Raw genomic sequence first — 57,671 nt, 5'->3', positions numbered from 1 at the left:
ACTATTTTCATCGGTGTTACCTTCAAACTGTGGATTGATTTCTTTGGGATCTTGTAATTGCTGTCCGTTGGCTTGATGTCGTGCTTCAGCACTTGCCGCATACACTACTTTTCTTGCTTGTGCAATAGAACCTAAGGGCTCATGTTGAGGTAAGGTTCTCCAAATATTGAAAGCTAAGTTGCTTCCAAACTCTGCTTGCCCAATACTAGCCACATCTTGTTGAGGTAAATGTAATTTTGCAATACATATATACGGACTTTCTTCTGTGCTCCAAACTACCTGTGCATCATCTAAAGGCATAGTAGCATCGTTGGTACGCAATTGTATTTCGAAACGGAAGGTAGCTTCTTTGGTTAACAACCGTTGTTGTAAATCGATACCTAAATAATTATTATCGTTAAAAGGAGTTCCTTTATAAGTGTCTTCAGGAACTAAACGATATTTTACAGTTTGAGAATCGCCTAACTTAAAAGGAAGAATAGCCCAATAACTAGCGCTTAATACACTAGCTTCTTCTTTGGTCATTGCTTTTAAAATACTAGCTAATTCAGGGTGTTTTGCTATGTATGAGTCGTAATCACGGTCAATAACACCAGCTGTGGTAAAGCTACACATTTGTTGTGCATCACGTGCAAAAAAACGGTCGATGTTTTGAAATATAAAATCAGCATTCGTTCCATCTCCCAATAGTTTAGGGCCTTCTACACCAAAGAGTTTTAAGCCGACCCCTAAGGTTGAATGTAAATCGGGAGAAGTTGGTCCTGTATCGCTTGAAAAGCGAACGGCACACTCGTAAGCATCACCAGTAAAAATTCCGATTTTGAATTTTTCTTCAATATCTTTGTTTACAACAAAACGACCGTAGGCAATACCGTGTTGTTTTCTAAATACTGCCCTTTCTGCAGGTTGTTGTCCGTTTTCAATACGAGTTTTTTGTCCCATTTCAACAAACATTTCTTTTAAACGTTGTGTAACTTGGGTAATATCTCCATCGCAGTTCCAACATGATGAAGATTTTTTTTGTGAGGGGTTTGTCATTTTTGGTTAGTTTAAGTTTGATATTATATCCTTAAAAATAAGGAATATAAGTTAGAGTTGACTTTAAGAAATTCTTAAGCGTTTAGTTTTTGGGTATTAATTGGAGGTATTTTGATTTGAGAGGATCCTTATAAAGATTCACTATTATTAGAAACAATAGTAGTTGATAGCTTAATACAACGATGAAGGATAGAAATCTTTTTTATATTATAAGGATATTTTTTTGTAGTGCTATTAGTTATCCGTACCTTCAAACTTTGAAAAAGCAAAAGTAATCCTTACTATATTTCTTTTAATTTTTTGATTGAACTAAGAATACACTACGTGTAAGCGTAATGGTGTGTTATCGTGATGTATGTGTTTTTAAAACACAAATAATAATTGTAAAAAAAACTATTAAAAATTTAAATAAATTAGTATGATAAAGACAGAAAATAATAAAAAAGGAGTAATCGGTATTACTAAACAAGCAAGTTTAATAGATAAGAATATCGGTTCGTATAAAGAGCATTTTATAAATGAATATTTTGGATACACTGTAAAGTTATCTAACGGGGCAATTCATATACCAAGAAAAACCGCTGAAGATTATGAAGTTCAAAAAGGAATTGTTACTTCTGAAAGAATAAAAAAAATAGCTAAAACATATACATATCAAGAGATATAATTTTTTAAAAAGTTCGTTACATAAAAAACCACAACATTTTGTTGTGGTTTTCTATTTTTTAAGCTTATTTTAATAATTTTTTTGTTCGCTAATACTTAGTTAATCATCGACCAACATTAAAAAATAAAGCATCATTTAAAAACTAAAGTATTATATGTATGCTTATACTTTATAATGTAGAAAATTGTTAGTTTATAAATAAAACTTATAGAGTAATGGTTTGAGGTATATAGAATTACGGTTTAAAATAATAGCCGAAGTTGTTAAATTTATTTGCCTTAAGTTTGTTTTTTGAAAAATAATTAATGGTTTTTGCTATAGCAGGGTTTTGTAAACTGTGCCTAGAGTAAGCTAAACCCACTTCTCTATAATAACGAGGTCCTTTATACGGTCTAGTTTCAAAACCATACCAACCATCAATAAAATATTCAGGTAAAAAAGTTAAACCTAAGCCCGCCATTAATAAAGTTAAAGTTTCAGTTTTTGTACTACAATTGCCTACAGTATTAATAGTTTTATTAGCAAAATTTAAGATAGAAATACATTGCTTATGAGCTTCACAAGGTGGACAATGAATAAAGTTTTCATCTTTTAAATCTACTACCAAATCAATTTCGTTTTTGGCTAATAATTTATGTCCATTAGGAATACATAATAAATAATCTTCTTGCCATAGAGGTAAAAACAAATCTTCTTCTTTCTTCCATTCTTTAACTAATAAATTAATCTCATTATTTTCATTACAATGATTTACTGTCCAAAATACATTACTATTTAATTCATTAACCTTTTTTATAAATTGTAGTTTGTATTCTTGTGGTAAACTATCTGCAATACCAATTTTAACCTCATTTTTAAATGCACTTTTTGTAAATATGTTAGGTAAATCATTTAATTCATTTAAAATTCTTTTAGCTATGGGGTATAGGTAGTGTGCTTCGTTTGTAGGCTCAACACCTCGTTGATGTCTTTTAAATAAAGTACAATTCATTTTACTCTCAAATAATTTTATTCCATTAGAAATATTAGGTTGAGAAACAAAACATTTATCGGCCGCACGTGTAAGGTTTTTTTCTTCATATACAGCAATAAAAAACTTTAATAAACGCTCTTCCATTATAATTATAAATTATGATTAAGATACAAAAATAGTATTTTGAGTAGTTTTTTTTGAAATGTACCTTTGTAAAAGCTAATAAAATAGTTAGCTAGTAGTAAAGTTGAATTAAAATTAGTATAAAAAATAATTATAACAAAGTAATGATTTATGGAAGATAAAAAATTAGTAGTTATTACTGGAGCTAGTTCTGGTTTTGGATTAGAAATGGCTAAAATGTTTGCAGAAGACGGATACCCTCTTTTATTATTAGCAAGAAGGGTAGAAAAGATGGAGGCTTTAAACTTACCTAATACCTTGTGTAAAAAAGTTGATGTAACTGATAAAACAGGATTAGAAAAAGCAATAAGATCGGCTGAAGCTGTTTATGGAGAAACTGATTTATTGATAAATAATGCAGGGGTTATGTTATTAGGAACCATTGAAACACAAAATGCCAATGAATGGCAAAAAATGTTAGATGTTAATGTAATGGGAGTGATGCATGGTATGCAAACGGTAATACCAAGTATGAAGGCTCGTAAAGGTGGAACTATAATAAATTTGTCATCTATGGCAGGTTATCAAGCTTTTGAAAATCATGCAGCATATTGTGCTAGTAAGTTTGGTGTTCGTGGGTTAACACAAACAGCGAGATTAGAGTTATCTCCCTTTAACGTTCGAGTGATAACAATTGAACCTGGTGCGGTTAAAACAGAATTGCTCGAGCATACTACGGATGATACAATAATTAAAGGATATAACGAGTGGAAAGAGAGTGTAGGAGCTGTTAATATTACTGCTAAAGATGTTGCTAAGACTATAAAGTTTGCATATGAGTTACCACAATCTGTGTTGTTAAGAGAAATTGTTATTTGCGATACTATGCAAGATGCTTAGTCTTTTCTTTTAGGGTAGCATTATTTTAGAATAAGACAATACAATATGTAATAAAAAAACCACAACATTTTGTTGTGGTTTTTTATGTTTATGTGAAAGAAGTAATTACTTTAAACTTCCTGTCATATCTTCTGGTTTTACCCATTCGTCGTATTGTTCAGGAGTTACATACCCTAAACGTACTGCTTCTTCTTTTAAAGTAGTTCCGTTAGCGTGTGCTGTATTAGCAATTTCAGCAGCTTTGTAATATCCAATCTTAGTATTTAAGGCAGTAACTAACATTAATGAGTTGTTTAATAACTCAGTGATTCTTGTTTGATTTGGTTCAATACCAGCAGCGCAGTTTACATCAAACGATACACAAGCATCCCCAATTAATTGAGCCGATTGTAATACGTTAGCTGCCATCATAGGTTTAAAAACGTTTAATTCGTAGTGACCTTGAGTACCACCAACAGTTACCGCAACATCGTTACCCATTACCTGTGCACATACCATGGTAATCGCTTCTGCTTGTGTTGGGTTTACTTTTCCTGGCATAATAGATGACCCTGGTTCATTTGCAGGAATGATGATTTCTCCAATTCCTGAACGTGGCCCTGATGCCATTAAACGAATATCGTTGGCGATTTTATTTAACGAAACAGCTAATTGCTTTAAGGCTCCGTGTGTTTCAACTAAGGCATCGTGTGAAGCCAAAGCTTCAAATTTATTTTCAGCAGTTACAAATGGTAATCCTGTAAACTCAGCGATATATTTAGCAACTAATATATCGTAACCAGCTGGAGTGTTTAATCCAGTACCTACGGCAGTTCCTCCTAAAGCTAATTGTGCTAAATGTGCTAAGGTATTTTTTAAGGCTTTTAATCCGAAGTTTAATTGTGCTACATACCCAGAAAATTCTTGTCCTAAGGTTAGGGGAGTAGCATCCATTAAGTGTGTACGACCGATTTTAACTACATCCTTAAATGCTTCTGATTTAGCTTGTAACGTATCGCGTAATTGTTCAACTCCAGGAATGGTTACTTCTACAATCTTTTTGTACGCAGCAATATGCATTCCTGTAGGAAAAGTATCGTTAGACGATTGCGATTTATTTACATCGTCATTTGGTTGAATGGTTTTATCTCCTTCACCAATTACATTTCCTGCAATTTCGTGTGCACGGTTCGCAATTACCTCATTTACATTCATGTTTGACTGTGTACCAGAACCTGTTTGCCAGATTACTAAGGGGAATTGGTTGTCGTGCTTTCCTGCTAAAATTTCATCACATACTTGTGCGATTAAATCACGTTTTTTAGTAGCTAAAACACCTAACTCTGCGTTAGTATAAGCAGCAGCTTTTTTTAAGTATGCAAATCCGTGTACTACTTCTAAAGGCATAGAGGCAGCAGGACCAATTTTAAAGTTGTTACGAGAACGCTCGGTTTGTGCTCCCCAATATTTATCAGCAGGAACTTCTACTTGTCCCATCGTATCTTTTTCGATTCTGTATTTTGTCATTATAAATGATTTAAAAGGCTAAAAATTATTGATGTTCAAAATTACAAATTCTAATAGTTTTTAATAGTGATTTTTATCAGATTTTATTGGAGGAAAAGAAAAATAGTTATAATTTTGTCGCATAACAATTATTAATAAGAAACAAATGTTAGATTTTTCAGAATTTTCAGGATTGGTATTATTCATGTTTATTTTTACAGCTGGATTTTGGTTGTTAATTTTCTTATTAACATTTGTAGTTCCTTACTGGATTGGTGGAACTATTTGGGAAAATATGAAATTAAAGAGAGAAGCTAAAAAAGCTGCTGAGGAAGGTAAGTAGTTTTTTATATAAGATATATTTTAAAAACCACGCATTTGCGTGGTTTTTTTATGTGTAAAACTTAAACAACTTTTATTTCTTTAATAAATGTTTATTAAAACTTTTTCCGTTTATTTTGGTGTATTTTGAATCAATATCAAAGACTACTTCCATACCAGTAATATCAAATTCACCTGATACTTTGGTGTATTTAATATTTAAATCTTCTTCAAATCTCACATTTCTAAATGACACACCATCTTTAAATTCTGTATATTTGAAAATAGCACTTTCATTAAAAACAGCGTTTTTAAAACTAACAAAACGGTTAAAGTCTGCATATTTAAAGGTAGCAGGTTCTACAAAAGAAGTATTTTCAAAAGTAATATCTCTATTAAACTTCGCATATTTGAAGGTAGAATCTCCTTTGAATTTAGTGTTAGAAAAATTAGAATCTTTTTCAAAATCAGAATACTTGAACATGGCTTTTTGTTCAAAAGTACAGTCTTTAAATACAACTACATCTTCAAAGTTAGCAACAAAAGTATATCCACTTTTTTCATGAGGAATGTAGGCAAGTACATCATCATCAAAAACACAGTTTACAAAAGAAACTTTATTGGTAATTTGTTTTTCAATAGTATTAGACCCTCCATTATTCCACCAACGTTTTCTTTTAGGTAATTTAGGTAAGGCTTCGTTCATAAAAGTAAAGTCTAATACACCTTTAATAGTTGCGTTTGAAATCTCTATTGCTTTTCCGTTTTTAAGATCTTTCATAATATCTGATGCACTTATAGTTTTTTGCGAAAAAGCAGTTGAAAAGCAAAACAAAAGTCCAATAATAGTAACTATATTTTTCATTTTAAATGGTTTTAAGTTCTATATAATAGACAACCTATATTTGTTTTTTGTGACACTTATATAAAAAAAGGTAGCATTTAATTACCTAAATGCTACCTTTAATATGTTTCGTGGAAAATATTAGTTTACTGAATCGCTTAAACCAGCACCAGCTTTAAACTTAACTACATTTTTAGCAGCAATTTGAATTTCTTTTCCTGTTTGAGGGTTTCTACCAGTTCTAGCAGCTCTCTTAGAAACAGACCAAGTTCCCCATCCAACTAAAGCAACTTTATCACCTTTTTTTAAAGTGTTAGTTACGTTAGCAGTTAAAGAGTCTAATGCAGCTTTTGCAGCAGCTTTTGAAATTCCTGCATCAGCAGCCATCGCATCGATTAAATCTGATTTGTTCATAATTTAAATAGATTTTAAAATTAATTAATGTTTTTTTTGCTTCAATAGCTCAACAAATATAGACGGAATGCGGGATTGTGCAAGATTTGACTCAAAAAAAATACTCTTTTGTTAATAAGTTGCTATGAATTGTTAATAACCACTATCTGGTTTTTGTTAAAAAGGTTAAAACCTTGTAAACAAAGGGCTACAGCACTTTTGCTTCTTTTTTAAACTGATAACCATTCAATAAACTTTGAGTATCCATTAATTTTTTGCCAGAAATTTTAATTTGATGGATATTTAAGTAACCATTTGTAACAGCAATTTTTAACTCTTTTTTAGAGGTAATAACAGTACCAATATCAAAGCTATGTGAAGAAAACTCTTTACTAACTCCATATATTTTGGCTGATATTTCTTCATCTCCATTTAAAATGGTTGTCCAAGCCGCAGGATATGGGTTTAACCCGCGAATATGATTATAAATATCACCTAAAGGTTTAGACCAATCTATTTTACAGTTATGCGGAAATAATTTTGGAGCAGATTTTTCTTCTAGTTCAGGTTGTTTAGTAGTTGTAACATCACCCTTTGTTATTAAGTCTAAGGTTTTAGCAACTAATTTAGCTCCTAAGTACATTAATCTATCGTGTAACTCGCCAACAACTTCATCTTCTTTAATTATTACCTCACTTTGAAGTATAATTTCACCAGTATCAATTTTATCATCAATAAAGAAAGTAGTAACACCTGTTTTGGCTTCGCCATTTATAATTGCCCAGTTAATAGGTGCAGCACCACGATATTCTGGTAATAATGAAGCATGTAAATTAAATGTACCATATTTTGGCATTGCCCAAACTGATTTTGGTAACATTCTAAAAGCTACCACAACCTGTAAGTTGGCATTCCATTTTTTTAAGTCTTCTTGAAACCCCTCGCTTTTTAAATTTTTAGGTTGAAGGATAGGCAAGTTTTGAGATAAAGCATATTTCTTTACTGCAGATTGATTAAGCTTACGACCTCTACCAGCAGGTTTGTCTGCAGCGGTGATAACTCCTACTACATTATAATCATTCTCCACTAAGTGCTGTAAAATAGTAGCAGCAAAATCAGGAGTTCCCATAAAAACGATGCGTAAATCTCTCATTTATTTTAAAAAGTATTTATTGTTTTTTGTGTGTATTTTCTCTTCAGCAAGAAGTTCTCGCAAAAGTATTAAAATGTTCGCTTCTTTTTCATTTAATAGTGAGCAGATTTCAGTAACTGTAAAGCTTTTTTCGTTTCTGAATAATGAAAAAACTTCTTTTAGAGTTACAGTAGGTACTTTCTTTTTATGTAAACATACATCACAAATATCACAATTATTAGTGTGATGCTCACCAAAATAGGAGAGAAGCTGTACACTTCTACAAACTGAATTGTTTTCTATAAACCTAAGTAAATCTCTATTCTTTTGTTTTTTCTGTTTGATATATTGTTGAATGTTTACAGCAATTCGGTTGATAGTTTTATTATCTTCTCTGGGATGTAAAAAGAAAAGCTCTGCATTGTTTGTTGCTTTGGAATAAGTAATCAATTCTTTTTGAGCTAATTTTTCCAAAGTGTCAATTACAAACCAAGAAGTCGTTCCTAGTTTTTTAGCAATATAGAACTCATCAATTTTCACAGGATTTTCAAATACCCCACCATACATACGCAAAACTTGCTGAATAAAGTTTTTTACTTGAGAGTTTTGATTAGCATGTAATATGACTTGTTTACTTGAAACTAAAAATTGAATAGTAGAGTTTTGTTGAAAATTATGATTTAGCTCTATTATTCCATTATTGTTAAGTATTTGAAGTGTATTAAATGTTTTGTTAGGAATAAAATTGTACTTACTACAAAAGTCTAAAAAATTAAAATCGAAAGCAGTTTCTATGAACTCTCCTTTAACGATTTGAAAGTGCTGATATAGTTTTTGATGAACAATTTTTATTTCTTCAATGGTTGGTAATGATTTTTCGAGTAATTCACTGCTTAAAGAAATATCACTACTATTTGTTAATACTACAGAAAAAGACTTTATTCCGTCACGTCCGCCACGACCCGCTTCTTGGATATAATTCTCTATAGAAGATGGTAAGTTAAGATGAACAACTACCCGAACATTGGGTTTATCAATTCCCATACCAAAAGCGTTGGTAGCAACAATAATTGGAGTTTTCTCTGACATCCAACTTTCAAAAGCAAGTTTTTTATCTATAGAAGAAAGACCACCATGATACAAAGAACTTTTAAAACCTTGTGCATTTAAGTAGCTACTAATTTCCTTTGTTTTACTACGAGTATTTACATATACAATAGCAGGAGCTTTTGTTTTGGTGAAAATCTGATTGAGTTTACCAAGTTTATCTTCAGTTTTAAAAATTTGGTAGGCTAAATTCGTTCTAAAAAAAGATTTTTTGAAAACGGAAGGTTCTTCTAATTCAAGAGAAGAAATAATATCTGAAATTACTTTTTGAGTTGCCGTAGCTGTTAAAGCAATTATTGGAACAGTTGGTTGTAACTCTTTTAAAATGGTAATTTTTTGGTAAGATGGACGGAAATCATGTCCCCATTCAGAAATACAGTGTGCTTCATCAATGGCAATTAAGTTTACATTTAATTGCTTTATTTTTTTTTGAATAAAACGAGATTGTAATCGTTCAGGAGAAATATATAAAAACTTAGTGTTTCCAAATCGGATATTATCAAATAATGTAATTATCTCATCTTGTGTACTTCCTGAGGGTATTAAAGTAGCTTTTATACCTTTATTAGTAAGATTAGAAACTTGGTCTTGCATCAAAGCAATTAATGGAGAAACTACAATGCAAACACCTTCTTTAACTAATGCAGGAATTTGAAAGCAGATAGATTTTCCACCGCCTGTAGGAAGTAAAGCAACAATATTATTTCCTGCTAAAACTTTAGTAATTATTTCTTGTTGAGGCTTTCTAAATGAATTATAGCCCCAATAATGTTTTAATATTTCTAACGATTTATCATACATCGTATTTTAACGAATGTAAAATAAAATCACAGCGCTCTTGTACTGAACCAAAAGGAACGTTAATAATATTATAGCCTACTTCTTCATAAGCTTCCTTTAAAAAGGTATCTATTTTTACTGATTGTTCGAAAGTTTCATAACGCTCGTTATCAGATTTATAAATGGCTTCCCAAGGTGAACACATAAATACTTTACTGTATAAATATTTATTACTTTTTTCAATAAAAACCTCTGGGTAGTCAGATCCTAAATAATTCATATACGCATGTACATCAGGAATTCCTCTATCAAAAAAGATGACTTCTGCATCGCTTTGATGAGCTTCTAAGTACTGTTGTTCTCTCCCTTCTAATAATAGTTGGCTAAATAATAAAGGTTGCTTTAAGAAAAGTTGGTCAATCCCATCTTTTTGAGCTTTTACTGTAACCTCTCTTGAAATCTCTGGCATACATTGATATCCTCGTTTAATAAATTCTCTTAAAATAGAGGATTTACCCGTACCTGGACCACCTATTAAAACTATTTTTTGTTGCATGGGGCAAAAATAAAAGTTTCAAGTTATAAATATAATAAATAGTGTAATTTTGTGCTTCATCATTATATATTCTATATTTTTTGATGAATTTTAATAAAAACAGTAATTTTTGAGTTATGCAAGATAGAGAAGCTTTTTACGCAAAATTAAAATCACAGTTGGAAGATACTACAACATTTCCAGCTAAGTATTTATATAAATTTATTGTTCCCACTGATGGTAACCAGGTGAAAGAAGTCCAAGATTTATTTAATAATGGAGGAGCAGTTATTAATACAAAAAAATCTAAAACAGGAAAGTATGTAAGTGTATCAATACATATTACCGTAAAAAGTTCAGACGAAGTTATTTCGTACTATAAAAAAGCAGAGGCAATAAAAGGAATTATTTCTTTGTAAATTTATAGTGTAAAAAAAGTACTCTTATACTTTCCATTTTTTACGTTGTAACATTTTTGTGTTAAAAAAGAATCAGAATTATTTTGTATAAATAATTCTTAGAAAGTTTACTCAAAAAGACTTTGTATAACTTGTTGAAAAAATATACAGAAATCAAAGACTATGGTTACAACTTTTTTTTAAAACTAAAAATGTGGCAAAGAACTTGATGAAATAAGAGAATAAGTAATTATCAAGACTAACTAGAAAAAAAAATAGGTTAAAAAGCTATGAAATAACAGTGTGGTTAGAGTAAGAAAAGGGGCATTAAGAAAATTTAAGAATACGTATAACCAATAGTATAAAGTGAGAAAAAATATTTTTTTAATAACATCATTATTAGTAATAGTTTCATGCGATTTTGTAAGCCTAAAAACAAAAAAGGTTACAAATGAAAGACCAATAGCTACAGTATACAATAAACACTTGTATAAAAAAGATATTGCAGGGTTGTTGCCTAAAAACCTTTCACCTAAAGATAGTTTAGTTGTAGTAAAAGGGCTAATTAACTCGTGGGCAAAACAAGAATTATTGTATGTAAAGGCTGAAGAGAATATATCAGAAGTAAATAGTGAAGAGATACAAAGCCTAGTTAATGATTATAAAAAAAGTTTATATATTAACGGCTATAAAGAGCGTTTGATTAAACAACAACTAGATACTGTTGTTACTGAGGAAGAGATAGCCATGTATTATAACGAAAACAAAGATAACTTTAAGGTAAGTGAAGAACTTGTACAGTTTGAGTATGTACATTTTGGTAAAAATTATTTGGATAAAAAAGAGACAATAAAGCAGTTTAAATCAGAAAAAGAAGAAGACAAAGAAGATTTAGAAAGGCACTTGTTAAACTTTAAATCATATCGATTACAAGATTCAACTTGGGTAACTTTTGATTATTTAAAGAAAAAAATTCCGCCTTTTCGTAATGAAACAAAAGAAAACTTGTTAAAAATATCAAAATTCATACAAAAAGAAGATAGTTTAGGAGTATATTTGGTCGCTGTAAAAAATATGTTACCACAAAATGCTACGGCTCCATTAAGCTATGTAAGTCCTAGAATAAAACAAATTATTTTACATAAAAGAAAATTAGAATTAATACGAGATATTGAAAAAACGCTGATAAATGATGCAATTGAAAACAAGAACTTTAAAGAATATTAGTATAGTATTTACGTTGTTTTTAGTAAGCTTAACAACAATTTATGCACAAGGTACAAAAGTAGATGGTGTTGCTGTTGTGGTAGGTAAAAATATTGTTTTAGATTCTGATATAGATAAGTTTAAGCAAGAGGTAGAATTAAGAAGTGAGGGTAAGGTAAAGATTTCTGACTGTGAAATGTTAGAAGAATTAATGCAGCAAAAATTATTAGCTCATCATGCAGTGATTGATAGTGCAACAGTATCACAATCAGAAATAGATAGTAGGGTAGATAGGAGTATTGCTTTCTTTTCACAAGAATATGGAAGTGAGGAAAAAGTAGTTGAAGCTTACGGTTTTAATGATATTGAAGATTTAAAGAAGGAGCTAGGAAGGGTTCAAAAAGAAAATCTATTAATAGAAAAAGAGCAACAAAAAATCACAGAAAATATAGATGTTACTCCAGAAGAGATTCGTATCTATTTTAAAGGTTTAGAAGATAAAAAAGAATTACCTGAAATACCTGCTGAAGTTCAATTACAACAACTAGTAATTAAAGCAGAACCAACTAAAGAAGAGGAAGAGCGCGTTATTAACAAATTAAAAGAAATTAAAAAAGAGGTTGAAAACGGTGCTAGTTTTAAGTTAAAAGCAATCATAAACTCAGAAGATCCAGGAGTAGCTCAGAATGAAGGGAAATATGTGATAACAAAAGATAGCCCATTTATTAAAGAGTTTAAAGAAACGGCATTTTCATTAGATGTTGATCAAATTTCAGAGCCAATTAAATCTGCTTTTGGTTATCATATACTTCAATTACATAAAATAAAAGGGAATCAACGTGAAGTATCTCATATTTTAATGCAACCTGAGGTTTCTGATAAAAAATTAAATGAAACTAAAGAGCAAATAGAAAAAATAGTAGCTGATATAAAAGAAGGAAAGATAACTTTTGAAGAAGCTGTAAAAAAGTATTCTGAAGATGAAGAAACAAAAAATAGTGCAGGTATAATTATGAATCCTTATACCCAAGAGCCTACTTTTGAGTTAACAAGAATGCCACCAGATTTATTCGCAAGAATTAGCGAATTAAAAAAAGGTGATTTATCTGATATCTACTATGATGAAACTCGTGAAGGCGAAAAGATGTACAAAGTAATCTTATTAAAAGAGAAAACAGATACACACAAAGCAGATTTAGTTCAAGACTATGTAAGAATGCAACAATTTGCTTTAGCTAAGAAAAAAGAAGAAGAAATTACAAAATGGACGAAAGAAAAAATCCAAGAAACTTACTTAAAATTAAGCAACGATTATAAGAAGTGTACTTTTAAGAAAGATTGGAAAAAAGAAAACAAATAAGAAATAATAAATTTAGTATATTGTCATTCCCGCGAGAGCGGGAATTTCATTTTATAAAAGTTTGTAATTAAATTTATTGAACAAAGAAAAACTTTAATTTATGTCTGACGTAACAGCAGTAAACACATTGGTAGAAAAGTACAGCCAACTACAACAAGAAATAGGAAAAGTAATTATAGGACAACAAGAAGCTGTAAACTATACACTACTTTCAGTTTTTTGTGGAGGACATTCGTTGTTAATTGGAGTGCCTGGGTTGGCAAAGACCTTATTAGTAAACACAATTTCTAGTGCATTAGGACTTAACTTTAATAGAATTCAGTTTACTCCAGATTTAATGCCTTCCGATATTTTAGGTAGTGAAATATTAGATGAAACACGTCATTTTAAATTTATAAAAGGGCCTATTTTTTCGAATATTATTTTAGCGGATGAAATTAACCGTACACCACCTAAAACACAAGCAGCGTTGTTAGAAGCAATGCAAGAAAAGTCAGTAACTATTGCTGGACATCACTATAAGTTAGAATTGCCTTTTTTTGTACTAGCTACGCAAAATCCTATTGAACAAGAAGGAACGTATCCGTTACCAGAAGCTCAGTTAGACCGTTTTATGTTTTCAATAAACTTAGAGTATCCAAGTTTTGAAGAAGAAGTGCAAGTAGTAAAAAATACTACTTCAATAATTAATCAAAAAGTAAATGCTATTTTTTCCTCAGACGAAATTATAGCTATTCAAAAGCTAATTCGTAAAATTCCTGTAGCAGATAACGTAGTTGAATATGCAGTTAAATTGGTAGGTAAAACACGTCCTAATTCAGATAAAGCAACCGAGTTAATCAAAAAATATATCGATTGGGGAGCAGGTCCTAGAGCTTCACAAAACTTAATCTTAGCAGCTAAAGCACATGCAGCTGTACACGGAAAATACTCACCAGATATTGAAGATGTACAAGCAGTAGCTATTCCTATTTTATCACATAGAATTGTAAAGAATTATAAAGCAGAAGCTGAAGGGGTTACTGTAAAAGAAATTATAAACTCATTATTTTAAGATGAAGAAGTTATTAACTGTCATTTTTTTACTGATACTATTTGTTTCGTGTAAACAAGAAGCAACTCAAACTGTTTCAGAAGAAACAGAAAAGCAAGAGATTTTATCCGTAATGAAAGCACAAGAAGAAGCTTGGTCTAATCACGATTTAGAAGGTTTTATGCAAGGGTATTGGAAGAGTGATTCATTAAAGTTTTTCGGACGTAACGGAATAACTTTTGGTTGGCAAAAAACCTTAGATAACTATAAAAAAGGGTATCCAACAAAAGGACACTCAGGAACGTTAACTTTTAAGATTAATGATATTTCTAAAATTACAGATGGAGCTTATTCGGTTATGGGGGAATATCACTTAAAAAGAAACGTAGGAGACGCTAACGGTGTTTTTATGATTGTCTTCAAGAAGATACAAGGCGAATGGAAAATCATCGCTGATACTTCGTGTTAGATTAAGAAAGATGAAAGAAAAAGTAATTATAGTAATACTGCTTTTAATAATCATAGTGTTTTCATGTAAAAATACAGAGAACCAAAAAGAAGTAGTCTTTTTTAATAAGTCAAAAGAAGTTGTAGAGAGTAAGTTTCCTTTTCCGATAGGTTATGTGAATGATTATGAAGATATGTTTACAAATGATGAAGAGCAAAAATTGGAAAAACTAATTGATGATTATGAAAAAGAATCAATAAATGTTATAGCAGTCGTTACTATCAGCAGTTATAAACCGTATGATAATATAGAAGATTATTCTTTAGCATTGGCTAATGATTGGGGAGTAGGAAGAAAAGATAAAAATAATGGTTTAACAATTGTTATTAATAAATTAGAAAGACAAATACGAATATCTACGGGGTTAGGAACAGAAAAAACGCTTACCGATGAAATTTGCAAAAAGGTAATAGATAGTGTAATTGTTCCTGAGTTTAAAAACGAAAACTACTATAGAGGAATTGAAAAAGGAATTGATTGTTTAATGAAACAATGGTAAAGTATTAATTATAAAAAAAGAGAAGTTTTTCTAATGAAAACCCCTCTTTTTTATAGTTATAATCTATAAAGTTTAAGAAAACATCTTCGCAACTTTCTCTGCTTTTCTACTTTCAGAATAATCATAAAAACCTTCACCAGATTTTACTCCTAATTTTCCTGCTGCAACCATGTTTACTAATAACGGACATGGAGCATACTTAGGGTTTTTAAATCCGTCATACATTACGTTTAAAATAGATAAACAAACATCTAATCCAATAAAATCAGCTAATTGTAATGGTCCCATTGGGTGTGCCATTCCTAATTTCATTACAGTATCAATTTCAGCAACACCAGCAACACCATTGTATAACGTTTCAATACTTTCGTTAATCATTGGCATTAAAATACGATTGGCAACAAAACCAGGGTAATCATTTACTTCAACAGGAACTTTGTTAATTTTCTTAGTTAAATCAACTGTAAAGTCCATTACTTCATCAGAAGTGTTGTATCCTCTAATAATTTCAACCAACTTCATAATTGGCACAGGATTCATAAAGTGCATTCCAATTACTTTTTCAGGTCTATTGGTAGCTGCTGCAATTTGAGTAATTGAGATTGATGAAGTGTTGGTAGCTAAAATAGTATCTTCAGCACAAGCTTCATCTAAATCTTTAAAAATCTTAAGTTTTAAATCTACATTTTCAGTAGCTGCCTCAACAACTAAACTAGTGTTTTGAACACCTTCTTTAATAGAAGTATGTGTAGTAATGTTATTTAAAGTATTATTTTTATCGTCTTCAGTAATTTTTTCTTTCGCTACCATTCTATCTAAGTTTTTAGTAATGGTTGCTAGCCCTCTATCTAAGGCAGCTTGCGAAATGTCGATAAGTTGAACATTGTATCCAAATTGAGCAAACGTATGCGCAATTCCATTTCCCATTGTTCCAGCTCCAATTACGGCGATATTTTTCATGTTGTTATGTTTTGATATTTATATGGGCGTTCCCCTCTGGGGCGGGCTTTCCGTTACAATCTTTTTTGTTGTATTCTTCGATTCATTCAGAATAACAAAAAAGGATTTTCACTGCAATCCCTAACGCGGTTATTACTTATTTACTTTATACGTTAAAAACAGTCTATAATTTGATGCGCTACACGTAAAGCTTCAGTACCCTGACGTAACGAAACAATAGGAGTAGTGTTATTCTTAATAGCATCAGCAAACGAATCTAATTCATCTAAAATAGCATTGTTGGCAACTACTTCAGGGTTGTCATAATAAATTTGCTTTTTAACTCCCTCAGCATTTTGTAAAATCATAGCAAATTCATCAGGTTTTTCTGGTACATCTTTCATTCTAACAATTTCCGATTGTTTTTCTAAAAAGTTTACTGAGATATACGCATCTTTTTGAAAAAAACGACTTTTACGCATGTTTTTCATCGAAATTCTACTAGCTGTTAGGTTGGCAACACATCCGTTTTCAAATTCAATACGAGCATTGGCAATATCAGGAGTTTCTGAAATTACGGATACTCCACTTGCATGAACACTCTTTACTTTTGAATCTACTACCGATAAAATAATATCAATATCATGAATCATTAAATCTAAAACAACAGGAACATCTGTTCCTCTAGGGTTAAACTCAGCTAAACGGTGTGTTTCAATAAACATAGGAGTGTCAATCAAGTCTTTTACAGCCATAAAAGCAGGATTAAAACGCTCTACATGCCCAACTTGACCACGAACATGGTATTGACTAGCTAAGGTTCTTATAGCTTCAGCCTCTAGCACTGTATTAGTAATAGGCTTTTCAATAAAAATATGCTTCCCTTTTTCAATGGCTTGCTTAGCACAATCAAAGTGAGAAAGAGTAGGAGTAACAATATCAACTACTTCAACAGCATCAATTAATGCTTCTACTGAATCGAATAGTTTATAACCAAGCTCATCAGCTATTTTTTGTGCATTTTCTGTAAAAGGATCGTAAAACCCTACTAATTCGTATTTTTCTGATTGTTGTAACAAACGCAAATGGATTTTTCCTAAGTGACCTGCGCCTAAAACTCCAGCTTTTAACATAAGTGAAAGATTATTAGTTATTTGATTGGTTTGTTGAAAAAGAATTCATTTCTACAAAAAATCAACGCAAACAAAGATACACTTTTATACAGATTTATTACTACTTTTATCCTGCCGAAATTTTATAATTAGTGAGCCCCATAATGGGTATTTTAGATAAGAAATTATAGGTTTTATAGTAATTTAGCTAGTAATACCTATTGGTAGAGTAATGTAAGAATGAAGGACACAACCAAACATCAAGGACTTAGAAATCAATTAGCAAACGTTTTAGAAGCAAAAGGAATTAATGACGAAAAAGTATTAGAGGCTGTTAGAAAAATTCCAAGACATTTGTTTATGGATAGTAGTTTTGAAGCGCATGCGTATCAAGACAAAGCATTTCCTATTGCTGCTGAACAAACAATTTCTCAGCCATATACAGTGGCTTTTCAATCACAAGTATTAGAAATAAAACCAGGCGAAAAAGTATTAGAGATTGGAACAGGATCTGGTTATCAAACAGCAGTATTGTTAGAATTGGATGCAGAGGTGTATTCAATAGAAAGACAACATGAGTTATTTAAAAAAACTTCAATGTTTTTACCAAGGCTAGGATATAAGCCAAAAAGATTTATTTTTGGAGATGGCTATAAAGGATTACCAGAAGAAGCTCCTTTTGATAAAATTATTGTTACAGCTGGAGCACCGTATGTACCTAAAGCATTGTTAGCACAAATTAAAGTAGGAGGTAGGTTGTTAATTCCTGTGGGAGATCAAGAACAAGTGATGACACTTTTTATTAGAAAGTCTCCTAAAGAATTTGAAAAACACGAATTGGGAGATTTTAGGTTTGTGCCAATGTTAAAAAAGAAAAATTAATCATTAAAACTAAATTATATTATGAAAAAAGAGAATAAAACAAAATATTACGTTATTACATGTGTAGGAATCATGTTATTATTAGTAATGGTGTTTGCCTTTGAAAAAGGTGCTCTGTTAGGAGAAATTATAGCAAAGTAAAGAATTAACACGTATAAGATAAGCTCAAATCCTTTTCTATTTTAGAAAAGGATTTTTTGTTATAAGAAAAGTCAAAATAAAAAAATCCGCCTAAAAAAGCGGATTTATTGAATTTGAATAAAGAAACATCAACTTATTCAGCGATTGCTATTTCAGTCGCATCTGCAACTACTACCTCTTGTTGTTGATGTTGTTTTTGTTTGTTTTGATTAGTTTTTGCTAAACCGCATGGACTAGTACTTCCGCAAGAAGAAAAACCTAATAAACTAACAGTACAAATTGCAATAAATACTACTTTTTTCATTATTTTCTGTTTTATAAAAATCAAATATACATATTTCTGATTAAGTCACCAGAATTTTCCTTCTTTTCAATAACGTTGAACTCTATCATTTTATTTTGTATGTTCGTAATTAAATTCTCAGAAATAGGTTCTCCATCATTCCATTGGGTAATAGATAGCCATTCTTGAATATCCTCTATTTGTTGTTCATATCTGTTGGCAAGAATTTCATCAATATTATCAAAGTCTTTAAAACCTTGTGTACAATTATTAATAATGTTGTGCACTTTTTTTACTTCTTCAAAATGATTTTCTAATATTTCATCACGAACAGCAATAACAAAACAAGGCCATGGAGTAGGACAGTTACCAACTCTTCTAAAAGTACCGTTATCAACCAATGGTTTAGTGGTAAAGTGTTCCCACATAAAATAATCAGCTTCTCCGTTAGTTAAAGCATCAATTCCTCCTTGTAAGTCGTCAACCACTTTAAACTGTAATTTGTTAATGTCCCAACCATTGTTATGAGCATTTACAATTGCCATAAGTTGAGAGCCAGAACCAAAACGACTAATGGCTACTGTAGCGTTCTCTAAATCATCAATTGTTTTAAATTTAGAATTGGCAGCTACATGGATTCCCCAAACAAGAGGGCTTTTTACAAAGGTTTGTGTAATTTTTGACGGATTTCCGTTAATAATATCCTTTATAATTCCTTCAGTAAGTACTAAGGCAATATCAACTTCACCAGAGCGTAAAGCTTTTGTCATAGCTCCAGTACCTCCAGGATAATCTTTCCAGCGTAAGTTGATTCCTTCTTTGGTATATTCTTTATTTTTTAAAGTGATATACCATGGATAATTAAAGTGTTCTGGAACACCACCTATTTTTAATTTCAGCATTTATTCAACTAATTTGTCAAGAGTATATTCAATCAAATCATTTACTACTTTGTATGGATCTTCACTAAATGTTCCGTTGGCTCTATTAGCAATAATAGCATTCATTGAAGCAGCATTGTGACCTAGTAGTTTAGCTAACCCATAAATGGCAGATGTTTCCATTTCTAGGTTGGTAATTCGATTGTTGTTATAGTTAAAACTATCTATTTTTTTATTTAAATCGGGGTCTTGTAAAGGCAAGCGCAAAACACGTCCTTGAGGTCCGTAAAATCCACCAGCAGTAGCAGTAATTCCTTTGTATAACTTATCAGATAATAATTTGTCTTCTAAATATTTTCCGTTAGCTATAATTAATGGATATGATTTTTTTGTACTCCAATTAGTGTGTTTTATAAAAGCTTCTTCAATATCAGGATGTGAAATTTCATCTACTTGATAAGATTGTAACATACCATTTAAATCCAATGCGTGAGAACTTAATAAAAAGCTATCAACAGGAATGTCTGCATGCAAAGAACCTGAAGTTCCAATTCTGGTAATATTTAACGATGTATGTTTTTCTTTAGCTTGACGTGTGTTTAAGTCGATATTAACTAATGCGTCTAACTCGTTTAAAACAATATCAATATTATCAGGACCTATTCCCGTAGAAATTACAGAAATCCTTTTTCCTTTATAGGTACCAGTAGTGGTTTTAAACTCTCTTTTTTGGGTACTAAACTCTATAGTATCAAAGTATTTGGTAACTTTATCAACACGATATTGGTCTCCAACAAAAATGATATTGGTAGCAATGTGTTCAGGTCTTAAGTTCAAGTGGTATATACTACCATCTGGATTTAAGATGAGTTCAGAATGTTGTATACTCATTTACGATGTAATTTTTAACAGCTTATCAGTAGAGTTTACATAGAGATAGCTGTATTTTTTTGCGCCACCAAGATACGAAAAATCTGAACGAATTTTTGCATAATAGTTAGTTTGGTTTTGCAACACTTTTTTACCTGTTTTACTAAGTTTTACAGGATCAAATGAGGTGAATAATTTTTTAAGACTTTCAAGTTTGTTAATGTATTGAATATCACCAAATCCGTAGTTTTCTTGATAAGTTAAAAGGTTAGTTAAAAGTTCATCTTGGTTAGCAAATGTATGTTCGTTAGCTACTTTTAAAATATTATTTTCAATATGATTTAATCCATTTTCAATTGAAGGAAAACGAAGTAAATGTGCTTTTATAGCACTTTCGAGATATACAAATGGTGATTCTGGATTAAATTTATGTGCATTTTCAAGAGGTAACGGGCTGTCTGAGCAATATAGTTGCCATATATAGTCAGCATACTCTATGTCATCTTGAGAAAGCTCTATTTTTTTATTAAAATGTTCTATTAATTGGGTGTCAGATAATTCACCTAAACCATATAGTTTTTTAGGGTTATCTATTTTACCACTTGTAACTAAAGATATTTTGTGGTTTTTACGGTATCTTTTTAGCCAGCTTATTACTGCTAACATATTTACTTGACAAAATAAATCGTATTCAAACCATAAAACAATTTCGTCTTGTTGTTTTTGGTTACAAAGGTTGCGGTATTCTTTAAGGGTATAATCTATAAACTTCTTCTTGGTAACTTTATAGGTAGTTTTTAAAAAGTCAAAGCGGGTTTTCCAAAAGTCTTCACTACCTACGTCTACTGATGTTTTTCCTTCACATAACATTTCGCGCCACGTAATAATATCACCTTCAATGTTTAATTTTTGAAGTCTTTGAGTTGTGACGTCTCCATTAGTTATGTGTAATAAAGAATGTTTCATGATTTTAGGGAATTGGTTGATTTCTTTATTTATATAAAATAAACGGTTTATTTTATACGTTATTATTTATTGGTTGATATTTAGTGCTTTACAAAAGATGTAAATATAAAAAAAATGTCGAAGAATAAAATTCTCGACATTTTTACTTATCCACCAACGCGTTTTACGTTGAATCCTTTATCTTTTAAAAGTTGCATTATAGTATCTCTATAATCCCCTTGAATTATGATTTTATCGTCTTTAAAACTACCGCCAACACTCAGTTTAGTTTTAATTTCTTTAGCAAGCTTTTTAAAATCTTGAGTAGCTCCATTATACCCATCTATAATGGTAACTGGCTTCCCTTTTCGTTTTTCATACTTACAAAGAATTGGTTCTTCTTGTAGCCAGACATCAGGTTTTTTCTCTTCAGGTTTTTCTTCAAACTGATGCTCTGGGAATAGGTTTTTTAATTGATCTTGTAAATCCATTAGATTTATTTTTTCAATCCTAATTCGCGTAAACGCTCATCTAAAAACTCACCAGCAGTAATATCTTCAAACTGTTTTGGGTTGTTTTCATCAATACAGTTTTCTAAAACATCTAATTTCATATCAGAAACAGGATGCATGAAAAATGGAATTGAATAACGAGATGTTCCCCATAATTCTTTAGGAGGGTTGGTTACACGGTGAATTGTTGATTTCAACTTGTTGTTACTATGACGCGATAGCATATCACCTACATTAATCATTAATTCATCATCTTCAGCTATAGCATCAATCCATTCACCTTTATGGTTTTGAACTTGTAGCCCTTTTCCTTGAGCTCCCATTAACAAAGTAATTAAATTAATGTCACCATGTGCGGCAGCTCTTACGGCTCCTTTAGGTTCGGTAGTGATAGGAGGGTAGTGAATTGGACGTAAAATACTATTTCCGTTTTTAATGTAATTATCAAAATAAGTTTCTTCTAACCCTAAGTGTAATGCTAACGGGCGTAAAACGTATTTTGCAGTTTTTTCTAACATTTGGTAAGCTTCTTTACCAACTTCGTTAAAGCTAGGAAGTTCTTCAACTTCTACATTTTCAGGATATTCTTTTGCGTATTTTGAGTCAGCATCAACATACTGACCAAAATGCCAAAATTCTTTTAAATCTCCTTCTTTTTTTCCTTTTGCACTTTCTTTACCAAATGAAACATATCCTCTTTGACCACCAATACCTGGAATTTCATACTTCTCTTTTACATCTGTAGGTAAATCAAAAAACTTCTTGATTTCAGCATATAAGTTCTCTACTAATTCATCGTCTAAAAAGTGTCCTTTTAATGCTACAAATCCTATATTCTCGTAAGCGTCACCAATTTCATTGATGAATTTTTGTTTTCTTTCAGCATCGTCCGATAAAAAATCTGCTAAGTTTACGCTTGGAATTTTATTCATTGTTAATAAGTTTTATTATTCAGGCAGTAAAGTTAGTGAAATCAAGCGTATGCTGATAATTTATTTATTAACAAAAGGGATTAGGTACGATATTGTATAATTGAATCCGAAGCCTGTACTGCTTTCAAAAACACGATTAAAACCTGGAGTATATAGCGTTTTAAAGCCTTCTTGGTCGTCAACACTTAACATAATTTTATATGAAAAACTAAAACCTATAAACAAATTTTTAAAGGTTTCTGCTTTTATACCTAATTGTAATTCAGTCCAGTGAGCGGTAAGTCCGTCGTCAGACATAGGTGTTGTTACAGGGGTTGAAGGAAAGTAGGGAGGTAAGTTTTCAGTACCTGAAGAAACATTAGGTTGGTAGCTATTTAGGGTATGATCAAATATGGCAAAACCATAACGTATACCAACATAAATTTCGTTATTCATGTCTAACCAATTCTCGTAGGCGTTGTAATTTGCTCCAAGTCTAATATAACTTCCTTTTGAACTAGAAGAAGAAAAATCTTCATAGGTGGTTTCATCTTCAAAACCTAATTCAGTAGCGATGTACCATTTTTTTGATACTCTATAATCACCTACTAATTCAAGTCCGCTATAACTTTTGTCAATAATAGCAAGACCAGGTTTACTAATGTCTAATCCAATACGTAAGCCATATCCTGTTTTATATGTAACGGTATCTTTTTTTTCTTTGGTTTCTTCTTTAGATGTATTTATTTGTGAATATCCGTTCACAAATACAAAAACGAAACATAAACTAATGAAATACTTGTACATGGGCGCTAGCTTGATTGTCAATTAAAGGAACTTCTGTAGTTGATAAACTGTTTATCCAACCTGTATTACTTAAAGTTACATTTTCATAAATAATTCTGAAACCACATGAGCGAGAAACAAAATCTTCTTCAGGGTTATACTCAATAGTAAGCGTAGCGGTTTGATTGTTAGCTATATTACCATCTATATCATTCATTTTTAATGTGTAGACTGTTTTCTGAGATAAACTGTTTAAAGGAATAGCAATACTATCTGTTGTTCTATTGGTAAAGAGACTATCAGTTTTACCCTCTGCAATTACAGATAAGCGTTCTACACTTTTTAAATCATTCGTATTATCCATATCGTAAAAACGAAGCACTAAATTGGGTGTTACTGGGTTTTGTGTACAGAAATCATCTTTTTCACAGGCTGTTAAACCTACTAGAAGTATGAATAGAGCAATGTATTTTTTCATATAACTGTTTATCTGTTTAGTTGTTTATGCGTTAAGTTGATATTTTCTTAGTGCGTTTAACATATTGGTTATCTTTTCTAGCTTTTTTCTGACTAAAATATAATCTTTTTCAGAAACATAGTTTAGTTCTCTTGAGATTATGAGTTGATTTAACACTTCCATTGCTGAACTATAAGAAATAGTAATAAAACGTGCTTTATCTTTATTACTTATTCTTGATGTTCCTTCTGCTAAATTGGAAGCAATAGAAACTGTAGCTCTTCTTAGTTGAGAAATTAATCCAAATTGTTCATTCGAAGGAAAGTCATTAGTTAAATTATAAATATCTTTGGTTAAAGAAACACTTTCTCTCCAAACTTCTAATTTTTCAAAAGAATAAATTTTCATAGTAAATAAACCTTTAAACAATTAAACGAATCAACTCAATCATATTACTTCTCAAACAAAACCACCGTTTCTATATGTGATGTATGTGGAAATTGATCAACTAAACTAATCTTTTTTAATTGATATCCGTTTTTCATCAACTCTTCAGTGTCACGAGCTTGTGTAGCTGGGTTACAAGATACATAAACCATTCTATCTGCATTTAAGTTTATGATTTTCTTAAGCGTTTTTGGTGCAATACCCGCACGAGCTGGATCCAAAATAATGGTTCTTATCTTATTTTTATACTGCGGGTGTTCGTTTAAGAACTTTCCTACATCAGCAGCATAAAATTGTAAACCTTCAATATTGTTACGTTCTGCATTTTTCTTAGCATCTTCAACAGCAGAAACTACAATATCTACACCAACAATTTTAGTGTTATTCGATTTTGAAGCGATAATTTGACCAATAGTTCCCGTTCCACAGAATAAATCCATTACCACAGTATTATCTATAGCTTCTTTGTTTTCTAACGCATAATCAACTACTTTGGTATATAGTTTTTCGGCAGATTTAGGATTGGTTTGAAAAAAGCTTTTCATGCTAATTTCAAAATTTAAGCCTAATAACTTTTCAACAATTTTATCTTTTCCATATACTAATTTAATGCTTCCTGAGGTAGCTATGGTTCTATCACCAGTTTCATCGTTAATAGTATGTAATAAACCAGCCACTCTATCACCAAATAACTCTACTAAATAGTTAGCAAACTCTTTTAAATCAAATTTAGGTAAATCGTGAGAAGTGGTTACTAAGTTGAATAACAATTCGTTGGTTTTGTATGATTTTCTTACCACAAAATACCTAAAGAAACCTTCTTTTTTAGGTCCGTGCCAAGGTGCTAAACCAGTTTTTTTACAATACTCTCTAATGTTTTTGATGTTGTCTTCAACTTGTTTGTCAAATAAACCAGAATCTTTTTCAAGGTTATCACCCATCCACCAAACACCGCGACGTTTAAAACCTAAGGTAAATTCATCTACATCGGTTTTGTTTTCACGGTCGTAACCAATGGCAGAAAAACCATATTCCATTTTATTTCTATAGTGAAATACATTAGGAGAAGCGATAAACTCATCAAATAAATCTTCAATGTTTTCAACTTTACCAATACGCTTAAATAAAGATAACGTGCTTTCTTGTTTGTATTTGTGTTGTAAATCTATAGGTAATTGAATGTAAGGTGCTCCAGGAATATCTTGATAAGGAATAGTTACTTCATCATCAGAATGTTTTAAAACATCAATCAATTTACACTCTGCATACTTCTTTTTAGATTTATCTACACGTGCTTTTACTAATTGTCCTGGTAAGGTGTTAGGAACAAAAATTACAAAAACACCTTCTTCTGAACGTATTCTTCCTATTCCTTTTCCGCCGAAGGCATAATCTTCAATTAAAATTTCAATGATTTGTCCTCTTTTTACAAACTTATTTCGTTCTCTTCTTGGCATTCTATACTATGATTTATGGTGTGCAAAATTAGGAAAAGATATGGTTTGAAGATAAAAAAAAGACCACTCATTGTAGAGTAGTCTTTTTAGGTGTAGTTTGTAAAAGTTATTTTTTATTGACGCGCTTCTTGTTTAGCTTCTTTTATCATTTGCTCGTTTGCAACAATCGCAAACTCTACACGTCTATTTTTACTTCTTCCTTCAGCAGTATCGTTTGTAGCTATAGGGTCTTTAACACCAAGTCCTTTAGTTTCAAAACGACTATTGTTTACTCCTTTACTAGCTAAGTAGCTTCTTACAGAGTTAGCTCTTTTTTCTGAAAGCGTTTGGTTGTATTCAACTCTACCAGTACTATCTGTATAACCATAAATTACAATATTGGTATCTCCATAATCTTTAAAAACAGGTACTAATTTATCTAAGTTAGCTTTAGCAGTAGTTGTTAAAGTAGCTTTGTTAGTAGCAAAACGAACGGCGTTTTCACCTAAAGTAAGTTTAATACCTTCTCCAACTCTTTCAACTTCAGCACCCGGTAAAGCTTCTTCAATCTCACGAGCTTGTTTATCCATTTGATTACCAATTACACCACCGGCAACACCACCTACAACACCACCTAAAATAGCTCCAAGTTCTGAGTTGTTTTTACTTCCTACATTGTTACCAATAACGGCTCCAATAACAGCTCCAGCAGCAGTACCAATAGCAGCACCTTTTTGAGTGTTGTTAGCATTTTGTATAGATTTACATGAAGTAAAAATTGTACCAGCTAAAAATAAAATTGATAAACTATAAATTATTGATTTTTTCATAATGTTTTATTAATTATTGTCTTTGAAATGAATAGGTAATGTTTTTTACTTGGCCAGCAACGTTTACTTTGTCTATTAAATCGAAGCTAGTTTCAGTAACATTTTTTATATTTAATATATATCCTTGGTTTACTTCTTTAGCTTTGTGGTTATTAATAATTTTTAAAACAAAATTACCATCTTTATTAACATACCAAGTAATTAGAGAACTAAAGTTTTTACAGTCTGTATTTGGATTGTTTAAACTCATTTCTCCTTTATTGTTGTTAGAAACAAAACTCCAGTTACTACCAATAAAGCAGTTAGAGTCTTCTAAATTAAATGAGTTTACTTTTAAGTAGTTAGAACCTGGGAAATTTACAGCAGTAATGGTCCAATTACCTTTAAGCATTCGTTCAGTTTTGTTGTCAAGTTTAGTGTTAGTTACAGATGTAGATTTACATCCGATTACAACTATTGAAAGCAGTAATAAAAATAAGATTTTTTTCATAAAATGATATTTAGTTAATTTCTTTAAAGATAAAAAAAACTGATTAACTATGGTTTTATTGCAAACCATAAAAAAAGTTATGTTGTTTGTGTTTTTAGACACTTCAAAATCTAAGAAAGTCACTTAAATTTAATAATTTTGTACTTAGGGATGATTTCTTTCCCACGCTGAATTTTCGAAACTTCTTTTTCGAAAGGATAAAGGTAGATAAGGAATGGTTATTTTATAAATTTTAAAAAATTAAGAAAAATGGCTGTTTTAGACCAATTAACTTCGCAACAAGCGATTGACTTAGAAAACAAATACGGAGCACATAACTACCATCCATTACCAGTAGTATTGAGTAAAGGAGAAGGAGTATATGTATGGGATGTTGAAGGGAAAAAATATTATGATTTTTTATCGGCTTATTCTGCAGTAAATCAAGGGCATTGTCACCCAAAAATTGTTGGTGCAATGGTAAATCAAGCGCAAATATTAACATTAACATCACGTGCTTTTTATAACGATATGTTAGGGAAGTACGAAAAATTTGCTACTGAATACTTTGGTTTTGATAAATTATTACCAATGAATACGGGTGCTGAAGCTGTAGAAACTGCTTTAAAAATTTGTAGAAAATGGGCGTATGAAGTAAAAGGAATTGATGAAAACGAAGCACAAATTATTGTTTGTAAGAATAATTTCCACGGAAGAACAACTACAATTATTTCTTTTTCAAACGATCCTGTAGCTCGTAAGAATTTTGGACCGTTTACTGATGGTTTTATCAAAATTGAGTATGATAATTTACAGGCTTTAGAAGAGGCGTTAGAAAACAACGATAATATTGCTGGCTTCATGGCTGAACCTATTCAAGGAGAAGCCGGAGTATATGTGCCTTCTGAAGGATATTTAGCCGCAGCTAAAGCGTTATGTAAAAAGCATAATGTATTATTTATAGCTGATGAAGTACAAACAGGGATTGCACGTACAGGTAAGTTATTAGCGGTAAACCATGAAGATGTTCAACCAGATATTTTAATTTTAGGTAAGGCTTTAAGTGGAGGAGCATATCCGGTATCTGCAGTATTAGCAAACGATGATATTATGAATGTTATTAAACCTGGTAACCACGGTTCTACTTTTGGAGGAAACCCTGTTGCGGCAGCGGTAGCTATGGCAGCTTTAGAGGTAGTTAGAGATGAAAAGTTAGCTGAAAATGCTGAGCGTTTAGGTAAAATTTTTAGAGAAGAGTTGGCTGAGTTTGCTAAAGAAAATGAGTTAGTAAGATTAGTACGTGGTAAGGGGTTATTAAACGCTGTTGTAATTAATGATACTGAAGATAGTTCAACCGCTTGGGATATTTGTATGAAATTACGTGACAACGGATTGTTAGCAAAACCAACTCATGGAAACATTATCCGATTTGCACCACCGTTAGTAATGAACGAAGAGCAATTAAAAGACTGTATTACTATTATTAAGAAAACAATTACTGAGTTTAAAAAATAAGTTTACAGCTTTATATATTAAAAAAAGGAACGATTTAATCGTTCCTTTTTTGTTGCTACTTATTGGTTTTTAATTGCTAAAATATAAAACTAACATTTATAAAAATGTTATTAAAAATGTTTAATAGCAAGTTAAGTGCTTTTTGTACACTTTTTTAATTGCTAACTTTTTTGGTGTACAAGTACTGTACACTTTTTATTTTATCAAATTTTTTAGTGTACAACAGTTGTACACTTTTTTAGTTGTAATTTTTTTTGGTGTACAAGAGCGTAATTAGTTTGCCATTTCATAAATATTCAGGTGTCTTTTTAAAATTCCTGAAGGTGTGTTTTTGGTCTCATCAAATATTCGGGTATCACCAAAAAGAATAAAACTTTCTTTAGCTCTGGATACTGCTACATTAAGCATGTTAGGTTTGTTGTCTCTTTCAAAGAAAAGAGTTCCTTCATCGTCATTAGAATATACAGAACTAAACAAGATAATGTTTCGTTCTGCACCTTGTAATGCGTGTACAGTACCTAGTTTAATGTTACTAACTTTATAACCAGCATCGGTTAAGGCTTTTGATAATTCTCCTTTCTGACTTGCAAAAGGCGTAATAATTCCTAAAACAGGTTCAATAGCGTCTACATTGTAGGCTTCTTGGATAGTTTCTTTATTTTGCTGTAACCAAGAAATAATAGCTTTTACTTCGCTAATGTTTTGACGGCTGTTGTATTTACGCTCACTAACTCCTTCTATATGATATGCCATCATTGATGGAAATGCTTGGTTTTCTTTAGCTTTTCCTTTCATAGGTTTTAAAATACCATCGTACGCTAATTCGTTACAAAAACTAATAATTTCATCATTACATCGTCTGTGCTCTAATAAAACCAACCCTTGTTCTTTTTTGGCAGGTAGGGGAGTTTCAAATTCGCAGGCATTTTGAGCCATTTTCATAATACTTCCGCTAGAAGCTAAAAAACCTAATTCGTCTAAATGTGCATCATTTTGATTTTCAATAATATCAAGGCTTGTTAAGTTTCCTTGATCAATTTTTTTAGGAATAGACCAAATAGGTTCAATTTGTTGTAAATCACCTACTACAAAGGCTTTTTGGGTTAATGAAAATATAGGAATACTTACCTCTGGCGTAACTTGACCTGCTTCATCAATAATTAACAAATCTAAAAAGTTGAATAAAGGTAAATATTCAAAAATAGGTTTTCCGTTTTCGTTTTCTCCTTGAAATTGACTGTATAAAAAGTGACTTGGTGCTGTATAAAAAGTAGCTACGAAGCAAGGAGTAAGCATAGCTCTTCGTTTCCATCTTGCTTTTATAGCATATTCACCTGTCCCTTTTTCAGTGTTACCTTCTAACATTTCTCTGGTTTCTAGTAACCAGCGAGCTTCCCAATAATGGGTTGCTAATAAGAATGCTTTATGACGTAAATCAATATCTAACTCATCATAAAAGAAACGCTGAGTTACATCGTTAGATTTGATTTTTTCATATTCATACGCCCACATTTGTTCTTCTGAAACAAAAGGAAACCCTTTGATGTTATTTTCGTACTTCCAATTTTTTAGGCTTAAATGTGATTGCAATAGCAGATTTACATTGTTTGTACATTCTTTTATATATGCTGCTGCTTTTTTAGCATCCAATAGTGTTTCAGCGTTAGCCTTAAAAATGTGTTCAGCATTTCTTGATTCAAACTGAGCTTCATCAATAAAATAGTGTTTTACTTTATCAATAAAATCAGTGTCTTTTGTAGCTGTTTTTAAATCGTTTAAAACAGTTCTCCATTCTTGTAGTTTGGAGATTTTAAATGTACTTTTTTCGATAAAATCTTCTTCGTGTACGAGTATGCTGTTGATGTAGTTTACAGCATTAATATAGTTTCTAGAGTAATCAACACCATCCGCCAAAATATTTTGAATACCAATAATTTCTTCTTGTAGATAGTTACACACATCGTCAAGTGAATTTGTTTGGGTATTGAAATACTGACAATAGTTTGTTAAAAAATAATATTCTGCTTCAGAGATATATTTTTCATTCTCCAGATTACAAAGTGTTCCTTCATGACCAAATAAATTTCCTTTTAAGTAATTAATGTTAGCCAGTTTTTTATCACTTTTTGAACTGGATGGGAGGTAGGTTGCATATCCGTTAAAATCAGGAATCCAACGATTGGCTAATTCTCCCATAGTACTTTCAGAATTGATAAAACTATCAATGATATTCGTTACTGCTTGGTTGTTGTTTGAGCAGGCTAAAATTATAGGAGCTTCTTCCCCGTTAATAGCAGCTTTTACAAATTCGGTAGCAACCAGGCTTTGCAATAGCGTAGTTTTTCCAGTTCCTGGAGGTCCGTTTACAGCGGTAACTGCATTTTCTTCGGCTACCAAATACGATAACAATGTTTTTCGCTGACTAACCGAAAGTGGGAACTTATTTGACATTTGCCCTAAATGCAAATGATTGTAGACTAAGAATCCGTTATCGGTAATGGCTTCTTGTCGTTTTCTAGTATATGGGTTTATAATTTTAGAGAGTACAGGCAATTCATCCGTATTTTTAAGTAGGTTTTCGTACAGGAATAAAATACTTTTTGCTGTAGAAATTTTAGAACTTAAAGCAAAATAAGTAAGCTCATATTGTGTGGTATAGCGTTCTATTTGATAACGATATAGGTTGCTAAAAGTTATGGCAGAAAATACTTCGTTAATATAGTTCCAGTATTCATCCCAAGGCACGGGGTCTTCGCTATTTTCAAAATCGGGAGCGTCTAGGTCTTTGGCGTCTAAAACAGTGTCGATAGAAGAGAAGATAAAATCATTCTTAACATCTGCCATAGGTGTTAGATAGTTACGAACAATTAAAGGAAATCCATCTTTTGGAGCTGATAATTGTCCTGAACGATTTACAATAGCACTAATCCAAAAAGGGTGTATGGGACGTTGTTTAAATTTTATATTGTCGGTTTGATATACTAAATGAAAAGGAGCAATTAATATTTTAGTTTCTTCTACTTTATACCACTTAGGGTTGTCTTTTTTAGTAATTCCTTTTAGTCGATTAATTCTTCGTTCTTCAACATCTAACAATTGATTAGCTTGTTTAGAGCTAATAAGTGCATTGCTTAAATCGGATGATTTTTGATGAAAAAGGTTTTTTATTTTACTAATGTCAATAGCTAAGTTTTCACTGTCAGATAAGCTATTTTTATAATATTGTAACCAGTTTTTTTCGTCGTTCATAGTTATTCTCGTACCCTTGAAATATGATTTTTTTCTGTAAGAAAGGGTGCGAAAATACTATATTCAACGTATGAAAAAACAGTTTTTATATCCTTTTTATTAACGAAAAAATAAGAGGGAGGGTAGTGGGTTTGTTTTCAGTAAATTAAATTGTTATAGCTACGATGTTGCTTTTATACTAAAAAAAAATTCTATAAATATAGTTCGCTTAACGACAAGAGTTTGTAATAAAATTTTAAGTAGTAAGTAATATTTATGTGTTTTTATAATTTAATTTATTATATTCGTTGCCAAATGGAAAGTAATCGTTTAAAAAATAGCATTGCATATTTATTTCTTGTCCTGTTTCTATCAATGAAAGTAGGCGGGTTGCACGTGCTATCTCATACAGACGATAAAGACCATACATCACATTGTACGATATGTGATCATGCAGTTGCAAGTGATTTAACTCCGTTAGTTACTCCTGATACTTTAGATTTTTCAGTAGAAAACAATGAATATGTTGTTTTAAGAGAAGTAATTAAAGATTATAATTTTATTATTTCAGGAACTATTACTACGGGGCAACTTTTTTCTAGACCACCACCTTCTTTAGTGTAAGAGTTTTATTTACACATTTAATCTTTTTATTAATGTTTTTTATTCAAGTATTTAAGCAATTATAGAATATTGGCTTACATAATTCTTGTGATGAAGAAGATAAACGGAATGTAACTTCTCAGTTTTTTTAAGAGGAAAAATACAAGTTTAAAAACTCTTACCACTACTTTGTTTTTATTTTAATAACCTATTTTCTTTATTGTTTTAAAGGATTGGCTCGTAGTATATTTAGATGCAGGATTATCTTATCTGGAATATATTACAGCAACTTAAATGTCTTTACATGTTTTAAGGGTTTTACAACAGTTATAGACATTAGATAATATAAGAAGTGAGAAAAGTGCCTAAATATACTAGAGCATAGGTTATTACTAAAATTTAAATTTCAAAAGAATCTTTACAGAAATCTTTTAGTTTTTCAAAAGACTAAGTCTCATTTTGAAAAGCCTAGGAATTCTATTGGATTTATGTACCATAATATTAAAGAAGTTGCAACAAAGGGGATGCTGAAAACCTTATAAAAATAGAGTAGGCAAAACTTTAAAATTTTTAATTATGAAAACCAAAGAATCAATGATCTCAGAAATTTTAGCTGATAAGTCTAAACAAGCAGCTGGAACTACACATTGTAGTAATTGTGGACACTGTGTTAACACTTTATAGTCCCAAATTTTTGGCGGTAGGAATTTATCCTACCGCTTTTTTTAAAAGTAAGAATAGTTAAGTATATGGAAAAAAGAGTTACAGAAGAGCAATTAGATAGGCTTCTAACTTTTAGTGACGAAAATGTAATATCTAGATTTTTAGATATGTATGATGTTACAGAAACTGAAGCTGAAGACATTTTGTTGGAAACTTTAAAGTTTTTGTATATCAGTCAAATTCCGGGAGTTTTCATTCCAGATGATTTATTAATTATAGATGAAATGTGGCATAACCTTATATTGTTTACACCTCTTTATCATAAGTTTAGCAAAGAATATTTGAACACTCCTTATTTTCATCATCTTCCTGCAACGAAAAAAGAAAAAGATGAAAGAAGAGAGGCTATGAGAATAGCACCAGATGAAGCAAAAAAAGAGTATCTCAAGAAATTGGAATTTTTGTTGTCTACAACCTACGATTATTTTGGAGAAGAAACCATTGTAAAATGGTTTAAAGTATATCCTCAAAAATACAGCAAAGAAAATATTAAAAAACTGAAAAAATAAGAATGAGCATTTTTCCCAAAAGAACCATTCAAGGTACCACTGTTACTATACATTGGAATTTTAATACAGCACACTTAAAAGATAAACATTTATGCCCATTGGTAAAAATAGGAGTAAAAGACCCTAATGGTAATGTAACAATGCTTTTTGAAAATCATGTTGTTGCTTTTCCAGAAGAAAATGAAAACAAGGAAGTAGTACCACAAAAATTAAAATATTTAAACAAAAACACCCCGCTTTTAGTGTTGGCTGCGTATTTAGAAGGAGCTTGTAAACGTGAAAAACTTGTAGAAATTCTTACCAACATACAAGCTGGTCGTCATTATTATTTTACATATAACGTTCCTGATAATGCCCCTTTAGGGAAATATACTCTCGTGTCTGAGGTGCATAATAATGGAAATATAAAGTACTCGAAAACTCACTTAGATGATCATTTTTGGGTAGAAAAAGTTTCGCTAATCAATGTAATAAGAGAAGAAAAAAGAGCAATGGTTTACAATCATTCAGAAGAGAAAACTCCAGTAAAAATTGTAAGGTGCTTTATCAACTCTGAAGGTTCCATGAAAACAGAAATGGAAGCTTTTGAAATGAATCCAAATGAAACAAAATCACTTTCAATTTCAACAGGTAATACTTTTTTACTCTACAATGAAGAACGAGAAATAGTGCCATTATTAGAAGAGAAACCTATACACTTAATAAAAAATCACGAAATACTATTAGTTAGTAAATCACCAGAATTTAATTATCTCATGAAAAAGGATACTGATGAAGCTTTTTCTCTTACGTCTGAAGCAAAAGAATTATGGGATAAAGCCGATGGATTACTCACTAAAAACAGCCTATCAAAAAAAGAACTAGAGATATTTAAAGAAATGGAAGCAGAAGGATTGATAAAGCAAGTAAGGTTATAATGACTAAAAATTATTTTAAATCAGAGATATTATATCTAGAAAAGTTAGGAAGCATAAAAATTATATACATATTATTTTTTAGCCTATTAACAAGTAGTTTTTTGCATTCGCAAACAGTAAAAGTTTCAGGAGTAGTAACTGACAATTTAGGGGTTCCTCTATTTCAATCTCATCTCCAAATAAAAGAACTTGATAAAAATACAGTAACCAATGAAGATGGAGAATTTACATTTAAAAAGATTCCGAAAGGAAAATATAGCTTAAAAATATCTTATGTAGGTTTTAAAACAAATTATCAGACGATAGATGTTTCAGGTAAAAAAACGAATATAAAACTTACTATTCAATTAAAACCTCATCAAAATCAGCTAAACGAGGTAACTCTTGAAGGAAAATCATCAGTTCAAAGACTAAAAGAGAGTACAGCCAACGTGTCAGTTTTACAAATAGAAAAGTTTCGAGAGAGAAACATCAATACAAGTGACATTGTAAAACAAATTTCAGGAGTAAATGTCCGACAAACAGGGGGATTTGGTAGTGATGCAAAAATCTATGTAAATGGGATGACTGGGAAATCGGTGCCCTTTTTTCTAGATGGAATTCCTTTGTCATATTTTGGAACTGGATTAGGGTTAAACGTATTGCCTTCAAATTTAATAGAACAAATTGAAGTTTATAAAGGAGTAGTACCTGTAGATTTAGGAGCAGATGCGCTTGGAGGAGCGGTTAATATAATACCTAGAAAATCATATTCAGACTATTTAGATGTTTCCTATTCAGCAGGATCGTTTAATAGTCATAAAATGAGCGTGAATGCGCAATTAATGAGTCCAGACAATCAATGGATGTTTGGGGTGAATTCATTTTTTAATCACTCTGACAATAGCTATAAAGTTGATGTTGAAATACCAAACGAACAAGGAAACCCAGAACCTGCTAGAGTTAAACGGTTTCACGATAAATATTCTAACCATCTTTTAAACGTTTATGCAGGAGTTTTAGATAAAAAGTATGCAGATCGATTGGTTCTTAGTGTGCGTTATTCAGGACTTGACGATGATATACAACACAATGCTATTATGGCTCAACCTTATGGAGAGGCTACTTATAATGAATCGACTATTGGGACTTCTTTAGAATATGAAAAAAAGAATATTTTAAAGAAAATGAACATGAAATGGTATAGTGCTTATAACCGTATCAGAGGACATTTTATTGATACTACCCTGAATGCCTATACTTGGGATGGTAAAATATATCGTAAACGGACAGATGGTGGAGAAATTTCTGCCTCACGAAATTCTTTAAAATTAACCTCTCAAAATGTTTTAAATCGAGTTAATTTAAACTATCACCCCTGGGAAAAAGGAACGTTTACGTTGAATCTTTTTTCATCTTGGTTTAGAAGAGTAGGGGAAGACCCAATTGCAGCTGAGTTTTATGGAGAAGATTTTTTTAAGAATCCAACCCAGCTTTTTAAAAATGCTCTAGGAATTGCTTATGAACACCGTTTTTCAAAAAGCTTAACGAGTTACACGGCGGCAAAACATTTTTGGTTAGATACGGATGGGTATGAAATAAAAAACCTTGAGTTTGTTCCTAACCAGCAGGAAACATCAAATTTTGGATTTTCACAATCGCTTCGTTACCATCTTACAAAATCTTTTTTAGTAAAGTCTTCTTACGAGTATGCTACGAGACTTCCTGATGAAGTGGAGCTTTTTGGAGATTTTACCTTAATAAAATCCAATCCATTTTTAGAGCCAGAACAAAGTCATAATCTTAATTTAGGTTTCCAGCTAAAAACAAAGAAAGTTAATTGGGATACGAATCTTTTTTACCGAGGAACAAATAATGTTATTTGGTTACGCACCTCTCAATTTTATTCTCAATATCAAAATTTACTAAAATCACGTACGCTTGGGGTTGATATGGAGCTGCGCTATCGTCCTGTAGATTTTCTTGATATTAAAGCAAATGCTACTTATCAAGATTTACGAAACCGTTCACCGAAAAACATTACGGGAGCTGTGGATAATCGTTATTTTAATGCAAGACTACCTAATATTCCTTATTTTTTTGGTAATGCAGAAGTACGCTACCACAAAGAAAATTTCTTGCACACAAAAAATAATATTTCAGCATGGTGGTCTGCAAACTATGTAAATGAGTTTTATCTATTTTGGGCTGTAGATGGCAATAAAGATTTAAAGAATACTATTCCGTCTCAATTTACTCAAAATTTAGGTATTACTCTTTCTCACCCAGAAAATAGATGGACGGTTACTGCCGAAGCGACCAATATATTTAACGAAAAAGTATTCGATAACTTTAGTGTACAACGTCCTGGAAGAGCATTTTATATAACACTTAGAACATTTATAAATTAAAAATAAACATCAATAAATAAAAAATGAAAACACAATTCTTAAAAAAAATAAGTTTAGTATCACTTTACACATTTATATTAGTTTTTACATTCATAGGGTGTAGTAGTGATGATAATTCACCAGTTGACGGAACCGATCTAGTAACTATTAATTTTGGGATTACAACAGTAAGTGGAGCATTTCCTAATCAGACCTCTTATATTCAAGGAAAATCAAACTTAGAGTTTTCAACGATAGGAAATGAAAAGGCGTTAGAATTAACTGGAAATACAAGAACAGTTTCTTATAATAAAGAGCTGTATGCATTGCCTTTTGGTGCACCTGCAACCCTAGCAAAATATTCATTTAATGAAGAAGGAAATACAGTTGAAGATCAACGTATTGTTGTTCCTGGAGCAAATACTTTTTCAGCACTTTACTTTGAAAGTAAGGAGGTAGCATATGCTTCAGTAGCAGGGGGGATTTCAAAACTTATTATTTTCAATCCAACTACGATGCGTATTACTGATGAAGTAACTTTAACATTAATAAAAGAAGAATTTCCTGAAGCTACACGTACGTATTACACAGATATGATTGAACGTGATGGAAAGTTGTTTATGGGAGTACACTATGAGAAAAATTTTACTCCATTAAACGATTGGGCGTATGTAGCGGTAATAGATTTAAAGGAGAAAAAGGTAGAAAAAATAATTTCAGATAAAAGAACAGGAATGGTGTTTGGCGGACATGCAGCAAATGCTGGAATGATTAAAACGACTAATGGAGATATTTATGTACAAGGTTTAGGAACTACAATGAGTAGTGGAAGTAGCCCTAGTGGTTTGCTAAAAATACCTAATGGAGAAACTTCTTTTGACCCAGATTATTTTATGAATATGCAAGAAGTAACAGGAAATGTATGTTATGGAATTTATCATACACCTAATGGAAGAAGCTTTACAGCAAGAGTAGAGGAGGTAAGTGATTTTTATGAGTATCAAACTGGTCAACCCCAATTCAAATATTTTGAGATTAATGTTCAAAAAAAATCGAGTTTAGGGGCGATACCAGGACTTCCTACCACTTATGGATCTCGTAGTATGATTATTCTTCCTTATAAAGACCAAAAATTATTATTTACAACAGCAACCAATGATGAAAATGCTGTGTTTAGTTTTGACACCAGTTCAAATACATCTAGTAAAATGTTTACGTCTACAGGAGGTTACATATCAGGTCTTGAAGATTTTAATAACGAATAGAATACGCCATGTTAAAAGCACAAGACCTCACAAAAAAATATGGTGATTTTACCGCCTTGAATAGTTTAAATTTAAATATTAAAGCAGGAGATATTTTTTGCTTGCTCGGTGCTAATGGTGCGGGAAAATCAACAACCATTAATTTGTTTTTAAATTTTATTGAGCCTACATCCGGTAGTGCTTTTGTTAATGGTTTAGATGTAACAAAGAACCCACAAGAAACAAAAAAATGGTTGTCTTATATTCCTGAGAATCTCCAGTTGTATCAATATATGACAGGACTGGAGAATCTTCACTTTTTCTGTGGTCTACAAGGTGTGGATATAGAAAAAGAAGCATTAGAAAACTTATTAGTACAATCAGGTTTACAAAAAGATTTTATTAAGAAAAGAGTTCGTAGTTACTCTAAAGGAATGAGACAAAAAGTAGGGATTGCTCTAGCGAGAGCTAAAGGAGCGAAAGTATTACTTTTAGATGAGCCTACCTCTGGATTAGACCCTAAAGCAAGTAATGAGTTTTCTGAGCTTCTACTTAACATGAAGCAACAAAAAGTTGCCACTTTAATGGCAACACACGATCTTTTTAGAGCTAAAGATACAGGAACACATATTGGTATTATGAAAGAAGGAGTTTTGGTTGAAAAGATGGAATCAAATCAAGTTTCTTTTCATGATTTAGAACAAAAGTACTTAAAACACATGCACGAATAGTGTGTAACAAGTCATTACATCTAAAAAATAAAATGTAAACAGATGATACATCAAGTATTTTTAATAACTAAAAAAGAACTTACCAATATTGCAAGGCAAAATGCTTTAAAAATTTTGTTTCCTATTATTTTGTTCCTCTTAGGGTTTTCTCTTTATGCTGGACATATCGCTTATAAACAGGAAATGGATATGGTGAAAAAGGCTCAAGAAGAAAGAAGAGCTGAGTGGTTAGAACAAGGAAATAAGCATCCGCATATTGCGGCTCATTATGGAACGTATGTTTTTAAGCCTAAAACACTTCTAAGTCTTTTTGATTTTGGGTTGGATACCTATACAGGAACTTCCGTTTATTTAGAAGCACATTATGCACATGAGTTTATGTTTAGACCTGTACAAGGATATGGTAATATGGCTCGTTTTGGAGAATTGAGTGCAGCTTTGGTTCTTCAGCTATTATTACCACTTCTTATTATATTCATCACTTTTCAAACTTTTAGTAAGGAAAAAGAAACAGGAACCTTGAAGTTGTTAATAGGGCAAGGAGTTTCAATGAGGTGCATTTATTTAGGTAAAGTTTTAGCTTATTTTTTAATAGTTCTACTCATATTAATATTATTTTTTACAGGACTTTATATTGTAGGAATAATTGAAGATGATAGCTTAGTAATGCAAGATGTAGGTTTACGAGTTTTATTTCTCTTTTTTCTTTACGTTGGGTACTTATTTGCTTTTACAAACTTTTCTGTTTGGGTTTCTTTTAAGTCTTCAAATGCACGAAACTCTCTTCTAACTTTATTAATGTTTTGGATTACGACTGGTATTATTATTCCAAAAACTTCGGCTAATATAGGAGAGAGTTTATATCCTTTACCATCTCTTAAAGCATATAAAGAAAAAATTAAAAGGGATATAGATAAGGGTTTACCTATGGATGGTTCTAAAGAAGAGAGACTTGTTAAATTAAAGGAACAGTACTTAAAAAAATATGGAGTAGATTCTTTACATCAATTACCACTAAATTTTGAAGCAATACGAATGCAAGAGGGAGAAGAATATGCTTATAAAGTACAAAAGGTTCATGATTCTCTTCTTAACAGAAGGTTTGAATATCAAAATAGAATAGGAAGTATAATAGGGTTTGTTGCACCTTACATTTCAATAAGAAATTTTTCAATGGCTTTTGCTGCAACAGACGGGTACAGTTTTAATGATTTTCAAGAAAAAACAAAAGCATATCGTCTAAAACTAATGAGAAAAATGAATAATGATATGGCTGTAAATTCACGTTATGGCGAGTTTTACGAGTACAAAGCAGGAAGAAATTTATGGGAAACGGTTTCTGGGCTAGAATATCGTACACCAAGCGTAATGAAAACCTTTAAGAATTACAGAATAGAATTAATATCATTAATTTTTTGGGTTTTAATAATGTTCTTACTAATACCTTCTTCTCACAAAAATAAATTGATATGAAATTAACTATATTATTATGGAGACGTGAAGGTATTTCAATCGTTAGAAATACGTTTCAAATAATTTTGCTAATCATCGTGTTTTTATTGGGGATTTATGCTGTTTATTATGGACATTCAAAAATAATTGAGCAGCGTAAAATAATTGAGAATGTTAAACATATTGAAAAGAAAGAATTCGAACAGTATAAAGAGAGTTTTTATGCCAACCATACCTCGTTAAAAGATAAACAATTATTTGACATAGCTTCTAAACCTGGCTATGCATGGTATCGACATGGATATCATGCAATTTTACCTCCTCATGGTTTAGCACACATGTCTTTAGGACAAAGAGATATAGAACCTTATTACTATAAGTTAACGGGAATGAGCTTATATTATCAATTGTTTGAAAATGAACTGGCAAACCCACTTAAACTCTATGTTGGAAATTTAGATCTATCATTCGTTTTTGTTTATTTGTTTCCATTACTTATAATAACTTTTATGTATGGATTATATGCGGAGGAAAAGGAAAATGGAATGTTACCTTTATTAAGGTTACAATCTATAGGGCTAAGAAAAATTCTCTTAATAAGAATTGCTTTTTATTATGTTTTAGTTTTAGGATTAGGAGTTCTTTTGTCTATAATAGCCTTTACGGTTGCTGAAAAAGTAAGTGTTTTAAGTATTTGTTTATGGTTGTTAGCAGTTTTGTGTTATTTCAGCTTTTGGTTTGCTTTAATGTTTCTTTTAATTAGTTTTAAAAAGAATTCCTCATTAACAGCCATTACTGCTGCTGGTTTATGGTTACTTTTTTTAATAGTTTTTCCTGCAATATTAAATGTATATGCAAATATTGTACATCCGATAGATAATACTTCATTAGCTGATATAACCAGAAGAAGAAGCCTTGAAAATGAAGAAAATATAGAAGAAGCTAAAGCTGTAGTTGTTGAGTATTTAGATTATCGAGACGACTTAAAAGGAGCAAAATCTTTAATAAACGTAAATACAATGGCAAAAGCTTATGCAGCTTTTACTGCACTTAATGATGATCATCATAGAGAAGAAGTACAGGAGTATTTTAAACAAATTGAGTTAAGGCAAGAATGGGTTTCTAAATTTAGATGGACAAATCCAGCAGTAAATGCTCAAGGAATGTTTAATGAAATAGTTGAAACGGATTCTGAAATTTTTCAATCCTTTTATCAATCAATTGAACTTTTTCATAGAGATATTACCAATTTTTACTTTAACAAATTGTTTTTGGGTAAACAAATAACAATAAGGGATTATGAAAGGTTACCTAAGTTTAAGTTGAACACTGATTATACTAAAAATGAAAGAATAGGAAAAAGTTTACTGGAAGTTATGCTTATAACCTTTATAATTTTTGGTATATCACTGGTCTTTTTTAAAAAAATAACTTTTTAATAGAGCGATGCAAATATGAGTTCCAAAATAAAGAATAGCACTAAACAAAAGCTTGATTTTATTAATGATAGTCTTTGGAGTCTGATGTTAAAACTATCTGTTCCTAGTATTTTAGGTATGATGGTTATATCTATAAACGGTCTTGTAGATATATTTTACACAAGCTATTTTATAGGAATAAAAGCTTTTACAGGAATATCAATGTTGTTTCCTTTAATGTTAGTTGTTACAAGTATTACTGTTTTTATAGCTGCAGGCTCTGCCTCTGTTCTTAGCAGAGCTATAGGAGCCAAACAAATTGAAGTTCAAAAGAAAATAATTTCAAACATGATAGCCTTATCTCTCATAGGGGCAACTTTAATAACTGTTTTTGGAATTATTTTTTCTCATGAAATAGTTTCAGTAATAGGAATTTCAGGAGAACTATTTACCTATGCTTTAGAATATTTTAAAGTATACATTTTTGGAGCATTATTCAGTATTTATGGCTTGTCAGCTAATAGTTTAATACGGGCAGAAGGAAAGATAAAAGTGGCAATGCAATTCACAATAGCTTCAGTAATTTTAAATATTTTACTAACTCCCATCTTTATTGGTGTTTTGCATATGGGAGTAGCAGGTGCAGCATGGAGTAGTATTACAGCAATGTTTATTTATAGCTTGTTAACATCTCTATATTTTATCCGTGGAAAAGCAACATTTAAAACAGGGGCTTTTCGAATAAGGTTGGAGTATAAAATACTTAAAAATGTTTTAAGTATTGGTTTTTCTGCATTTACAATGCAACTATCTAATTTGTTTAGGCAGTTTTTACTTTTCAGGTTAGTGGTTTTCTATGGAACAGTAGATGCTATGGCTTTTTTTAATGCTGTTTTTAGATTGTTTACTTTTTTAGCTATTCCGCTTTTAGGACTTTACCAATCTATGCAGCCAATTATAGGAATTAATTACGGAGCTAACAAGCCATCTAGGTGTTTAAAAGGAGTAAGGATATACAGGTTAGCTGGGGTTGTTCTTGGTGCTGGACTATTAATTCCGATACTGATTTTTCCTGAAGCAATGGTTAATGTTATATTACCTAATGTAAAACTTAATGATACAGAAATTTTTAATGTACGAATGTTGTTAAGTATTTTATTAGTTATTCCTATATCTTCTAGTAGTATAGTTCTTTTTCAAGCTATAGGAGAAGCAAAATTAGCAACATTATTACCCATTGGTAGACAATTATTATTATTTGTTCCGGTAGTGTTACTTTTAACCAAATATTTTGGAATAGAAGGGATATATTACAGTTTAGCTTTAGAAAATATATTATACGCTTTGGTTTTATATATTGTATCTAGAAAAACACTTAAGCAAATATCCAAGGGAATAATACAGGAGTAAGTATAAATGTGGTAGTTTATTGTTTTAAAAAATGTTTCTTTTTTGCCACAATATGAAAAACATGCCAAAACTTTTCTTTTCCAGATAATGTTTTTCCTTTTTTAGAAATTTCATTAAAATAAAGAATCTCAAACTTATCAAATAATTTTTTTACCTCTTGTATATTGTGAAAAGTCATATCAGAATTAGAGCTCCAAGAATCTTGTGGTCCAAAAAAATGTCCACAAAAAATCCCTTCAGGGGATATACATTCGATAATATTCAACCATAGATTATCAAATTGATTAGGAGGACAAAAAGGAAGTGAAAAAGAGGCATTAACCAAATAAGTAGAAGGAAGCTTTTCTAAATTCTCAAAAGAAATGTTATTAAACTTTAATAGTTTTGAATGTTCAGGAGCTAAATTTTGTTGTAGGTGAAGCAATGAGTTAGGTGTGCTGTCTATAGCAAATACAGAAAAACCATTTTCTAACAAAGCAAATGTATCTACACCATTACCACAGCCTAAGTCAACAGCTGTTTTTTCTGTTATATTATTTTGGTGAGCTATAAATTCTAAAGCTTTACGCAATGTATAAGCTGGGGGATGTTTTTCTTCTTTTATTTTACTATAATGCTCTTTCCACATTCTATATTTTTTTCTGAGATAAACAAATATAAAGAAGTATTACACTGTTTAAATTAAAAAATAAAACATTCTATTATATTTTAACTTTTATAGAAGTAAAAGGTTTACTTGTATGTATTTAACTTAATTGAAGTATTTGTTTTTTGGGTGAAAGCAAGTGTGAAATTAACACCTTTTTTAAGTTAATTTTAGTAGGTTTGTAAGTAATGAAAAAAGGATGGTTAAAGAATAGTGTAACCTATTTATTCCTTGTGCTTTTTCTTTCAGTGAAAATGACAGGAATTCATGTGTTGATGCATACAGATGATATGGATCATGCTATACATTGTACCATGTGTGACCATAGCATAACACATGATTTAACTCCTGCACTTACTCCTAATTTTCAAAATTTAATTATTGATAAGTTTGAAATTATAGTTCAAAAATCAATTATTAAAAATTACAAGTTTACTGTTACAAGTAACTTTGCTTTGTATCAACTTTTCTCCAGACCTCCTCCTTGTTTATTATAATTTTTTAGAGAAAACCAAAGTTAAATGTCATCTTGGTTTTTTATAAGTTACTCTAGTTTCTTTTAACAATAGTGTAATCAAAAGTTTAAAACTTTGGATTGAAAATGTATCTAAATATTTAGAGCATATAAAGCTATGTGTTAAAAAAAAACATTTTCAGATTCAATTTTTTGAAAATAATTGCAACTTTTTTAAAAAGGAGTTGAAGAACATTTTATGTAACTAATTGTAATGAAAAACTTCTAGAACTTATAAAACCAAAATAATTCATTCTTAAGTAATACTTAATATTTAGGTATCTGTGTAAAAACAGAAATTAAACAAGCAGAATGATTACAGATAGATAAATCTATCTAACTAAAAAAATAAATTAAATAATGAAAAATTATATCAAAATACTTGTACGTTACTTTTTAATTCTTTCCCCATGGCTTATTTTTTCACAGGAGGTTGAAGTAAAAGGAATCGTTAGTGATGTTACAAATCAAGCATTACCAGGCACAACAGTTTTTATAAAAGGAAGTAATAAAGGAACAGTAACCAATTTAGATGGGAAATATTCAATAAAAACAACTAAAGGAGCTGTTTTGGTATTTTCTTTTGTAGGAATGGTTACGAGAGAAAAAAAAGTAACTGATGAAGAAAAGATAAATATAACCTTAAAAGAAGATGCTAATGCATTAGAGGAAGTAGTGGTTAATTTTAAAAAACCACTTATTGAGGTTGGTAAAGGTAAATTAACATTTAACCTAAAAAAATCTACTCTTACAACAGGGCAATCTGCTCTTGATATGTTAAAAAAATTACCAGGGATAAATGTAGCACAAAACGATGCTATTTTATTTAGAGGGGCGTCTGGAGTAAATATTATGATAGATGGTAAAATGACCTATTTGTCTGGAGGACAATTGTCAAATTTATTAAAAGGAATGAGTGCCGAAGACCTTAAAAAGATAGAATTGATAACATCACCAACAGCCGAGTTTGATGCAGCAGGTAATACAGGTATAATTAATATTGTTCTCGAAAAAAAACTTAAAAAAGGTTATGCAGTCAATTTACGAACTACCATTTCAAAGGGAAAATACTGGATGACAAACGAAAATATTTCGGCAAGTTTACGTACAAAAAAAGTAAATTTATACGGTTCTTTTGATTATAATACGCCTCATAGATTTACCAAAAACAAGAGTGGAAATACCATCAATGAGAACGGAGAATCTCTGTGGCTTAGTCGTAAAAACGAAAGTAACTATAAAATAAAATATTATACTTGGCGATTTGGAGCTGAATGGCAGTTTTTACCTAAACATAGTTTAAGTATTAACTATCATGGCTACTTTGATGACTTTAAAAAACAAAATTATTCCGAAGTTAATAAATTCAATAATTTTAAAGACTTACAATCTTACACATTAACAGATAATAAAATAATTGAACCTTATCATTACGATGCGGGGAGTGTGCATTATATGTTTGTTATAGATTCTCTTGGAAAAAAAATAACAGCAGATGCCAATTATACATCCTATCGAAATTATTCAGATGGAATACTGATAACAGATAATTATGATGCAAACCAAAATAAATTAGATACCAACGTACTCAAGTCACACCAACCAGGAAGTGTAGATATTTTTTCAACACAAATTGATGCTAATTTGCCTTTTAAGAAGTATGCTATTAAAACAGGGGTTAAATATGCTAAGGTTAAAAATGATAATCAATACGAATTTGAATCGTTAGAAGAAGATACTTATGTAAAAGTACCAGCATTAAGTAATCACTATAAATATAAGGAGCAGATTGCAGCAGCATATATAACTGGATCAAAAGAAATAAATAAAACAACAATAGATGCTGGACTTCGGGTAGAATATACCAAAGCAGAAGGGTATACGGTAAAAGAAAATGAAACAAATCAATGGCAATATACAAAGTTGTTTCCCTCTTTTTCAATTGGACAAATTTTAGATAAAGACAATAAAATAGATTTTTCGCTTAATAGACGTATCAATCGCCCATCTTACACCGATTTAAATCCAGTACGATGGTATAGGGATCAGTACTTCTATTATTCAGGAAACCCTAATTTGACACCTGAATTAGCTTGGGTATATTCGTTTACATATAGCTTAAAAAATAAATATGTTTTTTCTGCAACGTATAACCAAAGTGATAATTTTATAAATCGAAGGCTTTTAGTAGATGACAACGGTACTACCATAAAAAGTCAAAGTGATAATTTTGGTAATAGAGAACGTTTTGATTTTACAGTATCTACCCCATTTAAATTATATTCGTTTTGGAATTTGCTTTTCTTTTCAGATATAAGTTATACTACGTATCCTATTTCACAAGTTTCGGGAGAAAAACAACTATCAAAGTGGGCTACAACATTCACATTACAACAAGATATTTCTTTGCCAAAAGATTATAAAATGAATCTTTCTGCACACTGGTTTTCATCAGAATTACTTGGTTTGTACAGTACCAAAGCAACAGGTTATGTAGATTTTGGAATAAAAAAAACATTCCTAAAAAAAAAATTAGTAGCACAACTGACTATAAGCGATATATTTAATACCAATCATTATGAAGCCTATTCTCAAAGTGATATTATAGATTATTACTATAATAATAAACCAGATTCAAGAAGGTTTGGTATAACTTTACTTTATCACTTAGGAGGAAATTTAGTGAAAGAAAATAGAAAAAAAACAGAAGAACAAAAAAGGTTATGATTTTTTTAAGAATTAAATTACGAGATAGATTTCCATAAAAAAACAAAGAATGACGTCCTTTTAGAACGGCATTCTTTGTTTTAATTAAGTTGTTTTTTAGTAAAATATTTAAGTAATTAACTTGTGTACAATAAAAATTACTGTCTTGCGTAATAATGATAATCTTTAATCACAGTATTTATAAATTGAGCAGGCTTTTGTTCGGTAGTAATTCTTGTTAACTCAATAACTTTTGTGTGTAGTTTTAAAATTACTTTATGATTTCTTTTCTTCATAGCATCTTTATATACTCTTGTAATGGTATGAATATCATTATCACTCAATAGTGTTACCTGTGAATAGGTTGGTGTGTAGTTATCTACTACATCGCTTGCAATAGTATCTTTTAATGTAATTCTTTTCTTTTCAGATATTACAGTAGTTCCTGCAGCAATATCTCCTAAACGTTGTCCTTTTCCGTTCAATAAAATGGTAAGTACAGCAACAGAACCACTAGCTAAAGTGAAATCAACAAAACGTAACAACCATCTAATTAAATAACTTCCAAAAGTGGGTTTAGAACCATCTAATTTAACCACTCTTATTTGATTAAAGTATTTACCAGGCGTTTGCCCGTTCATTAAAATTTCAAATAGCAAGCTATAAAAGAATACAGGAAGTCCTAACAAAACAAATAGGCTCATATATTCCATACTCATAGGAACGTCTAACATTCCTATTATAATGGCAATTATAATGTAATACCCAACAATAAATAACGCATCAATTAAATATGAACCGATACGAGTGGTAACATGAGCTACATTTTGACTAATAGCAATGTTTTGGGCTGTTTCTATTTGAAATTTATCCATTAATTAGTTTTTCGCTTTTTTTTGTTGATATTTATGCAACTTTTTTTAGTTTAGCGAAGATAAAAATAATCTATGATTAGAGAAATTTCTCAACAAATATGCTTTAATTTTTTTAATACATGAGAGAAGCTGCTTTTGTAAATAAGAATAAAGAAAAGTGGCAGCTTTTTGAAGATGCGCTGTATAATAAAACAGTTATTTCACCAGATAAACTATCTGATTTATATGTGGAGTTAACTGATGATTTGAGTTACGCCAAAACCTTTTACCCTAACGGAAATACGGTGATATACTTGAATTCGATAGCATCCGCAGCACATCAAAAAATTTATAAAACAAAAAAAGAAAGCAAAAACAGGTTTGTTAGTTTTTTTAAAACGGAATTTCCTTTAATGTTTTATAATCATCAAAAACAATTACTGATTGCGTTTTTAGTATTTGCTTTTTTTTCAATTTGTGGTGCTTTTTCAGCGGCAACTGATATTGATTTTGTTCGCCTTATTTTAGGAGATGGTTATGTAAATATGACTCTGGAGAATATTGAAAATGGAGATCCAATGGCTGTATATAAGAAAGCTAATGAAGTAGATATGTTTATTGGAATTACTGTAAATAATATAAAAGTAGCCATGTATGCCTTTGTATTAGGAATGCTGTTTTCGGTAGGAACCTTATACATTATGATGCAAAACGGAATAATGTTAGGCTCTTTTTTGTATTTTTTTTATGAAAAAGGATTGTTTTGGGAATCGTCAAGAACTATTTGGATTCACGGTACCATAGAAATATCAGTAATTGTTATTGCTGGATGTGCAGGATTGGTGTTGGGCAACGGATTACTATTTCCAAAAACCTACTCACGATTAGAGTCATTTAAAAGAAGTATGAAAGACGGGTTAAAAATAATGGTTAGTACCATTCCGTTTTTTATAGTTGCAGGATTTTTAGAAGGTTTTGTAACCCGACATACAGAAATGCCCGATTGGTTAGCAATCTTAATTATAGCTACTTCGTTAGCACTCATTATATTTTATTACGTTATTTACCCAATTAAAGTTTATAAAAATCAACAAACCCATGCATAAAGAATACGTAGAGTTTAAAAAAGAAAGAGATTTAGGAAGTATCATTTCAGATGCTTTTAAGTTTATACGATTAGAAGGGAAACAATTCTTTTTAACGATATTAAAAGTGGCTGCAATACCAATTGTTATAGCGGTGGCTTCTATGATTTATTACATGATGTCTATTTCTTCAATAATGAGTCAAGATACAAGTGCAGTTGCTGGTATGGTAGGAGCTGTGTTTATTATGATGATCGCTTATTTAGTAGCTATTGTTTTTATAAACTTGGCAGGTATGTATTATATTAAATCGTATATAGATAATAAGGGGGTAGTTAGGAAAGAAGATGTTATAACCAACACAAAAGCTAAGTTTTGGTCGTTTACAGGCTTCGGTATTTTAGCAGGGTTACTATTATTTGCTAGTGCAATGCTATGTGTATTACCTGTGTTTTATACTTGGCCAGCATTATCTTTAGGAGCTTCAATTTTAGTATTTGAAAACGAAACAGCGTCTGGAGCAGTAGGGAAATGTTTCAACTTTATAAGTGGATATTTTTGGGAAACTTTTGGTGTGGTTTTCGTTGTTTCTATTTTAGTAAGTATCCTTGGTTATGTATTTCAAATACCAGCAACCATATACCAATTAATAAGTATGGGAATAGGTTCAGGAAGTGATGATCCAGCACAGATTTTTGGTTTTTTTAGCGATCCTATTTATTTAATTTTAAATGTTATTTCAATAGCAGGTCAACTACTATTTTATTCAATTACTTTAATAACCAATGTGCTTTTGTACTTTGATATTAATGAAAGAAAAAATCTTACTGGAACTATTGAAAGAATTGATAGTATAGGACAATAATCTTTTGAAGCAGTTTCTTTTTTACATAGCGTTTTTTATTTGTTCAATCACTGTTTTTTCTCAGGAAGAAAAAAAAGAGATTCGATATGATGATACTATTATTGAACAAAAAAAGTTTGATGCTCAAAAAATAGAGGAGTACAAGCAAAAAGATGAATTTATATACATCGTAGAAAAAAGAGAACCTACTATTTTAGAAAAAGTATGGGATTGGTTAAAACGAACCGTCGTAAAAATACTCTCTTATATTTTTGATGATATCACCCCAGCAGTGGGATTCTTACGTGTTGTTTTAAAGATTTTACCTTATGTAATTGCAGGCTTAGTATTATTTTTTATTATAAAATTCTTTTTAAAAGTAAATGCGCGTAATATTATTGATGGTAAAAAAGTTAAGCCTATTGTGCATTTATCGGAGGAAGAAGAGTTAATTAAAGACAAAGACTTACCAAAGTTAATACAAGAAGCAATTTCTGTAAGAAATTATCAATTAGCTATACGTTATTACTACTTGCTATTATTGAAAAGTTTGTCAGATAAAGAATTTATTTCTTGGCAACAAGAAAAAACAAACGAAGATTATATAAAAGAACTATCATCTAAAAAACAATTGTATAGCGATTTTAAAAAGCTAACTTATTTATACGATTATGTGTGGTATGGTGAGTTTTCAATAGATGAAGAAAAATTCATACAAGCAGAGAGTAATTTTAAAAGTACACTAGCTAAAATTTATTAATTTGGATAAAAAACTTAAAATATACATTGGTTTATTAGTGCTTATAGTGCTCGGTATTTTTTATGTTGAGTCTGTAAAGCCTAAAGAAATCAATTGGTATCCAAGTTATGCTGCAAAACATAAAATTCCGTATGGTACGTATGTATTGCATAAAGAAATGTCGAGTTTATTTCCAAAAAGAGAAGTAAAAAATGTATATCAAAATCCGTATGTATACTTAAAAGATGATAAGAATAACGGAATCTATTTTTTTCTTGATAATAAAGTGAATTTTGATAAAGATGAGTTGAATGAACTTTTAGAGTTTGCAGATAGAGGAAATGATGTGTTTATAGCAACCAATGGAATATACTTAGATACATTACAAACAGAAACAAGCTATTTAACTACTTCAGCGTTTGAGGAAAAAGCGTATCAGAAAATGAGTAATCCTATTTTTGGAGGAAAAGAGTATCATTTTGATAGAGATTTTTCAAAACTATATTTTTCAGAAGTTGATACGCTCAACACAACTATTTTAGGTGAGTTAGTAATACGAAATGAAAAAGATTCCATCATCAGTAAAAAGCCAAATTTTATCAAAGTAAAACACGGAGAAGGTAATTTTTATTTGCATACGTTTCCGCAGGCGTTTACGAATTATAACATGCTATTAGAGAATAATTATGAGTATGTAGCTAATGTATTGTCGTATCTAAATAGCCCGAATAAAGAAGAAGCAGGTGTTGGTTCTAACAGTAGTAGGGCTATTTTATGGGATACCTATTATAAGACTGGAAAAAGTAGAATAACCTCACCGATGCATTATATTTTATCAACCCAATCGTTAAAATGGGCATATTATATAGGGTTGATAGGTGTATTGTTCTTTATTATTTTTAAAGGAAAGCGTAATCAGCGATTAATTCCTGTTATTACACCGTTAAAAAATCAAACATTGGCTTTTACACGTACCATAGCCAATATGTATTATGAGAAATCAGATCATAAAAATATAGCTGAACATAAAATCAACTATTTTTTAGAGTATATCAGAATAAAATACCGATTGTCAACTTTAAAAATAGATGAACGTTTTTATAAAAACCTAGCTAATAGAAGTGGTAATTCAGAAGAAAAAGTAGTTGCTTTATTTAAAAAGATACAGCAAATACAATCAAAATCAAGTATAACCGAAGAAGATTTAGTAGCCTTAAATAAAGCTATTGAAGATTTTAAAGCATATAAAAAAGAATAGGATGCATACAGAAAACAATCCAATAGAAAATACGAACGAGCTATTTTCAAGTAGAGTAGACTTGTCGAAATTAAAAGAAGCTGTGATTAAAATTAAAGAACAGTTAGGAAAAGTAATTGTAGGGCAAGAAGAGTTTATGGAGTTGTTGTTGGTTTCTTTATTGGCTGACGGACATGTATTGATTGAAGGTGTTCCAGGAGTTGCTAAAACGGTAACAGCAAAGTTATTGGCAAAAACCATAGCTACTGATTTTAGTCGAATTCAATTTACACCAGACTTAATGCCTTCGGATGTATTAGGAACTTCGGTACTGAACATGAAAACATCTGATTTCGAGTTTAAAAAAGGTCCGATTTTCTCTAATATTGTATTGATTGATGAAATTAACAGAGCGCCAGCTAAAACGCAAGCAGCTTTGTTTGAGGTAATGGAAGAAAAACAAATTACGATGGATGGTGAGTGTTATGAAATGAATCCACCTTTTATGGTATTAGCAACTCAAAATCCAATAGAACAGGAGGGGACGTATGCCTTACCAGAGGCTCAATTAGACCGTTTCTTATTCAAAATAAATGTTGGGTATCCGAATTTAGATGAAGAAATACAGATAATAACTGCTCATAACGAACGTAAAGGAGCATTACCACAAACGAAAGTAGAAGCTGTGTTAACAGAATCTGAGCTATTAGAATACAGAAGTAAGGTTTTTGAAGTGTTGGTAGAAGAAAAAATTATTAAATACATAGCACAACTTATTTCTAATACGCGTAACAATGCACATTTGTATTTAGGAGGTTCACCAAGAGCAAGTATTGCAGTATTAATGGCATCTAAAGCATTTGCAGCAATTAACGGACGAGATTTTGTGATTCCTGAAGATGTAAAAAAGAGTATTTATCCAGTATTGCGCCATAGAATTATGTTAACTCCTGAACGTGAAATGGAAGGGATGACAGCCGATAAGGTGATTGAAATGATTGTACAATCTGTAGAAGTTCCAAGGTAGTGATTCAATTCTTTAAATCGTTATACGTACACAATCGCTTTTTTATCTACATAAGCGCTATTTCGGCATTATTTTTATTGTCGTTTTGGATTCCTGCACTTTATGCAGCAACATGGATGCTTGTGTGGTTATTTGTAATAGTAATGTGTGTTGATGTGCTTATTTTATACCGATTTAAAAACGGGTTTTCAGCTAAAAGAATCGTATCAGAAAAATTATCAAATTCAGATGATAATGAAGTAGCAATTACGCTTGAAAATAAGTATCCATTCCAAGTTTTTATTTCGTTGATTGATGAATTACCAGTACAATTTCAAGAAAGAGGTTTTGAACACGCAATGTCTTTGAAACCCGGAGAGAAATCAACCTATACATATGATGTTAAACCTGTTGAAAGAGGAGAGTATACCTTTGGAAAAGTAAATGTATTTGTGTCTTCTTTTTTGCAGATGTTTTCTAAACGATATTCATTTTCAGCGGAAGAAAGTGTAAAAGTATACCCGTCGTACATACAAATGAAAAAGTATGAATTTTTGGCAATGCATAATAACTTAACGGAATTTGGTATGAAGAAAATTCGACGCATTGGACATACTATGGAGTTTGAGCAGATAAAAAACTATATTCCTGGTGACGATGTACGTACCATAAACTGGAAAGCAACTGCTAAAAGAGCAGAGTTGATGGTGAATCAATATCAAGATGAAAAATCACAACCCATCTATTCAATTATCGATTTAGGTCGTGTGATGAAAATGCCTTTTGAAGGGTTGAAGTTACTAGACTATGCAATTAATTCAACCTTAGCCTTTTCAAACATAGCTTTATTAAAAAATGATAAAGCAGGTATGCTGACGTTTTCTAAAAAAGTAGAAAAAATAGTAGCAGCCAGTAATAAGAAAACAAATTTATCGGTAATAAACGAAGAGTTGTATAATATTACAACCGATTTTTCAGATGCTAATTTTGCACTGTTATATGCGAATATCAAAAGAAAAATAAATCAACGAGGCTTACTGATTTTATATACCAATTTTGAGCATATATCGGCGTTAAAAAGGCAATTGCCATATTTAAAAGCAATAGCTAAAAAACATTTATTAGTAACCGTTTTCTTTGAAAATACGGAGTTAGATACGTTAATAACTGAAAATGCAGAAGATTTACAAAGTGTGTATCACAAAACCATTGCAGAGAAATATGCTTACGAAAAACGTTTGATGATAAAAGAATTAGAGAAAAATGCGGTACATGCTATTTTAACCAAACCACAACATTTATCGGTTAATGTAATTAACAAATACCTTGAGTTTAAAGCAAAAGGAATGATATAAAAAAAAGCGACCATTTGGTCGCTTTTTTTATATCAATAGGAGTTATACAGTTATTGCATATTTTCTAACTGTTCTCTTAATAATTCAGGGTCTTGTAGTGCATCCCAACCAAAGAATAAAATCATTCCTACCATAGTAATTATATATAATGAACTTAAAATAACACCAATAATAGCCAAAATCTTACCAACTTTAACATTATTGATTCCATCATATTCATCTGGGCTTTCATTATATAAAGCTGTAGCCTTTTTTGCTAAAACTAAAGCAACAACACCAAGAATTAACCCAATAAAGCCATAACAACAGCATCCTAAAATTGAAATGATTCCTAATACTAAAACACCTGTAGAATTTGGTAATTTTTGTTTTTCCATAGTTTTTCTAAAGTTTAAATTAATTGATTCATTTTTATAACATAACTACTCACAATGATAATTACATTAATAACGGCCAATATACTGATTATTTTTTGAGCATATTTTACTTTATAGAAGAAGTTAATGCCTACAACAAAAGCTAAAAGCAATAAAGTATATATAGCAGGGTACATTTTAAAAGCTGCTATAAATTCCCCATGAAAAACTAAACTTAAAGCACGTTGTATACCACAACCTAAACAATCAACTCCAAAAAACTGTTTGTTTAAACAGGGTAACATATAATCTTCTAGCTGTAAAAACATAAGATATTATTTAAACATATCCATTCCAGGAATATTAGGCATTCCACTTTTAGCAGCAACAGCTAATTCTTGCTCATTAATTTCACCGGCACGTTTCAATGCTTTATTTAACGCTAAGATTAAATAGTCTTCTAATTCTTCTTTGTCTTCTAATAAAGACTCATCTACTGTAATAGCTTTAACTTCGCGATTAGCAGTAACGGTAACTTTTACATTTCCTCCAGCAATTGCTTCATCAATTAAAACGGTATCTAATCGTTTTTTTGTTTCTTCTACTTTTTGTTGGGCTTCTTGTAGTTTACCCATCATTCCAGAAATATCTCCGAACATTATTGTACAGTTTTTTTATGATTTACTTAACAACAAAAATAGTATTTTCACAAGAAATATAAACTAACTTAAAAAATGAAAAAAATAATGCTACCAGCTTTGTTTTTTAGTCTTATTTTTGGTTCTTGCAAAAAACAAGAAATGAATAAAGATATCAAAGCCCCAGTTGCTGAAAAGCAACCAACTACTTTAGAGAAACACGGAGATATACGTACTGATGATTATTTTTGGATGCGTTTAACTGATGCTCAAAAAAATGCAGAAGTTAAAGACGAGCAAACTCAAAAAGTATACGATTACTTAAATGCAGAGAACGCTTATTATGAAGAAATGACAAAAGAAACTAAAGAGTTTCAAGAAGAGTTATTTCAAGAAATGAAAGGGCGCATAAAAGAAGATGATGAGTCAGTACCATACAAAAAAGATGGGTATTTTTACATAACTCGTTATGAAAAAGGACAGCAATACCCAATTTATAGCCGTAAAAAAGAAACTTTAGAGGCTGAAGAGGAGATCATGTTCAATGTGAATAAGGAAGCAAAAGGATATGATTATTTTCAGCTAGGAGGGTTAAATGTGTCACCAGATAATAAAATGACAGCTTTTGCTACAGACACAGTTAGTCGTCGTCAATATTTTATTAGAATTAAAAACTTAGAAACTGGTAAAATCTATAAAGATATTATTGAGAATACCACCGGAGGTTCTGTATGGGCAAATGATAATAAAACGTTGTTTTATGCTAAAAAAGATCCTGTAACGTTACGTTCTTCAAAGATTTACAAACATACGTTGGGTTCTGATGCATCTTTAGATGAATTAGTGTATGAAGAAAAAGACGATACGTTCGGAGCTTTTGTTACCAAATCAAAATCTAAGGATTATATCATAATAGGTTCGTATAGTACAGTTTCAACAGAATATCATGTATTAGATGCTAATAATCCTGATGGAGAATTACAAATAATTCAACCACGTGAGCGTGATTTAGAATATGAAGTAGCACACTACGGAGATCATTTTTATATTAAAACCAATAAGGACGGAGCAACCAATTTTAAGTTGATGAAAACTCCTATAGATAAGCCTGGGAAAGAAAACTGGGTAGATGTAATTCCACATAGAGAAGATACCTTATTTGAAGATTTTTCAATTTTTAAAGACTACTTAGTTTTAGAAGAAAGAAACGAAGGATTGAATAAAATCCGTATTAAACGATGGGATGGAACTGAAGATTACTACTTACCTTTTGAAGAAGAAACCTATTCAGCAGGAGTATATGGTAATCCTGAGTTTGATACAGAGGTAATCCGTTATTCATATAATTCAATGACAACTCCAAGCTCTGTGATTGATTTCAATATGAAAGACAGATCAAAAGAAGTTAAAAAAGAGCAAGAAGTTTTAGGAGGAAAGTTTGATAAAAATAATTATGTAAGCAAGCGTATTTGGGTACCTGCTCGTGATGGTAAAAAAGTAGCGTTATCAATTGTACACCATAAAGATACCAAGCTTGATAAAAACACACCAATTTTACAATATGCGTACGGTTCTTATGGATATACAATTAATGATGGATTTTCAACAACACGTTTAAGCTTGTTAGATCGTGGATTTGTATATGCTTTAGCGCATATTAGAGGAAGTCAGTATTTAGGACGTGAGTGGTACGAAGATGGTAAAATGTTGAATAAGAAAAATACATTTACCGATTTTATTGATTGTTCTAAATATTTAATAGATAGCGGTTATACATCACCAGAACATTTATATGCTATGGGAGGCTCAGCAGGAGGTTTATTAATGGGGGCGATTGTAAATATGAATCCTGAGTTATATAACGGAATCATAGCTGCGGTGCCTTTTGTTGATGTAATTTCTACCATGCTAGATGATAGTATTCCTTTAACAACAGGTGAGTATGATGAATGGGGTAATCCGAACGATAAAGAATACTATGATTACATTAAGTCGTATTCTCCATACGATCAAGTAGTAGTAAAATCATACCCAAACATGTTAGTAACCACAGGTTTACACGACAGTCAAGTACAGTATTGGGAGCCTGCAAAATGGGTTGCGAAACTACGCGATGTAAAAACAGATAATAACCTATTATTCTTACATACAAATATGGAAGCAGGTCATGGAGGAGCCTCAGGAAGGTTTGATGCTTTAAAAGAAACTGCAGAAGAATATACGTTCTTTTTAATGTTAGAAGGTAAGTTAAAAAAATAATTATATTTTTGCGCTCGATTGAGTGTAAGTGTCATTGTGAAAGCAACGAACAATCTCAACAGATTTTTCGTGTCTGTTTTTCGTAATGACACTTTTTCTTATTTAAAAAC

General features: G+C 30.9%; 57 protein-coding genes (1 of these 57 only partly in view). 29 read left to right on the top strand and 28 right to left on the bottom strand.

Going from position 1 to position 57,671, the window contains the following annotated elements:
• A protein-coding gene (locus MK851_RS03520; RefSeq protein ID WP_320241486.1) for a LodA/GoxA family CTQ-dependent oxidase crosses the window boundary here: on the bottom strand, positions 1-1,038 show its start. It extends 2,151 nt beyond the left edge of the window; the window shows 1,038 of its 3,189 coding nt (coding positions 1-1,038); the start codon lies at positions 1,036-1,038; its stop codon lies beyond the left edge, outside the window.
• A 418-nt stretch (positions 1,039-1,456) separates the two neighbouring features.
• Between MK851_RS03520 and MK851_RS03515 the strand changes: the two genes are divergently transcribed.
• Entirely contained in the window at positions 1,457-1,705 is a 249-nt protein-coding gene (locus MK851_RS03515; RefSeq protein WP_303507449.1) for a hypothetical protein, read from the top strand.
• A 235-nt stretch (positions 1,706-1,940) separates the two neighbouring features.
• On the opposite strand, the gene MK851_RS03510 is transcribed toward MK851_RS03515, so the two are convergent.
• Positions 1,941-2,822 carry a LysR family transcriptional regulator gene (locus MK851_RS03510; protein ID WP_303507447.1) on the bottom strand — a complete coding sequence of 294 codons (882 nt, stop codon included), beginning with the start codon at positions 2,820-2,822 and terminating at the stop codon, positions 1,941-1,943.
• Between the two features lie 150 nt (positions 2,823-2,972).
• Here MK851_RS03510 and MK851_RS03505 point away from each other — a divergent pair, with 150 nt between their 5' ends.
• On the top strand, positions 2,973-3,701 hold the full coding sequence (locus tag MK851_RS03505) for an SDR family oxidoreductase (RefSeq protein ID WP_320241483.1): 729 nt from the start codon (positions 2,973-2,975) through the stop codon (positions 3,699-3,701).
• 105 nt (positions 3,702-3,806) lie between these two features.
• Here MK851_RS03505 and fumC read toward each other — a convergent pair whose 3' ends face one another.
• Positions 3,807-5,207 carry a class II fumarate hydratase gene (fumC, locus tag MK851_RS03500; protein ID WP_303507442.1) on the bottom strand — a complete coding sequence of 467 codons (1,401 nt, stop codon included), beginning with the start codon at positions 5,205-5,207 and terminating at the stop codon, positions 3,807-3,809.
• 145 nt (positions 5,208-5,352) lie between these two features.
• On the opposite strand from fumC, the gene MK851_RS03495 reads away from it, so the two are divergent.
• A complete protein-coding gene (locus MK851_RS03495) occupies positions 5,353-5,529 on the top strand; it encodes a hypothetical protein (RefSeq protein ID WP_164505156.1) in 177 nt (58 codons plus the stop codon).
• 72 nt (positions 5,530-5,601) lie between these two features.
• Here MK851_RS03495 and MK851_RS03490 read toward each other — a convergent pair whose 3' ends face one another.
• The 5 genes from MK851_RS03490 to MK851_RS03470 all read right to left on the bottom strand — a co-directional run bounded on the left by MK851_RS03490 (position 5,602) and on the right by MK851_RS03470 (position 10,319).
• Positions 5,602-6,372: a pentapeptide repeat-containing protein gene (locus MK851_RS03490; protein ID WP_320241474.1), complete on the bottom strand. Its 771-nt coding sequence runs from the start codon at positions 6,370-6,372 to the stop codon at positions 5,602-5,604.
• A gap of 120 nt (positions 6,373-6,492) precedes the next feature.
• The gene (locus MK851_RS03485; protein WP_115900777.1) at positions 6,493-6,765 is read right to left on the bottom strand and encodes an HU family DNA-binding protein; all 273 of its coding nucleotides are present in this window, start codon (positions 6,763-6,765) and stop codon (positions 6,493-6,495) included.
• Positions 6,766-6,952: 187 nt separating this feature from the next.
• Positions 6,953-7,897 carry a methionyl-tRNA formyltransferase gene (gene fmt, locus MK851_RS03480; protein ID WP_303507423.1) on the bottom strand — a complete coding sequence of 315 codons (945 nt, stop codon included), beginning with the start codon at positions 7,895-7,897 and terminating at the stop codon, positions 6,953-6,955.
• Positions 7,898-9,784, bottom strand: a complete 1,887-nt coding sequence (locus tag MK851_RS03475) for an ATP-dependent DNA helicase RecQ (protein ID WP_320241470.1) — start codon at positions 9,782-9,784, stop codon at positions 7,898-7,900.
• Positions 9,777-10,319 (bottom strand): ATP-binding protein, encoded by a 543-nt coding sequence (locus MK851_RS03470; protein ID WP_320241468.1) that lies wholly within the window; start codon positions 10,317-10,319, stop codon positions 9,777-9,779. The genes MK851_RS03475 and MK851_RS03470 overlap by 8 nt, the downstream gene beginning before the upstream one ends.
• A gap of 116 nt (positions 10,320-10,435) precedes the next feature.
• Between MK851_RS03470 and MK851_RS03465 the strand changes: the two genes are divergently transcribed.
• The 6 genes from MK851_RS03465 to MK851_RS03440 all read left to right on the top strand — a co-directional run bounded on the left by MK851_RS03465 (position 10,436) and on the right by MK851_RS03440 (position 15,302).
• Positions 10,436-10,717 (top strand): DUF493 family protein, encoded by a 282-nt coding sequence (locus MK851_RS03465; protein WP_320241466.1) that lies wholly within the window; start codon positions 10,436-10,438, stop codon positions 10,715-10,717.
• Between the two features lie 345 nt (positions 10,718-11,062).
• A complete protein-coding gene (locus MK851_RS03460; RefSeq protein WP_320241463.1) occupies positions 11,063-11,923 on the top strand; it encodes a hypothetical protein in 861 nt (286 codons plus the stop codon).
• Positions 11,886-13,262, top strand: a complete 1,377-nt coding sequence (locus MK851_RS03455; protein ID WP_245939450.1) for a peptidylprolyl isomerase — start codon at positions 11,886-11,888, stop codon at positions 13,260-13,262. Before MK851_RS03460 ends, MK851_RS03455 begins: the two co-directional genes overlap by 38 nt.
• Positions 13,263-13,362: 100 nt before the next feature.
• The gene (locus MK851_RS03450) at positions 13,363-14,316 is read left to right on the top strand and encodes a MoxR family ATPase (protein WP_320241457.1); all 954 of its coding nucleotides are present in this window, start codon (positions 13,363-13,365) and stop codon (positions 14,314-14,316) included.
• 1 nt (position 14,317) lies between these two features.
• Positions 14,318-14,764: a nuclear transport factor 2 family protein gene (locus MK851_RS03445; protein WP_320241454.1), complete on the top strand. Its 447-nt coding sequence runs from the start codon at positions 14,318-14,320 to the stop codon at positions 14,762-14,764.
• 10 nt (positions 14,765-14,774) lie between these two features.
• A complete protein-coding gene (locus MK851_RS03440) occupies positions 14,775-15,302 on the top strand; it encodes a TPM domain-containing protein (protein WP_320241452.1) in 528 nt (175 codons plus the stop codon).
• A 72-nt stretch (positions 15,303-15,374) separates the two neighbouring features.
• On the opposite strand, the gene MK851_RS03435 is transcribed toward MK851_RS03440, so the two are convergent.
• The gene (locus MK851_RS03435) at positions 15,375-16,262 is read right to left on the bottom strand and encodes a 3-hydroxybutyryl-CoA dehydrogenase (RefSeq protein ID WP_099216090.1); all 888 of its coding nucleotides are present in this window, start codon (positions 16,260-16,262) and stop codon (positions 15,375-15,377) included.
• Between the two features lie 152 nt (positions 16,263-16,414).
• Positions 16,415-17,374, bottom strand: coding sequence for a Gfo/Idh/MocA family protein (locus MK851_RS03430; protein WP_303507393.1), 960 nt, complete (start codon positions 17,372-17,374; stop codon positions 16,415-16,417).
• Positions 17,375-17,593: 219 nt separating this feature from the next.
• On the opposite strand from MK851_RS03430, the gene MK851_RS03425 reads away from it, so the two are divergent.
• Entirely contained in the window at positions 17,594-18,235 is a 642-nt protein-coding gene (locus MK851_RS03425; protein ID WP_320241445.1) for a protein-L-isoaspartate(D-aspartate) O-methyltransferase, read from the top strand.
• A 274-nt stretch (positions 18,236-18,509) separates the two neighbouring features.
• On the opposite strand, the gene MK851_RS03420 is transcribed toward MK851_RS03425, so the two are convergent.
• From MK851_RS03420 to MK851_RS03365, 12 genes are all read right to left on the bottom strand, one after another.
• Entirely contained in the window at positions 18,510-18,680 is a 171-nt protein-coding gene (locus MK851_RS03420) for a hypothetical protein (RefSeq protein WP_320241444.1), read from the bottom strand.
• Between the two features lie 20 nt (positions 18,681-18,700).
• Positions 18,701-19,561 carry a substrate-binding domain-containing protein gene (locus MK851_RS03415; RefSeq protein WP_320241442.1) on the bottom strand — a complete coding sequence of 287 codons (861 nt, stop codon included), beginning with the start codon at positions 19,559-19,561 and terminating at the stop codon, positions 18,701-18,703.
• Positions 19,562-20,431 (bottom strand): nucleoside phosphorylase, encoded by an 870-nt coding sequence (locus MK851_RS03410; protein ID WP_320241441.1) that lies wholly within the window; start codon positions 20,429-20,431, stop codon positions 19,562-19,564.
• Positions 20,432-21,376, bottom strand: a complete 945-nt coding sequence (locus MK851_RS03405) for a DUF1835 domain-containing protein (protein WP_320241439.1) — start codon at positions 21,374-21,376, stop codon at positions 20,432-20,434. It abuts the gene before it with no gap.
• 146 nt (positions 21,377-21,522) lie between these two features.
• The gene (locus MK851_RS03400; protein WP_303507380.1) at positions 21,523-21,846 is read right to left on the bottom strand and encodes a translation initiation factor; all 324 of its coding nucleotides are present in this window, start codon (positions 21,844-21,846) and stop codon (positions 21,523-21,525) included.
• Positions 21,847-21,851: 5 nt separating this feature from the next.
• Positions 21,852-22,799 (bottom strand): isopenicillin N synthase family dioxygenase, encoded by a 948-nt coding sequence (locus MK851_RS03395; RefSeq protein ID WP_320241436.1) that lies wholly within the window; start codon positions 22,797-22,799, stop codon positions 21,852-21,854.
• A 60-nt stretch (positions 22,800-22,859) separates the two neighbouring features.
• Positions 22,860-23,585 carry a DUF6048 family protein gene (locus tag MK851_RS03390; RefSeq protein ID WP_320241434.1) on the bottom strand — a complete coding sequence of 242 codons (726 nt, stop codon included), beginning with the start codon at positions 23,583-23,585 and terminating at the stop codon, positions 22,860-22,862.
• Positions 23,566-24,042 carry a DUF6452 family protein gene (locus tag MK851_RS03385; protein WP_320241432.1) on the bottom strand — a complete coding sequence of 159 codons (477 nt, stop codon included), beginning with the start codon at positions 24,040-24,042 and terminating at the stop codon, positions 23,566-23,568. Before MK851_RS03385 ends, MK851_RS03390 begins: the two co-directional genes overlap by 20 nt.
• A gap of 24 nt (positions 24,043-24,066) precedes the next feature.
• The gene (locus MK851_RS03380) at positions 24,067-24,429 is read right to left on the bottom strand and encodes a four helix bundle protein (protein ID WP_320241430.1); all 363 of its coding nucleotides are present in this window, start codon (positions 24,427-24,429) and stop codon (positions 24,067-24,069) included.
• 44 nt (positions 24,430-24,473) lie between these two features.
• A complete protein-coding gene (gene rlmD / locus MK851_RS03375; protein ID WP_320241428.1) occupies positions 24,474-25,925 on the bottom strand; it encodes a 23S rRNA (uracil(1939)-C(5))-methyltransferase RlmD in 1,452 nt (483 codons plus the stop codon).
• Between the two features lie 113 nt (positions 25,926-26,038).
• The gene (locus tag MK851_RS03370) at positions 26,039-26,734 is read right to left on the bottom strand and encodes an OmpA family protein (RefSeq protein ID WP_303507366.1); all 696 of its coding nucleotides are present in this window, start codon (positions 26,732-26,734) and stop codon (positions 26,039-26,041) included.
• 13 nt (positions 26,735-26,747) lie between these two features.
• Positions 26,748-27,224, bottom strand: coding sequence for a lipocalin family protein (locus MK851_RS03365; RefSeq protein ID WP_320241425.1), 477 nt, complete (start codon positions 27,222-27,224; stop codon positions 26,748-26,750).
• 249 nt (positions 27,225-27,473) lie between these two features.
• Here MK851_RS03365 and rocD point away from each other — a divergent pair, with 249 nt between their 5' ends.
• On the top strand, positions 27,474-28,718 hold the full coding sequence (gene rocD / locus MK851_RS03360) for an ornithine--oxo-acid transaminase (protein ID WP_303507360.1): 1,245 nt from the start codon (positions 27,474-27,476) through the stop codon (positions 28,716-28,718).
• Positions 28,719-28,991: 273 nt separating this feature from the next.
• Here rocD and MK851_RS03355 read toward each other — a convergent pair whose 3' ends face one another.
• A complete protein-coding gene (locus MK851_RS03355) occupies positions 28,992-31,967 on the bottom strand; it encodes a DEAD/DEAH box helicase (RefSeq protein WP_320241423.1) in 2,976 nt (991 codons plus the stop codon).
• A gap of 294 nt (positions 31,968-32,261) precedes the next feature.
• Between MK851_RS03355 and MK851_RS03350 the strand changes: the two genes are divergently transcribed.
• The 9 genes from MK851_RS03350 (at position 32,262) to MK851_RS03310 (ending at position 43,322) form a co-directional block, all read left to right on the top strand.
• Positions 32,262-32,570 carry a hypothetical protein gene (locus MK851_RS03350; protein ID WP_303507356.1) on the top strand — a complete coding sequence of 103 codons (309 nt, stop codon included), beginning with the start codon at positions 32,262-32,264 and terminating at the stop codon, positions 32,568-32,570.
• Positions 32,571-33,298: 728 nt separating this feature from the next.
• Positions 33,299-33,781, top strand: coding sequence for a hypothetical protein (locus tag MK851_RS03345; RefSeq protein WP_303507353.1), 483 nt, complete (start codon positions 33,299-33,301; stop codon positions 33,779-33,781).
• Positions 33,782-33,783: 2 nt separating this feature from the next.
• Positions 33,784-34,698, top strand: a complete 915-nt coding sequence (locus MK851_RS03340; protein WP_320241421.1) for a hypothetical protein — start codon at positions 33,784-33,786, stop codon at positions 34,696-34,698.
• A 101-nt stretch (positions 34,699-34,799) separates the two neighbouring features.
• Entirely contained in the window at positions 34,800-37,088 is a 2,289-nt protein-coding gene (locus MK851_RS03335) for a TonB-dependent receptor (RefSeq protein WP_320241419.1), read from the top strand.
• Between the two features lie 23 nt (positions 37,089-37,111).
• Positions 37,112-38,332 carry a DUF4374 domain-containing protein gene (locus MK851_RS03330; protein WP_320241418.1) on the top strand — a complete coding sequence of 407 codons (1,221 nt, stop codon included), beginning with the start codon at positions 37,112-37,114 and terminating at the stop codon, positions 38,330-38,332.
• An 8-nt stretch (positions 38,333-38,340) separates the two neighbouring features.
• On the top strand, positions 38,341-39,042 hold the full coding sequence (locus tag MK851_RS03325) for an ABC transporter ATP-binding protein (protein ID WP_303507342.1): 702 nt from the start codon (positions 38,341-38,343) through the stop codon (positions 39,040-39,042).
• A 42-nt stretch (positions 39,043-39,084) separates the two neighbouring features.
• Positions 39,085-40,515: a DUF3526 domain-containing protein gene (locus MK851_RS03320; RefSeq protein ID WP_320241416.1), complete on the top strand. Its 1,431-nt coding sequence runs from the start codon at positions 39,085-39,087 to the stop codon at positions 40,513-40,515.
• Positions 40,512-41,933 carry a DUF3526 domain-containing protein gene (locus MK851_RS03315; protein WP_320241414.1) on the top strand — a complete coding sequence of 474 codons (1,422 nt, stop codon included), beginning with the start codon at positions 40,512-40,514 and terminating at the stop codon, positions 41,931-41,933. Before MK851_RS03320 ends, MK851_RS03315 begins: the two co-directional genes overlap by 4 nt.
• Positions 41,934-41,948: 15 nt before the next feature.
• On the top strand, positions 41,949-43,322 hold the full coding sequence (locus MK851_RS03310) for an MATE family efflux transporter (RefSeq protein ID WP_320241412.1): 1,374 nt from the start codon (positions 41,949-41,951) through the stop codon (positions 43,320-43,322).
• A gap of 16 nt (positions 43,323-43,338) precedes the next feature.
• Here MK851_RS03310 and MK851_RS03305 read toward each other — a convergent pair whose 3' ends face one another.
• Positions 43,339-43,950 (bottom strand): class I SAM-dependent methyltransferase, encoded by a 612-nt coding sequence (locus MK851_RS03305; protein WP_320241410.1) that lies wholly within the window; start codon positions 43,948-43,950, stop codon positions 43,339-43,341.
• Between the two features lie 206 nt (positions 43,951-44,156).
• Here MK851_RS03305 and MK851_RS03300 point away from each other — a divergent pair, with 206 nt between their 5' ends.
• Together MK851_RS03300 and MK851_RS03295 are read left to right on the top strand one after the other, a co-directional pair.
• Positions 44,157-44,465 (top strand): hypothetical protein, encoded by a 309-nt coding sequence (locus MK851_RS03300; RefSeq protein ID WP_320241408.1) that lies wholly within the window; start codon positions 44,157-44,159, stop codon positions 44,463-44,465.
• A 377-nt stretch (positions 44,466-44,842) separates the two neighbouring features.
• Complete coding sequence (locus tag MK851_RS03295; protein WP_320241406.1) at positions 44,843-47,209, top strand: outer membrane beta-barrel protein; 2,367 nt, start codon at positions 44,843-44,845, stop codon at positions 47,207-47,209.
• A 137-nt stretch (positions 47,210-47,346) separates the two neighbouring features.
• Here MK851_RS03295 and MK851_RS03290 read toward each other — a convergent pair whose 3' ends face one another.
• Positions 47,347-48,063: an RDD family protein gene (locus MK851_RS03290; protein WP_320241403.1), complete on the bottom strand. Its 717-nt coding sequence runs from the start codon at positions 48,061-48,063 to the stop codon at positions 47,347-47,349.
• Between the two features lie 119 nt (positions 48,064-48,182).
• On the opposite strand from MK851_RS03290, the gene MK851_RS03285 reads away from it, so the two are divergent.
• Genes MK851_RS03285 through MK851_RS03260 form a run of 6 tightly spaced genes read left to right on the top strand, consistent with a single transcriptional unit; the run spans position 48,183 to position 54,308 of the window.
• Entirely contained in the window at positions 48,183-49,148 is a 966-nt protein-coding gene (locus MK851_RS03285; protein WP_115901103.1) for a stage II sporulation protein M, read from the top strand.
• Positions 49,141-49,992 carry a hypothetical protein gene (locus MK851_RS03280; protein WP_115901102.1) on the top strand — a complete coding sequence of 284 codons (852 nt, stop codon included), beginning with the start codon at positions 49,141-49,143 and terminating at the stop codon, positions 49,990-49,992. Before MK851_RS03285 ends, MK851_RS03280 begins: the two co-directional genes overlap by 8 nt.
• A 4-nt stretch (positions 49,993-49,996) precedes the next feature.
• Positions 49,997-50,731 (top strand): DUF4129 domain-containing protein, encoded by a 735-nt coding sequence (locus MK851_RS03275; RefSeq protein ID WP_320241397.1) that lies wholly within the window; start codon positions 49,997-49,999, stop codon positions 50,729-50,731.
• 1 nt (position 50,732) lies between these two features.
• A complete protein-coding gene (locus tag MK851_RS03270) occupies positions 50,733-51,968 on the top strand; it encodes a DUF4350 domain-containing protein (protein ID WP_320241394.1) in 1,236 nt (411 codons plus the stop codon).
• A 1-nt stretch (position 51,969) separates the two neighbouring features.
• Positions 51,970-52,974 carry a MoxR family ATPase gene (locus tag MK851_RS03265; protein ID WP_320241392.1) on the top strand — a complete coding sequence of 335 codons (1,005 nt, stop codon included), beginning with the start codon at positions 51,970-51,972 and terminating at the stop codon, positions 52,972-52,974.
• Between the two features lie 2 nt (positions 52,975-52,976).
• Positions 52,977-54,308 carry a DUF58 domain-containing protein gene (locus tag MK851_RS03260; RefSeq protein ID WP_320241685.1) on the top strand — a complete coding sequence of 444 codons (1,332 nt, stop codon included), beginning with the start codon at positions 52,977-52,979 and terminating at the stop codon, positions 54,306-54,308.
• A 50-nt stretch (positions 54,309-54,358) separates the two neighbouring features.
• On the opposite strand, the gene MK851_RS03255 is transcribed toward MK851_RS03260, so the two are convergent.
• The 3 genes from MK851_RS03255 to MK851_RS03245 are packed head-to-tail and all read right to left on the bottom strand — an operon-like array spanning position 54,359 to position 55,323.
• Positions 54,359-54,685: a CCC motif membrane protein gene (locus MK851_RS03255; protein ID WP_303507311.1), complete on the bottom strand. Its 327-nt coding sequence runs from the start codon at positions 54,683-54,685 to the stop codon at positions 54,359-54,361.
• A gap of 14 nt (positions 54,686-54,699) precedes the next feature.
• Positions 54,700-54,993, bottom strand: coding sequence for a DUF2752 domain-containing protein (locus tag MK851_RS03250; protein ID WP_320241390.1), 294 nt, complete (start codon positions 54,991-54,993; stop codon positions 54,700-54,702).
• A 6-nt stretch (positions 54,994-54,999) separates the two neighbouring features.
• On the bottom strand, positions 55,000-55,323 hold the full coding sequence (locus MK851_RS03245; RefSeq protein WP_303507304.1) for a YbaB/EbfC family nucleoid-associated protein: 324 nt from the start codon (positions 55,321-55,323) through the stop codon (positions 55,000-55,002).
• Positions 55,324-55,398: 75 nt separating this feature from the next.
• Between MK851_RS03245 and MK851_RS03240 the strand changes: the two genes are divergently transcribed.
• Positions 55,399-57,561, top strand: coding sequence for a S9 family peptidase (locus MK851_RS03240; RefSeq protein ID WP_413788379.1), 2,163 nt, complete (start codon positions 55,399-55,401; stop codon positions 57,559-57,561).
• The last annotated feature ends 110 nt before the right edge of the window (positions 57,562-57,671 follow it).

The organism is Tenacibaculum sp. 1B UA (genome assembly GCF_033978845.1).
Classification (GTDB): Bacteria; Bacteroidota; Bacteroidia; order Flavobacteriales; family Flavobacteriaceae; genus Polaribacter.
This window is presented reverse-complemented; position numbering and strand designations above follow the sequence as displayed.

Bases quoted from the DNA above. Each gene is read 5' to 3' on its own strand.
- MK851_RS03515 (WP_303507449.1), top strand. From the start codon at position 1,457: ATGATAAAGACAGAAAATAATAAAAAAGGAGTAATCGGTATTACTAAA.
- MK851_RS03510 (WP_303507447.1), bottom strand. From the start codon at position 2,822: ATGGAAGAGCGTTTATTAAAGTTTTTTATTGCTGTATATGAAGAAAAA.
- MK851_RS03505 (WP_320241483.1), top strand. From the start codon at position 2,973: ATGGAAGATAAAAAATTAGTAGTTATTACTGGAGCTAGTTCTGGTTTT.
- fumC (WP_303507442.1), bottom strand. From the start codon at position 5,207: ATGACAAAATACAGAATCGAAAAAGATACGATGGGACAAGTAGAAGTT.
- MK851_RS03495 (WP_164505156.1), top strand. From the start codon at position 5,353: ATGTTAGATTTTTCAGAATTTTCAGGATTGGTATTATTCATGTTTATT.
- MK851_RS03490 (WP_320241474.1), bottom strand. From the start codon at position 6,372: ATGAAAAATATAGTTACTATTATTGGACTTTTGTTTTGCTTTTCAACT.
- MK851_RS03485 (WP_115900777.1), bottom strand. From the start codon at position 6,765: ATGAACAAATCAGATTTAATCGATGCGATGGCTGCTGATGCAGGAATT.
- fmt (WP_303507423.1), bottom strand. From the start codon at position 7,897: ATGAGAGATTTACGCATCGTTTTTATGGGAACTCCTGATTTTGCTGCT.
- MK851_RS03475 (WP_320241470.1), bottom strand. From the start codon at position 9,784: ATGTATGATAAATCGTTAGAAATATTAAAACATTATTGGGGCTATAAT.
- MK851_RS03470 (WP_320241468.1), bottom strand. From the start codon at position 10,319: ATGCAACAAAAAATAGTTTTAATAGGTGGTCCAGGTACGGGTAAATCC.
- MK851_RS03465 (WP_320241466.1), top strand. From the start codon at position 10,436: ATGCAAGATAGAGAAGCTTTTTACGCAAAATTAAAATCACAGTTGGAA.
- MK851_RS03455 (WP_245939450.1), top strand. From the start codon at position 11,886: ATGATGCAATTGAAAACAAGAACTTTAAAGAATATTAGTATAGTATTT.
- MK851_RS03450 (WP_320241457.1), top strand. From the start codon at position 13,363: ATGTCTGACGTAACAGCAGTAAACACATTGGTAGAAAAGTACAGCCAA.
- MK851_RS03445 (WP_320241454.1), top strand. From the start codon at position 14,318: ATGAAGAAGTTATTAACTGTCATTTTTTTACTGATACTATTTGTTTCG.
- MK851_RS03440 (WP_320241452.1), top strand. From the start codon at position 14,775: ATGAAAGAAAAAGTAATTATAGTAATACTGCTTTTAATAATCATAGTG.
- MK851_RS03435 (WP_099216090.1), bottom strand. From the start codon at position 16,262: ATGAAAAATATCGCCGTAATTGGAGCTGGAACAATGGGAAATGGAATT.
- MK851_RS03430 (WP_303507393.1), bottom strand. From the start codon at position 17,374: ATGTTAAAAGCTGGAGTTTTAGGCGCAGGTCACTTAGGAAAAATCCAT.
- MK851_RS03425 (WP_320241445.1), top strand. From the start codon at position 17,594: ATGAAGGACACAACCAAACATCAAGGACTTAGAAATCAATTAGCAAAC.
- MK851_RS03420 (WP_320241444.1), bottom strand. From the start codon at position 18,680: ATGAAAAAAGTAGTATTTATTGCAATTTGTACTGTTAGTTTATTAGGT.
- MK851_RS03415 (WP_320241442.1), bottom strand. From the start codon at position 19,561: ATGCTGAAATTAAAAATAGGTGGTGTTCCAGAACACTTTAATTATCCA.
- MK851_RS03410 (WP_320241441.1), bottom strand. From the start codon at position 20,431: ATGAGTATACAACATTCTGAACTCATCTTAAATCCAGATGGTAGTATA.
- MK851_RS03405 (WP_320241439.1), bottom strand. From the start codon at position 21,376: ATGAAACATTCTTTATTACACATAACTAATGGAGACGTCACAACTCAA.
- MK851_RS03400 (WP_303507380.1), bottom strand. From the start codon at position 21,846: ATGGATTTACAAGATCAATTAAAAAACCTATTCCCAGAGCATCAGTTT.
- MK851_RS03395 (WP_320241436.1), bottom strand. From the start codon at position 22,799: ATGAATAAAATTCCAAGCGTAAACTTAGCAGATTTTTTATCGGACGAT.
- MK851_RS03390 (WP_320241434.1), bottom strand. From the start codon at position 23,585: ATGTACAAGTATTTCATTAGTTTATGTTTCGTTTTTGTATTTGTGAAC.
- MK851_RS03385 (WP_320241432.1), bottom strand. From the start codon at position 24,042: ATGAAAAAATACATTGCTCTATTCATACTTCTAGTAGGTTTAACAGCC.
- MK851_RS03380 (WP_320241430.1), bottom strand. From the start codon at position 24,429: ATGAAAATTTATTCTTTTGAAAAATTAGAAGTTTGGAGAGAAAGTGTT.
- rlmD (WP_320241428.1), bottom strand. From the start codon at position 25,925: ATGCCAAGAAGAGAACGAAATAAGTTTGTAAAAAGAGGACAAATCATT.
- MK851_RS03370 (WP_303507366.1), bottom strand. From the start codon at position 26,734: ATGAAAAAATCAATAATTTATAGTTTATCAATTTTATTTTTAGCTGGT.
- MK851_RS03365 (WP_320241425.1), bottom strand. From the start codon at position 27,224: ATGAAAAAAATCTTATTTTTATTACTGCTTTCAATAGTTGTAATCGGA.
- rocD (WP_303507360.1), top strand. From the start codon at position 27,474: ATGGCTGTTTTAGACCAATTAACTTCGCAACAAGCGATTGACTTAGAA.
- MK851_RS03355 (WP_320241423.1), bottom strand. From the start codon at position 31,967: ATGAACGACGAAAAAAACTGGTTACAATATTATAAAAATAGCTTATCT.
- MK851_RS03350 (WP_303507356.1), top strand. From the start codon at position 32,262: ATGGAAAGTAATCGTTTAAAAAATAGCATTGCATATTTATTTCTTGTC.
- MK851_RS03345 (WP_303507353.1), top strand. From the start codon at position 33,299: ATGGAAAAAAGAGTTACAGAAGAGCAATTAGATAGGCTTCTAACTTTT.
- MK851_RS03340 (WP_320241421.1), top strand. From the start codon at position 33,784: ATGAGCATTTTTCCCAAAAGAACCATTCAAGGTACCACTGTTACTATA.
- MK851_RS03330 (WP_320241418.1), top strand. From the start codon at position 37,112: ATGAAAACACAATTCTTAAAAAAAATAAGTTTAGTATCACTTTACACA.
- MK851_RS03325 (WP_303507342.1), top strand. From the start codon at position 38,341: ATGTTAAAAGCACAAGACCTCACAAAAAAATATGGTGATTTTACCGCC.
- MK851_RS03320 (WP_320241416.1), top strand. From the start codon at position 39,085: ATGATACATCAAGTATTTTTAATAACTAAAAAAGAACTTACCAATATT.
- MK851_RS03315 (WP_320241414.1), top strand. From the start codon at position 40,512: ATGAAATTAACTATATTATTATGGAGACGTGAAGGTATTTCAATCGTT.
- MK851_RS03310 (WP_320241412.1), top strand. From the start codon at position 41,949: ATGAGTTCCAAAATAAAGAATAGCACTAAACAAAAGCTTGATTTTATT.
- MK851_RS03305 (WP_320241410.1), bottom strand. From the start codon at position 43,950: ATGTGGAAAGAGCATTATAGTAAAATAAAAGAAGAAAAACATCCCCCA.
- MK851_RS03300 (WP_320241408.1), top strand. From the start codon at position 44,157: ATGAAAAAAGGATGGTTAAAGAATAGTGTAACCTATTTATTCCTTGTG.
- MK851_RS03295 (WP_320241406.1), top strand. From the start codon at position 44,843: ATGAAAAATTATATCAAAATACTTGTACGTTACTTTTTAATTCTTTCC.
- MK851_RS03290 (WP_320241403.1), bottom strand. From the start codon at position 48,063: ATGGATAAATTTCAAATAGAAACAGCCCAAAACATTGCTATTAGTCAA.
- MK851_RS03285 (WP_115901103.1), top strand. From the start codon at position 48,183: ATGAGAGAAGCTGCTTTTGTAAATAAGAATAAAGAAAAGTGGCAGCTT.
- MK851_RS03280 (WP_115901102.1), top strand. From the start codon at position 49,141: ATGCATAAAGAATACGTAGAGTTTAAAAAAGAAAGAGATTTAGGAAGT.
- MK851_RS03265 (WP_320241392.1), top strand. From the start codon at position 51,970: ATGCATACAGAAAACAATCCAATAGAAAATACGAACGAGCTATTTTCA.
- MK851_RS03255 (WP_303507311.1), bottom strand. From the start codon at position 54,685: ATGGAAAAACAAAAATTACCAAATTCTACAGGTGTTTTAGTATTAGGA.
- MK851_RS03250 (WP_320241390.1), bottom strand. From the start codon at position 54,993: ATGTTTTTACAGCTAGAAGATTATATGTTACCCTGTTTAAACAAACAG.
- MK851_RS03245 (WP_303507304.1), bottom strand. From the start codon at position 55,323: ATGTTCGGAGATATTTCTGGAATGATGGGTAAACTACAAGAAGCCCAA.
- MK851_RS03240 (WP_413788379.1), top strand. From the start codon at position 55,399: ATGAAAAAAATAATGCTACCAGCTTTGTTTTTTAGTCTTATTTTTGGT.